The 57,671-nt window shown below is 45.3% G+C and carries 44 protein-coding genes, 3 pseudogenes and 1 riboswitch (1 of these 48 running past the window's edge); of the genes and pseudogenes, 24 read left to right on the top strand and 23 right to left on the bottom strand.

The window, feature by feature from the left end:
- A protein-coding gene (gene mltF, locus AB4263_RS11510; RefSeq protein ID WP_136978965.1) for a membrane-bound lytic murein transglycosylase MltF crosses the window boundary here: on the bottom strand, window positions 1–777 show its start. 792 nt of this gene lie to the left of the window's left edge; 777 of the gene's 1,569 nt are visible here — the first part of the coding sequence; its start codon is at window positions 775–777; the stop codon falls past the left edge of the window.
- Between the two features lie 329 nt (window positions 778–1,106).
- On the opposite strand from mltF, the gene purL reads away from it, so the two are divergent.
- The gene (gene purL, locus AB4263_RS11505) at window positions 1,107–5,015 is read left to right on the top strand and encodes a phosphoribosylformylglycinamidine synthase (RefSeq protein WP_017068539.1); all 3,909 of its coding nucleotides are present in this window, start codon (window positions 1,107–1,109) and stop codon (window positions 5,013–5,015) included.
- 372 nt (window positions 5,016–5,387) lie between these two features.
- Here the strand turns inward: purL and AB4263_RS11500 are convergent, their stop codons facing one another.
- The 9 genes and pseudogenes from AB4263_RS11500 to AB4263_RS11460 all read right to left on the bottom strand — a co-directional run bounded on the left by AB4263_RS11500 (window position 5,388) and on the right by AB4263_RS11460 (window position 15,859).
- On the bottom strand, window positions 5,388–8,492 hold the full coding sequence (locus AB4263_RS11500) for an efflux RND transporter permease subunit (protein ID WP_372098237.1): 3,105 nt from the start codon (window positions 8,490–8,492) through the stop codon (window positions 5,388–5,390).
- Window positions 8,489–9,811 (bottom strand): efflux RND transporter periplasmic adaptor subunit, encoded by a 1,323-nt coding sequence (locus AB4263_RS11495; protein ID WP_032545691.1) that lies wholly within the window; start codon window positions 9,809–9,811, stop codon window positions 8,489–8,491. The genes AB4263_RS11500 and AB4263_RS11495 overlap by 4 nt, the downstream gene beginning before the upstream one ends.
- Before the next feature lie 124 nt (window positions 9,812–9,935).
- Window positions 9,936–10,286 (bottom strand): EF-hand domain-containing protein, encoded by a 351-nt coding sequence (locus AB4263_RS11490; RefSeq protein ID WP_017059884.1) that lies wholly within the window; start codon window positions 10,284–10,286, stop codon window positions 9,936–9,938.
- A gap of 523 nt (window positions 10,287–10,809) precedes the next feature.
- Window positions 10,810–11,841 (bottom strand): 2,3,4,5-tetrahydropyridine-2,6-dicarboxylate N-succinyltransferase, encoded by a 1,032-nt coding sequence (gene dapD / locus AB4263_RS11485; protein WP_372098236.1) that lies wholly within the window; start codon window positions 11,839–11,841, stop codon window positions 10,810–10,812.
- Between the two features lie 258 nt (window positions 11,842–12,099).
- Window positions 12,100–12,243: pseudogene (locus AB4263_RS11480) on the bottom strand (MarC family protein); the annotation flags it as partial.
- 197 nt (window positions 12,244–12,440) lie between these two features.
- On the bottom strand, window positions 12,441–13,430 hold the full coding sequence (locus AB4263_RS11475; RefSeq protein ID WP_122081914.1) for a GGGtGRT protein: 990 nt from the start codon (window positions 13,428–13,430) through the stop codon (window positions 12,441–12,443).
- 23 nt (window positions 13,431–13,453) lie between these two features.
- Window positions 13,454–14,119 carry an iron-sulfur cluster assembly scaffold protein gene (locus tag AB4263_RS11470; protein ID WP_372098235.1) on the bottom strand — a complete coding sequence of 222 codons (666 nt, stop codon included), beginning with the start codon at window positions 14,117–14,119 and terminating at the stop codon, window positions 13,454–13,456.
- A 221-nt stretch (window positions 14,120–14,340) separates the two neighbouring features.
- A riboswitch (Fluoride riboswitch) is annotated at window positions 14,341–14,425 on the bottom strand.
- Window positions 14,426–14,580: 155 nt separating this feature from the next.
- Window positions 14,581–14,874, bottom strand: coding sequence for a YebG family protein (locus AB4263_RS11465; protein WP_008223840.1), 294 nt, complete (start codon window positions 14,872–14,874; stop codon window positions 14,581–14,583).
- Window positions 14,875–14,962: 88 nt separating this feature from the next.
- Window positions 14,963–15,859 carry a LysR family transcriptional regulator gene (locus AB4263_RS11460; RefSeq protein ID WP_017059889.1) on the bottom strand — a complete coding sequence of 299 codons (897 nt, stop codon included), beginning with the start codon at window positions 15,857–15,859 and terminating at the stop codon, window positions 14,963–14,965.
- Window positions 15,860–16,067: 208 nt separating this feature from the next.
- On the opposite strand from AB4263_RS11460, the gene AB4263_RS11455 reads away from it, so the two are divergent.
- From AB4263_RS11455 to recD, 5 genes and pseudogenes are all read left to right on the top strand, one after another.
- Window positions 16,068–17,018 carry a TDT family transporter gene (locus AB4263_RS11455; RefSeq protein ID WP_372098234.1) on the top strand — a complete coding sequence of 317 codons (951 nt, stop codon included), beginning with the start codon at window positions 16,068–16,070 and terminating at the stop codon, window positions 17,016–17,018.
- Window positions 17,019–17,145: 127 nt separating this feature from the next.
- Complete coding sequence (gene recC, locus AB4263_RS11450) at window positions 17,146–20,622, top strand: exodeoxyribonuclease V subunit gamma (RefSeq protein ID WP_372098233.1); 3,477 nt, start codon at window positions 17,146–17,148, stop codon at window positions 20,620–20,622.
- Window positions 20,623–20,804: pseudogene (locus AB4263_RS11445) on the top strand (hypothetical protein). It begins immediately after the preceding gene.
- Window positions 20,805–21,045: 241 nt separating this feature from the next.
- Window positions 21,046–24,720 (top strand): exodeoxyribonuclease V subunit beta, encoded by a 3,675-nt coding sequence (gene recB / locus AB4263_RS11440; protein WP_372098231.1) that lies wholly within the window; start codon window positions 21,046–21,048, stop codon window positions 24,718–24,720.
- Complete coding sequence (gene recD, locus AB4263_RS11435) at window positions 24,720–26,930, top strand: exodeoxyribonuclease V subunit alpha (protein WP_372098230.1); 2,211 nt, start codon at window positions 24,720–24,722, stop codon at window positions 26,928–26,930. The genes recB and recD overlap by 1 nt, the downstream gene beginning before the upstream one ends.
- Window positions 26,931–27,011: 81 nt before the next feature.
- Here recD and AB4263_RS11430 read toward each other — a convergent pair whose 3' ends face one another.
- A complete protein-coding gene (locus AB4263_RS11430; RefSeq protein WP_046224581.1) occupies window positions 27,012–27,203 on the bottom strand; it encodes a hypothetical protein in 192 nt (63 codons plus the stop codon).
- A 283-nt stretch (window positions 27,204–27,486) separates the two neighbouring features.
- Window positions 27,487–28,824 carry an amino-acid N-acetyltransferase gene (argA, locus tag AB4263_RS11425; RefSeq protein WP_136978982.1) on the bottom strand — a complete coding sequence of 446 codons (1,338 nt, stop codon included), beginning with the start codon at window positions 28,822–28,824 and terminating at the stop codon, window positions 27,487–27,489.
- A 161-nt stretch (window positions 28,825–28,985) separates the two neighbouring features.
- Between argA and AB4263_RS11420 the strand changes: the two genes are divergently transcribed.
- The 4 genes from AB4263_RS11420 (at window position 28,986) to csdE (ending at window position 32,042) form a co-directional block, all read left to right on the top strand.
- Window positions 28,986–29,459 carry a DUF2850 domain-containing protein gene (locus AB4263_RS11420; protein WP_017064193.1) on the top strand — a complete coding sequence of 158 codons (474 nt, stop codon included), beginning with the start codon at window positions 28,986–28,988 and terminating at the stop codon, window positions 29,457–29,459.
- 81 nt (window positions 29,460–29,540) lie between these two features.
- A complete protein-coding gene (gene mltA, locus AB4263_RS11415) occupies window positions 29,541–30,653 on the top strand; it encodes a murein transglycosylase A (RefSeq protein WP_017064192.1) in 1,113 nt (370 codons plus the stop codon).
- 113 nt (window positions 30,654–30,766) lie between these two features.
- Window positions 30,767–31,576: a tRNA cyclic N6-threonylcarbamoyladenosine(37) synthase TcdA gene (tcdA, locus tag AB4263_RS11410; RefSeq protein WP_102557806.1), complete on the top strand. Its 810-nt coding sequence runs from the start codon at window positions 30,767–30,769 to the stop codon at window positions 31,574–31,576.
- A gap of 37 nt (window positions 31,577–31,613) precedes the next feature.
- Complete coding sequence (gene csdE, locus AB4263_RS11405; protein WP_372098229.1) at window positions 31,614–32,042, top strand: cysteine desulfurase sulfur acceptor subunit CsdE; 429 nt, start codon at window positions 31,614–31,616, stop codon at window positions 32,040–32,042.
- 69 nt (window positions 32,043–32,111) lie between these two features.
- Here the strand turns inward: csdE and csdA are convergent, their stop codons facing one another.
- The 3 genes from csdA to AB4263_RS11390 form a co-directional block, all read right to left on the bottom strand.
- On the bottom strand, window positions 32,112–33,323 hold the full coding sequence (csdA, locus tag AB4263_RS11400) for a cysteine desulfurase CsdA (protein WP_372098228.1): 1,212 nt from the start codon (window positions 33,321–33,323) through the stop codon (window positions 32,112–32,114).
- An 87-nt stretch (window positions 33,324–33,410) separates the two neighbouring features.
- Window positions 33,411–34,304 carry a 2-dehydropantoate 2-reductase gene (gene panE, locus AB4263_RS11395; protein WP_372098227.1) on the bottom strand — a complete coding sequence of 298 codons (894 nt, stop codon included), beginning with the start codon at window positions 34,302–34,304 and terminating at the stop codon, window positions 33,411–33,413.
- Between the two features lie 110 nt (window positions 34,305–34,414).
- The gene (locus AB4263_RS11390) at window positions 34,415–35,164 is read right to left on the bottom strand and encodes an outer membrane protein OmpK (protein ID WP_102428259.1); all 750 of its coding nucleotides are present in this window, start codon (window positions 35,162–35,164) and stop codon (window positions 34,415–34,417) included.
- A gap of 372 nt (window positions 35,165–35,536) precedes the next feature.
- Here AB4263_RS11390 and AB4263_RS11385 point away from each other — a divergent pair.
- A pseudogene (locus AB4263_RS11385) lies at window positions 35,537–35,798 on the top strand (2-dehydropantoate 2-reductase); the annotation flags it as partial.
- A 66-nt stretch (window positions 35,799–35,864) separates the two neighbouring features.
- On the opposite strand, the gene AB4263_RS11380 reads toward AB4263_RS11385, so the two are convergent.
- The 4 genes from AB4263_RS11380 to AB4263_RS11365 form a co-directional block, all read right to left on the bottom strand.
- Window positions 35,865–37,223, bottom strand: a complete 1,359-nt coding sequence (locus AB4263_RS11380) for an AmpG family muropeptide MFS transporter (RefSeq protein WP_372098226.1) — start codon at window positions 37,221–37,223, stop codon at window positions 35,865–35,867.
- A gap of 53 nt (window positions 37,224–37,276) precedes the next feature.
- On the bottom strand, window positions 37,277–37,825 hold the full coding sequence (locus AB4263_RS11375; RefSeq protein WP_372098225.1) for a peptidylprolyl isomerase: 549 nt from the start codon (window positions 37,823–37,825) through the stop codon (window positions 37,277–37,279).
- Entirely contained in the window at window positions 37,825–38,394 is a 570-nt protein-coding gene (locus tag AB4263_RS11370) for a YajG family lipoprotein (RefSeq protein ID WP_017059907.1), read from the bottom strand. The genes AB4263_RS11375 and AB4263_RS11370 overlap by 1 nt, the downstream gene beginning before the upstream one ends.
- Window positions 38,395–38,460: 66 nt before the next feature.
- Window positions 38,461–39,612 (bottom strand): methyltransferase, encoded by a 1,152-nt coding sequence (locus AB4263_RS11365; RefSeq protein WP_372077230.1) that lies wholly within the window; start codon window positions 39,610–39,612, stop codon window positions 38,461–38,463.
- 174 nt (window positions 39,613–39,786) lie between these two features.
- Between AB4263_RS11365 and bolA the strand changes: the two genes are divergently transcribed.
- The 9 genes from bolA (at window position 39,787) to nqrM (ending at window position 47,904) form a co-directional block, all read left to right on the top strand.
- On the top strand, window positions 39,787–40,095 hold the full coding sequence (gene bolA, locus AB4263_RS11360) for a transcriptional regulator BolA (protein ID WP_017059909.1): 309 nt from the start codon (window positions 39,787–39,789) through the stop codon (window positions 40,093–40,095).
- A 519-nt stretch (window positions 40,096–40,614) separates the two neighbouring features.
- Window positions 40,615–41,955: a Na(+)-translocating NADH-quinone reductase subunit A gene (locus AB4263_RS11355; RefSeq protein WP_372098224.1), complete on the top strand. Its 1,341-nt coding sequence runs from the start codon at window positions 40,615–40,617 to the stop codon at window positions 41,953–41,955.
- 5 nt (window positions 41,956–41,960) lie between these two features.
- On the top strand, window positions 41,961–43,205 hold the full coding sequence (locus AB4263_RS11350) for an NADH:ubiquinone reductase (Na(+)-transporting) subunit B (protein ID WP_017067139.1): 1,245 nt from the start codon (window positions 41,961–41,963) through the stop codon (window positions 43,203–43,205).
- Window positions 43,195–43,962, top strand: coding sequence for a Na(+)-translocating NADH-quinone reductase subunit C (locus tag AB4263_RS11345; protein ID WP_372098223.1), 768 nt, complete (start codon window positions 43,195–43,197; stop codon window positions 43,960–43,962). The genes AB4263_RS11350 and AB4263_RS11345 overlap by 11 nt, the downstream gene beginning before the upstream one ends.
- Complete coding sequence (locus AB4263_RS11340) at window positions 43,962–44,594, top strand: NADH:ubiquinone reductase (Na(+)-transporting) subunit D (RefSeq protein ID WP_008223083.1); 633 nt, start codon at window positions 43,962–43,964, stop codon at window positions 44,592–44,594. The genes AB4263_RS11345 and AB4263_RS11340 overlap by 1 nt, the downstream gene beginning before the upstream one ends.
- A gap of 7 nt (window positions 44,595–44,601) precedes the next feature.
- Window positions 44,602–45,198 (top strand): NADH:ubiquinone reductase (Na(+)-transporting) subunit E, encoded by a 597-nt coding sequence (nqrE, locus tag AB4263_RS11335; protein ID WP_009848375.1) that lies wholly within the window; start codon window positions 44,602–44,604, stop codon window positions 45,196–45,198.
- Between the two features lie 29 nt (window positions 45,199–45,227).
- Complete coding sequence (gene nqrF, locus AB4263_RS11330; protein WP_017059912.1) at window positions 45,228–46,454, top strand: NADH:ubiquinone reductase (Na(+)-transporting) subunit F; 1,227 nt, start codon at window positions 45,228–45,230, stop codon at window positions 46,452–46,454.
- Between the two features lie 174 nt (window positions 46,455–46,628).
- Window positions 46,629–47,633 (top strand): FAD:protein FMN transferase, encoded by a 1,005-nt coding sequence (locus AB4263_RS11325; RefSeq protein WP_017059913.1) that lies wholly within the window; start codon window positions 46,629–46,631, stop codon window positions 47,631–47,633.
- A 16-nt stretch (window positions 47,634–47,649) separates the two neighbouring features.
- Entirely contained in the window at window positions 47,650–47,904 is a 255-nt protein-coding gene (gene nqrM / locus AB4263_RS11320) for a (Na+)-NQR maturation NqrM (RefSeq protein ID WP_009848378.1), read from the top strand.
- 135 nt (window positions 47,905–48,039) lie between these two features.
- Here nqrM and AB4263_RS11315 read toward each other — a convergent pair whose 3' ends face one another.
- A complete protein-coding gene (locus AB4263_RS11315; protein ID WP_372098222.1) occupies window positions 48,040–49,278 on the bottom strand; it encodes a response regulator in 1,239 nt (412 codons plus the stop codon).
- A 162-nt stretch (window positions 49,279–49,440) separates the two neighbouring features.
- Between AB4263_RS11315 and dinB the strand changes: the two genes are divergently transcribed.
- On the top strand, window positions 49,441–50,517 hold the full coding sequence (gene dinB / locus AB4263_RS11310; RefSeq protein WP_029235195.1) for a DNA polymerase IV: 1,077 nt from the start codon (window positions 49,441–49,443) through the stop codon (window positions 50,515–50,517).
- A gap of 64 nt (window positions 50,518–50,581) precedes the next feature.
- Here dinB and AB4263_RS11305 read toward each other — a convergent pair whose 3' ends face one another.
- Window positions 50,582–52,516, bottom strand: coding sequence for an ATP-dependent DNA helicase RecQ (locus AB4263_RS11305; RefSeq protein ID WP_372098221.1), 1,935 nt, complete (start codon window positions 52,514–52,516; stop codon window positions 50,582–50,584).
- Window positions 52,517–52,661: 145 nt separating this feature from the next.
- Between AB4263_RS11305 and AB4263_RS11300 the strand changes: the two genes are divergently transcribed.
- From AB4263_RS11300 to AB4263_RS11290, 3 genes are all read left to right on the top strand, one after another.
- The gene (locus AB4263_RS11300; RefSeq protein ID WP_017059917.1) at window positions 52,662–53,135 is read left to right on the top strand and encodes a GreA/GreB family elongation factor; all 474 of its coding nucleotides are present in this window, start codon (window positions 52,662–52,664) and stop codon (window positions 53,133–53,135) included.
- 92 nt (window positions 53,136–53,227) lie between these two features.
- Window positions 53,228–53,986: a YggN family protein gene (locus AB4263_RS11295; protein WP_017059918.1), complete on the top strand. Its 759-nt coding sequence runs from the start codon at window positions 53,228–53,230 to the stop codon at window positions 53,984–53,986.
- 289 nt (window positions 53,987–54,275) lie between these two features.
- A complete protein-coding gene (locus AB4263_RS11290) occupies window positions 54,276–55,637 on the top strand; it encodes a sodium-dependent transporter (RefSeq protein ID WP_017059919.1) in 1,362 nt (453 codons plus the stop codon).
- 204 nt (window positions 55,638–55,841) lie between these two features.
- Here AB4263_RS11290 and lipA read toward each other — a convergent pair whose 3' ends face one another.
- Both lipA and lipB read right to left on the bottom strand, forming a co-directional pair.
- Window positions 55,842–56,807 (bottom strand): lipoyl synthase, encoded by a 966-nt coding sequence (gene lipA / locus AB4263_RS11285; protein WP_372098220.1) that lies wholly within the window; start codon window positions 56,805–56,807, stop codon window positions 55,842–55,844.
- A gap of 4 nt (window positions 56,808–56,811) precedes the next feature.
- Window positions 56,812–57,471: a lipoyl(octanoyl) transferase LipB gene (lipB, locus tag AB4263_RS11280; protein WP_017068510.1), complete on the bottom strand. Its 660-nt coding sequence runs from the start codon at window positions 57,469–57,471 to the stop codon at window positions 56,812–56,814.
- Window positions 57,472–57,671: the final 200 nt, after the last annotated feature.

Here is a 57,671-nt window from a genome sequence, read left to right as displayed (position 1 = left end):
TCTATTTAGGTACCAAGAGATAGGTTGGTCTTCTGTCAGCTCAAATGCCAAGGCAACATCTGGGTACAAACGTTGCGCCAGTGATAGCTCGATAGAGTCGGCCACTGTGAATAAACGTTCGCCTGTTGATACTTCTTTTAGTAGGTCATTGATGTCTGCATTGCCAACCGCGTCATAGATGAAGTCATCGTGCGTTTTCTGCAGCAGTTTGAGTGTTGGTTCAAAGTGCGAGTCTTTCACCACAACCAAAGAGGGCGTCAGCGTCTCGCTTGATACCGCAGCTTCTGATTCAGCTTGTGCTTTTACAAACTCAGCCTGACGCTCATTCTCGAAATTGATCAGTTGTTCAAGGTTTCTCGGTCGCCACTGGCCTTTTTTGTATACGACCTGTTGGCTTACGTAGTAATAAGCAGGTGCGGCGCGATAAGCTCGTGTCAGTTTGTTGTTTTGCGTTAAGCCGGTCGCGATAAGATCGATTTCGCCTTTCTGCAGTGCAGGGAACAAGCCAGACAAACGGTAAGCGGGTTTAACCTCAAGCTTTACACCAAGCTCCTGCGCAAATTCACGAGCTAATTCGTAATCCAAGCCAGCAGGACCATCAGGACCGATGTAATAAGAGAGTTGGTTATTTAGGGTGCCGACACGAAGAACGCCACGATCTCGTATCTGCTCAAGGACACTTTTAGGTTCAGATTCAATCTGGCATCCAGCCAACCCAAATAGGGCGATGGCGAGCAGAAGGAACTTAGACGAAAAGATGAGCGTAAATTTAGGCATCAAAATGAAATCTCGAAAAGTGGAAGCCCCTTTATACCAAACCCCGCAAGGCTGGCAAAGCAGGTTTAATTAAACAGTTGTAAAAGTGGTGATAAATGCAGCAAAAGTACCATTTACGCAGAAAGATAAAAAAAATCACGCAAACGGTTGCTTTTGGTGTTACGTCACAAAAAGAAATGCTTTATAATGCGCTCGCATTGAAGAGGTGGGATCGGCATAGGTTTTTAAACCTTCGGGAATAGCTTCGAAGAAAACAGTTAGGTTTTTCCTTTAACCCACTGAATTTATTCCAATACTACCTTAATCAACTGCATAAGAGACGTAAGCACATGAGAATTTTGCGTGGCTCCCCAGCTCTATCTGAGTTTCGTGTTAACAAGCTTTTAGAGCTTTGTCGTGAATTAAGCTTACCTGTAACAGGTATTTACGCTGAGTTTGCCCACTTTGCTGATCTAACGGCAGACCTAGATGAGTCTGAAGTTGAGAAGCTAGAAAAGCTACTGACTTACGGTCCAACGATTGAAGAGCATGAACCTGAAGGTTTACTGCTGCTTGCAACGCCACGCCCAGGCACTATCTCGCCTTGGTCTTCAAAATCAACAGATATCGCACACAACTGCGGACTGGCTAAAGTGTCACGTCTAGAGCGCGGTACTGCTTTCTACATTGAAACCTCTGCTGAACTTTCTGAACTTCAACTTGTTGAGCTGAAAGCAATCCTGCACGACCGTATGATGGAAGTGGTTTTCACTGACTTCGAATCAGCGGCGGCACTATTTACCGTTGCTGAGCCTGCTCCTTATGCGGAAGTTGACCTACTAACTGGTGGACGTAAAGCGCTTGAAAAAGCAAACGTTACCCTAGGTCTTGCACTTGCAGAAGATGAGATTGATTACCTTCTTGAAAGCTTCACTGAGAAGCTAGGTCGTAACCCGACGGACATCGAGCTAATGATGTTTGCACAAGCGAACTCAGAGCACTGTCGTCATAAGATCTTTAACGCTGATTGGACTATCGATGGCGTTAAGCAAGAAAAATCATTGTTCAAGATGATTAAGAACACCTTTGAAACGACACCAGAACATGTTCTGTCTGCTTATAAAGATAACGCAGCGGTAATGACAGGTTCTGAAGTTGGTCGTTTCTTCCCAGATCCAGAAACTCGCCAGTACAGCTACCACCAAGAAAAAACACACATCTTGATGAAAGTTGAAACGCACAACCACCCAACGGCAATCTCACCGTGGCCAGGCGCATCGACAGGTTCAGGCGGTGAAATCCGTGATGAAGGCGCAACCGGTATTGGTGGTAAGCCAAAAGCGGGTCTTGTTGCTTTCTCTGTATCTAACCTTAAGATCCCGAACTTCGTTCAACCTTGGGAAACTGACTTTGGTAAGCCAAGCCGTATCGTTACTGCTCTGGATATCATGCTTGAAGGTCCTCTTGGTGGCGCGGCATTCAACAACGAATTTGGTCGTCCAAACCTACTTGGCTACTTCCGTACTTACGAAGAGAAAGTAAACTCTCACGCAGGTGAAGAAGTGCGTGGTTACCACAAACCAATCATGCTAGCTGGTGGTCTTGGCAACATCCGTGATGAGCACGTTCAGAAGAAAGAGATCCCGGTAGGTGCAAGCCTAATCGTTCTAGGTGGTCCTGCGATGAACATCGGCCTTGGCGGCGGTGCGGCATCTTCAATGGATTCTGGTTCTTCTTCTGAAGATCTTGATTTCGCTTCTGTACAACGTGAAAACCCAGAGATGGAGCGTCGTTGTCAGGAAGTTATCGACCGTTGTTGGCAGCTTGGTGATGCGAACCCAATCGCATTTATCCACGATGTGGGCGCGGGCGGTATCTCGAATGCTCTTCCTGAGCTAGTCGACGATGGCGAGCGTGGCGGTATTTTTAATCTACGTGACGTGCCAAACGATGAGCCGGGCATGAGCCCACTTGAGATCTGGTGTAACGAATCTCAAGAGCGTTATGTAATGGCGGTTGCTGATAAAGACATGGCAACGTTCGACGCGATTTGTAAGCGTGAACGTGCACCGTACGCAGTGGTTGGTAAAGCAACTGAAGAACGTGATCTGAAATTAGAAGATTCACACTTCGACAACACGCCAATCGACATGCCAATGGACATCCTATTAGGTAAAACACCTAAGATGCACCGTGACGCGAAAACGCTAAAAGCTAACAACCCTGCGATTGACCGTTCTGGCATCGAGATGAACGAAGCGGTTGACCGTGTTCTTCGCTTGCCAACAGTCGCTGAGAAAACATTCCTTATCACCATCGGTGACCGCTCGGTAACAGGCCTTGTAGCTCGTGACCAAATGGTTGGTCCATGGCAGGTTCCTGTTGCTAACTGCGCAGTAACAGCGGCAAGCTACGACTCTTACCACGGTGAGGCTATGTCTCTTGGTGAGCGTACGCCAGTGGCACTTCTAGACTTCGGCGCATCGGCTCGTCTAGCGGTTGGTGAAGCAATTACTAACATCGCAGCGACCAACATCGGCGATATCAAACACATTAAACTGTCGGCTAACTGGATGTCTCCAGCAGGTCACCCAGGTGAAGATGCAGGTCTTTACGAAGCGGTTAAAGCGGTTGGTGAAGAACTATGTCCAGCTCTGGGTCTAACTATCCCAGTGGGTAAAGACTCAATGTCGATGAAGACTAAGTGGGAAGAGAATGGCGAGCAGAAAGAAGTAACGTCTCCGCTATCTCTTGTTATCACTGCGTTTGCACGTGTTGAAGATGTTCGTAAGACGATTACTCCTCAGCTTCGCACTGACAAAGGTAATACAAGCCTAGTTCTTATCGACCTAGGTAACGGCAAAAACCGTATGGGTGCAACAGCACTTGCACAGGTTTACAAGCAGCTTGGTGACAAGCCAGCAGACGTAGACAACGCAGCGCAACTAAAAGGTTTCTACGAAGGCGTTCAAGCACTTGTAGCGAACGACCAAGTTGTCGCTTACCACGATAAAGGCGATGGTGGTCTATTCGTAACGCTAGCAGAAATGGCATTCGCAGGTCACTGTGGTGTTAATGCAAACATTGAAGCGTTAGGTGAAGACACGCTAGCAGCACTGTTCAACGAAGAGCTAGGTGCAGTAATCCAAGTCCGTAACGACGACCTAGACGCAGTACTTTCTACTCTTGCAGCTAACGGTCTAGAAGCATGTTCTCATGTGATTGGCAGCGTTGTTGGTGAAGGGGAAGCATCAGATGAACTAGTGATTAAGTCTGGCGAGTCTGTAGTGATTGAACGTAACCGTACTGAACTACGTACTATCTGGGCTGAGACAACGCACAAGATGCAAGGTCTGCGTGATAACCCAGTATGTGCTGACCAAGAACATGAAGCGAAGAAAGACAACTCGGACCCAGGTCTGAACGTGAAACTGAGCTTTGACGTAAACGAAGACATCGCAGCACCGTTCATCAACACAGGTGCTAAGCCTAAGATGGCGATTCTACGTGAGCAGGGTGTTAACTCTCACGTTGAAATGGCAGCAGCATTCGACCGTGCAGGCTTCGAAGCAACTGATATTCACATGAGCGACATCCTAACAGGTCAAGCGGTACTAGAAGAATACAACGGCCTTGTGGCATGTGGTGGCTTCTCTTACGGTGATGTACTAGGTGCTGGTGAAGGTTGGGCGAAGTCGGTTTTGTTTAATGACTCTACTCGTGACCAGTTTGAAAACTTCTTCAAGCGTGAAGATACCTTCTCTCTAGGTGTGTGTAACGGTTGTCAGATGCTGTCGAATCTACGTGAACTTATCCCAGGTGCGGAGTACTGGCCACGTTTCGTTCGCAACGAATCTGAGCGCTTTGAAGCACGTTTCAGCCTAGTAGAAGTTCAGAAGTCAGATTCTGTATTCTTCAACGGCATGGAAGGTTCTCGTATGCCAATCGCTGTTTCTCACGGTGAAGGCCGCGTAGAAGTACGTGATAACGACCACCTAAACGCGATTGAAAACTCAGGTACGGTTGCTCTACGTTACGTTGATAACAACGGTAACCAAACGCAGCAATACCCGAATAACCCGAATGGTTCGCCAAACGCTATCACAGGTTTAACAACGACTGACGGCCGCGTGACAATTATGATGCCTCACCCAGAGCGTGTATTCCGTACGGTTGCAAACTCTTGGTCTCCGGAAGGTTGGGGCGAGAATGGCGCTTGGATGCGTATGTTCCAAAACGCACGTAAGAACGTGGGTTAATTGAAAACGATTTAAACAGTGTTATCGGGACAATAACCACAAGCGCAGATCGAAAGGTCTGCGCTTTTTTTGGTGGTGAGTGTGGTGTAGGGATCACCGTATAGTGGATGTGTGTATAACAAACTTTTGGACAGAAATGAGTTTTGGAAAATCAAACATTAGCAAATGACTAATAACTTCAGGTATGACAAATAACTAAACCTGATAGAAAAACTGCCACCAAAGAGCAAAAGACAAGACCTGACCCTATTGTTTTTTGTACGCAAAAAAACAGCAGTCAGTGATAGGGTTTAATCGCCAAATAAATTCTACGCAAACTACCATTTTCATGCCGGGCTAAATGACATGGTTCAGCATGCACTCCCAAGGGCCTCAAAGGGAAGATTGAGCACCTTCTGCCCATTTGGTCAGCTTTAAATCGTCCAAAATAAGCAGCACGCAAGGCACAACAATTGACGCTAGTAACGTAGCCGAGACTAAGCCAAACGCAATACTGGCAATTAACGGGATCAGAAATTGCGCTTGCGTACTGGTTTCGGTTAACAGTGGAAGCAATCCTGCAAATGTGGTTAACGAGGTGATAAATATCGCTCTAAATCGGTCACGTACCGCCTCTCGACAAGCGTCTATCAAGCGCTCGCCTTGGGAGATATTCTTCTTAATAAAATTGACCAACAGAATGTTATCGTTAACGACGATACCCGCTAAGGTAGCAAAGCCAACCAAGCTTGGAATAGTCAAATCGAACCCCATGCCCAAGTGCCCCCATACCACACCAATCCAGCCCATAGGGATTGCCAGCAGCACAGCAATCGGTTGAGTGTAGCTTTGTAACAGGAACACTAAAATAAGATAAATCCCCACCACGCCAAGAGCAAAGAAGGTCGCCAGCGAGGAGCCCGTATCTGAGCTTTCTTTATCCTGACCTTGCGAGGTGAAGGTGATGTCTGGGAATTTGTGTTGAGTTTGCGAGACAAATTCGCTATTGAACTGCAGCATGATTTCACGCGCATTGGCAACCCGCGTATCGATATTGCCTTGCACAACCACAGTGTTCATCCCACTAATGCGGTGAATTCGCGAGAAGGCTTGTTTTCTGTCAAACGTCGCAACACTTGATAATGGAACTAGGGTTCCATTGCCTGCCGTCACCATCAAGTTATTCAACTCATACAGGCTAGCTTGGTGCGTAAACTCATCCAGTCTCACACTAATATCCACCAGCTCGCCTTGTTGGAAAACCGTCAGATCAGTACTGCCTTTTACCGCGCTGCGCAGCGTTTGAGCAATGTTGGAAGCATTAACTCCCATCACGCCAGCTTCATCTTTAAGGTTAACGTGAAATTCGGTTCTGCCCTCACGCAGATCGGTGGAGAGGTTATAGACACCGTCAAATCCCTTCAACCATTTCACCAGCGAGCGGCTGACTTGATTGAGCTCTTGTAACGACTCACCCTGAACCCGAATATCAATGCCATTGCCAGCAATGCCCCGTTCTTTATCGGTAAACTTGAGTGAAACCACATCCGCCGTAGGGCCTACTTTTTGTTTCCAATCTTGGATCAGATCTTTAATGCTCTGCTGCCTAAATTGCGCTGGCAATAGATCGGCACTGACGGTTGCCATATGCGGCCCCGACTCATTAGCATCAGCATTTGAGTTGAACATGATCGTGGTGCTCGCGACCAAAGGTTTTGAGCTTGGGTATTTCTCTGCGTATTCTTGGTTGAGTTCATCAAGCGCGTTTGAAACCTTCTCCACCACCGCCTCTGTCTGGCTCAGTAAACTGCCTTGAGGGAGCAAGATACGCGCCTGCAGCACATCACTTTCCAAGGCAGGCATGGCTTTGAATTTCAGCCAACCTGACGAAATGGAAGCGGTTGAAATCATCACCACCATCACCAATATCCCTACTGAAAGATAAGGTGCATTCATCGCCTTGACACTCACTGGCACAAAGAATCTGTCTCTGATGTTTTCAAAACCGGCAATGAACTTGTCCCGTATAGGATTAGAGCGAGATTCAGTATGGCTATGTGCCAAATGAGACGGCAAGATCAAGAAAGCTTCTATCAGACTAACAAGCAAGGTAATCAATAACACGATGGGAATATAGCGTAGTACTTCGCCCATCTTGCCTGTGAGAAACATCAGCGGCCCTATCACCATGATGGTGGTAGCAAACGATGCAATCACACCTGGGAAGACTTGTTTGGTACCTTCAACTGCAGCGTCAAACGCGGGTAGCCCTTGTTGCCTCTTGGCAGCGATGTTTTCTGCAATGATCAACGAGTCGTCCATTAGCAGACCAATCGCGACAATCAGCCCGACCAGCGTCATCATATTCAGGGTATAACCGAGAAGTTGTATCGCAAAAATGGCGCCAAGGAATGAAACCGGCAGCCCCATGGTGACCCAAAAGCTAAAGCGAATATTAAAAAACGCCCACAACATCAAAAATGCCAGTGCTAATCCCTGTGCGCCATTGCTGGTGAGGATTCTCAGACGCTCAATAATATTGGTGCTGGAATCTTGGGTGATGGTTAAAGCGACGCCTTCAGGGGCTCTCGCCTGTTCTTTTTCAACGATGCTGACGATCGCATCTTTGACCGTTAAGGTATCTTGAAATTGCGTTTTGGACACCTGAAGCAAAGCGGCACGCTGACCATTGAACAGGATTTGATTTTCATCGCTAGTGAACTTCTGCTGAATAACGGCAACATCACCGAGGCGAACCTGAGTCCCCGTCTCACTGGATTTAATCACGATATTTTCGAAGTCTCTGACGTTGCTGCCTAAGTGGTCGAAGCGGACGCTGATCTCTTCCAAGTCATTACTAAATACGCCAGCAGGAGTGCTGATACTTTGCTGTTGTACTAGATTGGACAAGTCGGACACACTCAGGCCGTACTGCTGCAACTTCCACAGCGATACGCGAATTTCTATTTCTTGATCCGCAAAACCGCTCACGGTCACCTGAGCGATCAATGGGCTCTCTTTTAACTTGTGCTTAATTTGCTGGGCATAGAGATATAAGTCCCTATCTGACATATTGCCGGTAATCGCGACACTGGCCACCGTTGCCACTCGGTCCAGTTTCGACACCGTGATCTGCTCAACTCGATCCGGAAAATCACTGATGGCGTTAACCTGCTGTTGAATATCGCTGGTTAAAGTGTCAATGTCTTCATCATCGCCGATTTCCACATTGGCGATGACCAAACTCTCTCGGGCATCACAGCTTAACTCTTTAATTCCACTCAGCTTATCGAGAGAATCTTCCAACGGGTAACACACTTCTTCCATCATCTCAAAAGGTGACGCGCCCGGATAAACGATCCGAACCTCAATATTTTTGGTCGGCGTCAACGGAAAAGTGTCTTTCTGCAGTTTGGGCAAGGCAAAAGCCCCTAACAGCAGTACCGCCATCATCAGGACATTGGCGCCAGTGGTGTGCCGAGCAAAAAAAGCGATCATAATTTGCCCTCTTTCTGAATCGCGTTTAGGGCTTTAAATCCGCTCTGCGTATCCAACCAAAGGCCGATTTTCTCATCCGGTTGCGGTTGTAAAGCCATCCCCTCAACGGCGGGTGAAAGTTTACTTAGCACAACCACATCACCGAATTCCACGCCAGATTTGATCACCGCAACCTGCCCTTGGACGAAATCTATCCTGACAGGTTTGCTTTTCAGTTTACCTTCAGAGACAGTGTAAACTTTACCATCATGGATGGCGTTTATCGGTAGCAAGACTTGTTGCTCCATCATTGGTGCTTTAATCGTGACTTTAACGAAAGTCCCACGAATAAGTGGTGGCTTCTCCCCGGGAATGGCTTGCTGATAGGGCTGATTTACTTGTGCAACCAGGCTTTGGCTTTGAGTCTGAGCATCGATTTCACCGCCGGAGCGGCTGATCTCGGCAGGCCAAGTAATTACTTTATCGCCTGCTTGGAGCTCGACTGTCGCGCTCAAGTTGCTATGAACATCTTCGTCAAGCGAGTCAAAGCGATTGGAATTTCTTAGCGGACGCATTTTACCAAGCGGAAACTGCGCGCGAACCTCAACGGCATCGATGTCATCCGCTTTGAGCAGCAATTCCCCCTTGTTGACATACTCGGCGAGTCCAACCAAGGTTTCGACAATGCGAATATCAAATGGGGCTTTAATTACGGTTTGTTCGAGATCTCGGTTTGCAAGTGCTAGTTCCGTTTGCAAAACCTTTTGCTGCGCTTGATTAATTGCCAGTTGGTTTTTCTGTGTCTGGAGCTGTTGCTGGCTGCTGAGCAAGTCTTTGGTCGCGCGGTCTTTCTCTGTTTTGGAGATATGCCCGGTTTCACTCAATTTGATTGAGCGGGCATATTCTGACTGTTGTACCTCAAACTCTTTCTCTGCAATCTTGAGCGAATCGATAATGGTCTGATTCGTTAGCATTAGCACTTCAAGCTCAGCTTGCAAACGGGCAATAGTAAGTTGATAAGCGGTGGGGTCAATTCTAAGGAGTTCGCTGTCTTTGCGGATAATAGCGCCCGTTTTGTATTGCTCAGAAACCCACACAACCGCGCCGTCAAGTTCAGACTGTGCCTGCCAGTCTTGAACAGACTCGGTATGTCCATATCCGATGGCAGAAGGTTGGATATTTCGCGGCTCGACTTTCAACACCCGAACCACCTTTTTAGCAGCCGTATTACTCGCATTAGGCGGTTCAGCCTTCATCCCTGGTGCGATCACCAATAACGCGATGCCCAACAAAACAGGAGGAACAAACAGAGCCCTTTGTAACCAGCTATACCTAGTCATAGCGATTCCCTTACTATATATTAGCTTTTCCTTAAGCAAAAGGTAGCACACCAACATAAGCGGATTTGCTTCCTTGATCTCAAAATAAGTCAGGCCTCACAAATGGAGGCCTGATTGAATTGAGCTACTGATTGTTTTTGCCTTTGCCCATGGTATTTTTGGGGTTCACCATGCCTTGATGAGCATTAAACTCTTGTTGAGAGATAGCGCGATCCGCGTTGCTATCTAACGAAGCAAAACTGTGGCTTTGATTGATATTTTTCAACGTACGTCCCTCTTCTGCTCGCTGGGCAATACGTTCTGAGCGTGCTTGATTGAACTCGGCTTCGGTTATCTTGCCATCACCATCGAGATCAAACTGTGAAAATACTGGGCGTGACATATTGTTATTCATGCCTTTATTCATTCCACCAGCCATTGCTCCGAAGGCAATAACGATACCGAGTAACGCGATTATCGTGCTTTTGATTTTCATGACGTTTTCCTTCTCTTTGTTTCACTACTTAAGAATATACTAATGTAAGTAAGATAACGTCATGTGATGTAAAGGTATGTAAAGATGGCTAAGTAGATATCGATTTATGTTCTTATCGGTTTGTAAGCGCAGCGCAACAGAAATTATGAAACTTCTGCCGCTAGTACTCTGGTAAGAGTACAGGCATAGCTATGTCCAAATGGTTTTCAAATTATCCCAAACTTTCAGCCACCGAAACCGAAACCGAAAAGCCAATGATATAAAATCCCTAGCTTCGAAAAATATGGCGATTTTTAGACATTCAGAGTGTTTTCGAACTTTTGCCCAGCAGTTTGCCTTGCAAATATCCAACAGACAAGGGATTACTTTTAGTAGGGCAAATACATGTTAACATTCTGTTAACTCTGACTGGTAATGGGGCAATAATGATTCCCAGAACATACAAAAAAGCCGCTGGATTGAACCCCAGCGGCTTATTATTTTCTAGCATCTAGCATCTAGCATCTAGCATCTAGTGCTTAGATTAGTTGTTGCTGTGCAGCTCGCTGTTTAGCTCAACAGCAGACTTGTTCGCTAGGCACTCGATTTGGCCTGTGATTGAGTTGCGACGGAACAGAAGATCAGAAACGCCAGCTAGATCGCGAGCTTTAATGATCTCTACTTCGTTGCCTTCTTTATCTAACATGCGAACCTTAGTACCCGCAGTCACGTAAAGACCAGACTCAACCGTACAACGGTCGCCCATAGGGAAGCCAAGACCAGCGTTTGCGCCTAGTAGGCAGTTTTCGCCGATAGAGATAACCATCGTACCGCCACCAGACAGAGTACCCATGATAGAAGCGCCGCCGCCGATGTCTGAACCGTTACCTACAACAACACCCGCAGAGATACGACCTTCAACCATGCTCACGCCAGTTGTACCAGCATTGAAGTTGATGAAACCTTCGTGCATTACTGTTGTGCCTTCGCCTACGTGTGCGCCAAGACGAACACGAGAAGTGTCAGCAATACGAATACCTGTTGGTACTACGTAGTCCACCATTTTAGGGAACTTGTCTACGCAATCTACAGACAGAGCACGACCTGCAAGGCGAGCTTCGATTTGACGCTCAGCCAGCTCAGGTAGGTCGATAGGGCCTTCGTTTGTCCATGCGATGTTGTGCAGTAGACCGAAGATGCCGTCCAGTACCGTACCGTGTGGTTGTACTAGGCGGTTAGAGATAAGTTGTAGCTTTAGGAAGCCTTCAGCAACTGATGCTGGCTTCTCGTCAGTAGCAAGAATAACAAGAACAAGTGGCTGTTCAGACGCTGCCGCTTTTTCTGCGAAAGATGCGTTAGCTGCATCATCGTTTGCTGCGAATGCTTTCGCCAGTTCTGCGCTTTGTGCAGCAGAGATTTCGATAGCTTGGTTGCCTTCAGCGTAACCTGACACTTCAGCTACAGCTGCTACAAGAGCGTCGCTTGGGTTTAGAAGCGGGTTAGGGAAGAACGCTTCAATGATTTTATTGTCGCGATTTTTGGTTGCCGTACCGAAGGCTAGTGAAAAATAAGCCATGTTGAATCTCCATGTGTTGAGTCTTGATTTTGCTATTCCAAAACAACGGCTCGAATAACAAGCGCTGCCGTTAGCAAAGTTAATTTAATTGCGTTCATCATAAAGAGAGCGCCCTCGTTATGAAAGGGCGTATCGGGATAAAGTCTGTAAAATGATATTGCTTGTCTTTTGAGAGATAGTTTTCTGCAATGAGAAAACACTGCAGATCAACACAAATTGATTGGTGCGTTAATCAACATTCTCCTGTGAATCCCCTCTTTAGATAAACAGTGCCTTATAAGCTTGCTCAATCCCTTCAATCAACATCTGCATACCGATTACCGCGAGTATCAACCCCATCATTCGAGTAATCACGTTCAGTGCGCTTGGTCCAACGGCTTTAACGAAGCGCTCGCCAAATACGACAGCAGAATGTATTTAATCTTAGATACAAATAATTATTAGAAATAGATAGTAGAGCAAGTGTGAATAAAAAACAGCCAGCATAAGGCTGGCTGTTTGGTTTTAGTGATAGGTGTAGAGTTTTAGTCGTCCGTTATTGCTTGATTCTCAACTAACAGACTCTACATAACAGGCAGATTGTGGGACTCACTTTGTCGTTATGCGTGTTGAGATTCACTCACTGCCACAGCCAATGCAACCGTCGCTCCGACCATTGGGTTGTTGCCCATGCCGATGAAGCCCATCATCGCCACGTGAGCAGGAACTGAAGAGCTACCTGCGAACTGAGCATCAGCGTGCATTCTGCCCATGGTATCGGTCATGCCGTAAGACGCTGGGCCTGCTGCTACGTTATCTGGGTGCAATGTTCGACCTGTACCGCCACCTGAAGCAACTGAGAAGTATGGCAAACCTTGGCGAGTGCGTTCTGCTTTGTAGATACCAGCAACAGGGTGTTGGAAGCGTGTTGGGTTGGTTGAGTTACCCGTGATACTCACATCCACTTCTTCTCTGTGCATGATCGCTACACCTTCACGTACATCATCAGCGCCGTAACACAAGATCTCGCCACGAGGGCCTTGTGAGAAACGGCGACGTTCTGTTTCAACAAGTTCACCTGTTTGGTAATCGTATTGAGTGCGCACGTAAGTGAAGCCGTTGATGCGTGAGATAAGATAAGCGGCATCTTTACCTAGGCCATTTAAGATCACTTTCAATGGGTTTTGACGTGATTTGTTGACGTTTAGTGCGATTTTGATCGCACCTTCTGCTGCAGCAAAAGATTCGTGACCCGCAAGGAAGGCGAAGCAGTGACTTTCTTCATTGAGAAGACGAGCGGCTAGCGCGCCATGTCCAATACCAACTTGGCGTTGTTCAGCAACACTGCCAGGTTTGGTGAATGCTTGAAGACCTTCACCAATAATATTAGCGGCTTGTTCTGCGCTGGTGGCTTTACGAAATAGCGCCAGTGCTGAGCCTAGGATATAAGCATCGGCAGCGCTTTCAAAAGCGATAGGTTGGGTGTCCATCACTAATGCTTTTGGGTCGACATTATGTGATAAACAGTATTGGTTTGCTTGCTCCAACGAGTCGAAGTTCATTTCTGCCAATACGCGAGTTACTGATTCATTAAATTGAGTGTTCATCATATCTTTCCTCTAAATAGGCAAAATTACTGTTGGCGTGGGTTAATAGTGGTCACGGCTTCATCGAAGCGGCCATAGGTCCCTGTCGCAAGGTCGGCCGCTTCATTCGCTGGCACGCCTTGGTTAATCGCCTTCATCATTTTGCCGAGGTTGAGATATTCGTAGCCAATCACTTCGCTGTGATCATCAAGTGCAAGCTTGGTTACGTAACCTTCTGCAAGCTCTAGGTAACGAACGCCTTTTGCTGCGGTTGAGTAGCTGGTGCCAACTTGGCTGCGCTGTGTTTGACCTAAGTCTTCTAGTGCTGCGCCGATCTCTAGGCCACCTTCAGAGAAAGCCGACTGAGTTCGACCGTAAACAAACTGCAGGAAGATTTCGCGCATCGCGACGTTAATCGCGTCACATACCAAGTCAGTATTCAGCGCTTCTAGAATGGTTTTTCCGGTGAGGATTTCCGCAGCCATCGCGGCAGATTGAGTCATACCTGAACAACCAATCGTTTCGATTAATGCTTCTTCGATGATGCCGTTTTTTACGTTAAGAGTCAGTTTTGCAGCACCTTGTTGTGGTGCACAAGTGCCAACACCGTGGCTTAAGCCAGAAATAGCGATGACATCCTTTGGGCTAACCATTGCGCCTTCAACTGGAATTGGAGCTGAATTGTGAAGATCACCCCTTTGAATAGGGCACATTGATTGAATTTATGAAGAGTAGTGCATAATGTTTTCTCACTTATAGAGCCATTTAAGGCCTAGGGCGTTGAGAAAACAGGACGTGTTGGAAGAGGTGCGGCTAATTCACTACAGATCTTGAGTATCGATAATCCAAAGGTGTCATGGAACTTGGTCTTAATAGACTAAGTCCATTTCAAAATGGAGGAATAGCGATACGTCCAACAGTATTACCTGTTTTCGATTCTGTAGGAGTCATTAGCACTGTTCGGAAAGAACGGGCGGTTGAAGCAAAAGCTTAGGTGGAACCCCATCACCTGATGGCTATAGATTAGATCTTCCTCACACTTTCATGCAAGCGAATGTTTAGAGCGATTTCGACTATAAACAAGCTTCATTATATTTCGATAAGTATAAAAAAACGCCAATAACGAACTCTGATTAGAGGCGTCATTGACGTTTTTTAGAAAGGTATCAGCTAGTTAAGCTGCATCTTCTTCTGCGTCTTCAACAGCTTCAAGCTTCTTAGCTTTTTTCGGAGCTGGCTTACGCTTAGCACCTAATGCGTAAAGAACTTCTTCTTTGTTCTTCGCTAGGTACATTGCAAGTTCTTCTTGCTTGCCTTCATCTTCAACTAAATCGCTTTTGCCTAACAGTTCAAAAAGCTCATCAGCCATATCCAGCATTTTGTCGTATGCGTCAGCTTCGGCTTTAGAGGTAAAAGTCATTTTCTCTTCTCCGTTGCGTTCCACCACGTACTTGACGATAACAGCCATGGTTAATCCTCTAAGTTTGATAAATTTTACTGGCTTTTTATACAGTTTCTGATGTTAAAAGTCCAGTTGGAGCCCGTACTATGCGGCCTCAATCTTGATGTGCCGCCCAGTCTTCACAATAACTCATGAAAGATTTCAGCAGTGGGCTTTGATATTTGTCTTTATGGACCAGCATCCAGAATCGGCGTTTCATATCAAGTGGCACATTAAGCGCTTTTACTCGGCCTGAATCGATCGCTCGCTGAGCAGCTAAACGAGACAAACAGGCAAAGCCAAGACCGGCAGAAACAGAGTTGATGATTGCTTCTGTGGTGTTGAGTTCAAAAGATTCATACCAATGTTCGATGCGCGGTGCGACGGCACGAAGGAAAAACTCGCGAGTCCCTGAGCCTGATTCACGTAAAATCCAATGGCTGTCTTCTAAATCGCTTAAAATCACTTTTTCTTTGGCAACGAGAGGATGTTGATTACTAACAATAATGCACATTTCATCGCTGCTAAACTGACTCGAAATGAGTTCAGGGTGTAATGTTTTTCCTTCAATTAGCGCGATATCCAGTTCATAATCCACCAACTTTTGGCAGATCAGTGCACTGTTTGAAATGAACAAGCTTTGATCCTGATGTTGAGTTCGTTCGCGAAAGCCTGACAAAATAAACGGTGCGACCTGATTACCAATCGTGTCACTCGCGCCGACCTTTAGATTGCCACTTAAAGGCTGATCATCACGGAACAAAACATCAATACCAGCAGCACGATGTAATATTTCATCCGCCAATGGAAGTAACTTATGCCCCTCTTGGTTGAGAATTAATCGGTTGTTGACCCGGTCAAATAGAGAGTGGCCGAGTTGTTTCTCCATTTCGCCTAGTGCCATGCTGACCGCAGCTTTAGACAGAAACAGAGCCTCAGAGGCAGCAGTCAATGTCGAGTGCTGAGTAATAGTGACGAACACTTTGAGCTGTTTTATTGAAATATTAGCCATCAGATTCCTAGTTTTACTCTGCTGGTGAAAATGGATTCTGTTCAGTATTGATGAACACTTGTTATATATAATTGGATATTGTTTAACGAAGCGCAAGCGTATTATGGCTTCAACAAGCTGATGAGTTCACAAGTTTAGTGAATTAGGTTTAAGAGAGGCTGACATGATTCAACGTATTAAATATAGATTAACAGGAGCTCCAACACCCATGGCAGGGTTAGCACTCGCAATTGCAAGCTTAGGCTGGTGTTGGGATGGTGTTCTGGTCGCACAAGGTATCTTACACACACCGGGTTTGGTGCAGTGGTTCAGTGCTGGCATTGCGGCGGTATTACTTCTTGTTTTAGCTGTGAAATTTTTGATTCATGGTCACCTATTGCGTGAAGATCTTGCTCACCCTGTTGTCGGCAGTGTGGTACCAACATTTGCAATGGGGTGCATGGTGGTGTCAGCGTCTTTGGCGCCAATCTCTCAATTCTTACAAGAAGCTATGTGGTTGGCTTCTGTGGCTTTGCATGTTGTGTTTCTAACGAGCTTTTTGTACCACAGAGCTAAAAACTTTGAGATTCACCACATGGTGCCAAGCTGGTTTGTGCCACCGATCGGTATTATCGTCGCTGACGTCTCTTTCTCAGGTAATCCAGTTTTAGAGCCAGTAGCTAACGCGACTTTGGTATTCGGCTTATTGGTTTACGCAGTAATGCTACCAATCATGGTTTACCGTTTGATCTTCTCTCACGAAGTGCCAGATGCTGCAAAACCAACGATTGCGATTATGGCAGCACCGGCAAGCCTATCTTTGGCGGGTTACTTAACCGTTACTGCTAACCCTTCACCTGTGATCATTGGTTTACTATTTGGTATTGCAGTGTTGATGACGTTCATTATCTATATGGCGTTTTTCAAACTACTTCGTCTTCCATTTAGCCCTGGTTATGCAGCGTTTACCTTCCCAATCGTGATTGGTGCAACAGCCTTGTTCAAACTGGCTGCGTGGATGCAAGCACAAGGTATTGAAGCGCATTACATCAATCAAGTGTTTGGCCTAGCGTATCTAGAATTGATTGTGGCAACGTTTGTAGTGGGTTATGTGGCGGTTCGTTATTACATGAATTACAAACCTCACCGTGTTCTAAGCGCGGTAGGCAGTAGATTGTAAGAAGCAATAGTTCAAAAGATAAACGGAGCTTAAGTTTTCAGTATTTCATAAGCTTATATTCCTAATCCAAACTCAGCACTTATGCTAATCTGGCTTTATATTGTGGCAAGATTAGCGTGAGTGCACTTTGTTTACTGTTTACCATTCCAATAAAGTTGATACTTTAAAAATCCTCCTCGTTCACTTAATTAAAAGTGACCCTTTAGCCAATCCTTTCGAAAAAGAGCAGATCTTGGTTCAGAGCCCAGGCATGTCTCAATGGCTTAAGATGGAACTCGCCAAAGAGTTTGGTGTAGCAGCAAATATCGATTTTCCTCTTCCAGCAACTTTCATTTGGGATATGTTCACCCAAGTGCTTCCTGACGTACCGAAACGCAGTGCTTTTAATAAAGAAGCGATGACGTGGAAGTTGATGAGTTTGCTACCCGCTAAGCTTGACCACCCTGATTTCTTACCGCTGCAACGCTATCTTGAAAACGACGAAGATGATTCGAAGCTGTATCAATTGGCAGAGAAAATTGCCGATATCTTCGATGGATACTTAGTGTATCGACCGGAGTGGATGGCGATGTGGGAAGCGGGAGAGCCCGTTGCTGAATTGGTCGATGATGAAGGGCAGCAAGAGCACCCTTGGCAGCCGATTTTGTGGAAGGCACTCTACGAGCAAACGCTCTCTCAAGGCCAATCGAAATATCACCGTGGTAACTTGTATCACGACTTCATTGAAGCGTTAGCTAATCAACAAGGCCAGTTACAACACCTGCCGAAACGTCTGTTTGTGTTTGGTATTTCGTCACTGCCTCCTCGTTATATGGACGCATTGAAAGCGCTTGGCGAGCAGATTGATGTCCACCTGATGTTTACCAACCCTTGCCAACATTACTGGGGCGATATTCGTGACCGTAAATACTTGGCGAGAGTGGAAGCGCAGCGTCGTAAGCAGTTTGCTTTGGTTGATGGTTTACCTCAGCTAGAAGGCGAAGTCTCACCATTAAAAGATGGCATTGAAGCCAATATTGAAGACGAACTGCATACCAGCCAAGCGGTCGGTAATAGCTTGTTGGCGTCTATGGGTAAATTGGGCAGAGATAACCTGTTTTTGCTATCTCAATCAGACAGTGAAGAGCACGAGTTCTTTATTGATGTAGAGAGAGACAGCCTGCTCCATCAATTGCAAGCCGATATTCTTGAGTTAGAAGAGCACCAAGACGATCACATCTTAGACTCCAGCAACCACAAACAAGTGGTTGAGCTGGGCGATCGTTCGTTGACGGTACACGCTTGTCACAGCCCAATGCGCGAGGTGGAGGTTCTCCATGACCAGTTGTTAGCGATGTTTGATGCTGATCCAAGCTTAAAACCACGCGATATCATTGTGATGGTGGCAGACATCAATGCTTACAGCCCTGCTATTCAGGCGGTATTTGGTAATGCTCCGGGTGAGCGTTATATCCCTTACTCGATCTCGGATAGAACGGCAGACCAAGAGAGCCCAATTCTGACCGCGTTCATGCAGTTGGTCGCGTTACCTAACACGCGTTGTCTAGCTTCTGAACTTCTAGAGCTATTAGAAATCCCAGCGATGATGGCACGCTTCGGTATTGATGAATTTCAATTTGAACAAGCTAAGCAGTGGGTTGAAGAAGCGGGTATCCGCTGGGGCGTCGATTCTTCTACGGCAACAGAGTTTGATTTGCCTGCCACCGAGCAAAATACTTGGCTATTTGGTATCCAGCGTATGTTACTGGGTTATGCGATGTCGGATTCTGCGGGTCTGTTTGAAACCGAACACTCTCCAATTGCAGCTTATAACGAAGTTCAGGGCATTAACGCTGAACTTGCAGGTAAGTTAGCGCACTTTATTGACCGTATTGCCCATTACCGTCAACGCCTTACTGAGACGCAATCCATCGATATGTGGCGTGAAACCTTGCTGCAAATGATTGACGATTTCTTTGCCGTTGAGCTAGAAGGCGAGGTGGTGCTTAAGTCGATTCGTGATGCACTTTCTCAACTGAATGAACAGCTTGATGATGCCTTGTACGAACAAGAGCTATCGCCAAGCATCATTTATCAGTACTTAAACAATAAACTGTCGGGCGCGCGTATCAGTCAGCGTTTCTTAGCGGGGCAAGTGAACTTTTGTACCCTGATGCCGATGCGTTCTATCCCGTTCAAAACTGTTTGTCTATTAGGCATGAATGACGGTGTTTACCCACGCTCAATGCCGCCGGAAGGTTTTGATTTGATGAACGGACGCACTCGTCCGGGAGATCGTTCTCGTCGTGATGATGACCGTTACCTATTCTTAGAAGCGATGTTGTCGGCGCAAGAGTGTTTATACATCAGTTATGTTGGGCGTTCGATTCAAGATAATACCGAGCGAGTGCCGTCGGTGTTGGTATCTGAATTGATTGAGTATTGTCAGCAAAACTACTGCCTAAGTGAAGACCAAGCACTACCAAGTGATGATTCAGGCATCAAGTTGACTCAAGCGATCAGCTTTGAGCACACCATGACACCATTTAGCCCTGCAGCCTTTACCCAAGGTGATGCAAGCCATGTGCTGAGTTACGCCAAAGAATGGCTTCCTGCGGCTAACCGTTCTGGTGAATGCAGTGGCGAATTCAATCGTGCGTTGGATGACTATTTGCTTGGTGCGACTTATCCGTTAGAACTCGATCTGGTTGAACTGCAGCGTTTCTGGCGCTTGCCGGTACAATACTTCTTTAATCGTCGCCTAAAAGTAGTGTTTGAGCCACCGCTTCCGGTAATGGAAGACGATGAGCCGTTCGTGCTTAATGGCTTAGAAAGCTTCCAGCTTAAGGATGCTCTGCTGCAAGTGTTGCTAGACCATCCAGAAGGGGCTGATGAAGCGGTTCGATTGTTTGTCTCTGAGCAAAAAGCACAGGGCCGATTACCGGTCGGCGCTTTTGGTGATATCGAATTTGAAACCAACCGTGTTCAAGCGGAAGACTTAGCCAAAGAGATTCGATTTGTGAGCGGCTCGCCGCAGCAAGATCTCGAGATGAATATCGAATTTGATGTGTTGGGCGAAGGTAAGCCTGTTCGTTTGATAGGGTGGTTAACTCAAAACTATCAATCAGGTCTAGTGCGTTTCCGTAGCGGTAAAATACGCTCTCAAGATTATTTGGCTGCGTGGATTGATCATCTATGTTGCGCAGTCATGGGACACGGAAAAACGACTCATATTATTGGCTATGACAGAAAAGAGGGCGTTGTTCACCAAACGCTACAACCTATCGGCGATGCACAGCAGGCGAAGAGCTTGTTGGCTGAGTTAGTACGATTGTTTTATCAAGGTATGACAGCACCGCTACCCTACTTCCCGAAAACCGCATTGGCTGGCGTTGAGGCTGGCTTTAGCCGTGGTAAGTGGATCGATGACGAAGAAAAGTCGCTCAAGAAAATGGCCGATACCTTTAATGATAGCTTCGCCTTTACGGGCGAGGGTAGAGATACCTACATCTCACGTATTTGGTCTAAATGGGACGATGAGTTGGCTGCTGAGTCACGGATGTATTCAACGCTTGTGTTACAGGCGGCAAGGTTGGCAGCTGCCGATCTGGAAGATCAGGAGTAATTGGTTGTGATCGACAAGATCGATAACGAGTGTGCTGAATTAATGAAAAACGAAAGAGAGTTGCTGGTCAGCATTTGGGATGCTTACTTTCCAGGTGAAGGGAATCAAGGTGAAGGGAATCAAGGCAAAGGGAAGCAGGTACAGGAAATAAAGTGGCCGCCAGTAAATCATTATTAGTGTAGGGCGTTCGCTGTACGGCCACAGGTCAGAGGGACCATTATTCTGTGGTTCAAAGTAACGCCGTAAAGTACAAAACTCATAGGCGCTCCTGAACTCGTGGGCGCATAGTAGCGAGGCGATCTGAATTGATCCGTGAGAGAGATCGCACTAACTATTAACAAATCAGCGTAGGACGTAAATTGAATGACGTTTTCCACGCTAGGTCACATTTGTAACAACACATTTATCAGAAGGCAGTAAGGTATGACGACCACAAGCAGTGTTCAGGTAATCGCTCCAAAAACACTCGATACCATGACGTTTCCACTTCATGGCGCGCGTTTAATTGAAGCATCGGCGGGTACGGGTAAAACATTTACTATTGCTGGCTTGTATTTGCGCTTACTGCTGGGGCACGGCACTGCTGCGCCGCAAGGTGATCTGACGGAAGCTACACGACACCATGAGCCACTAACTGTAGACCAAATTCTAGTGGTGACCTTTACCGAAGCGGCTACCGCTGAGCTGCGAGATCGTATCCGTGCTCGAATCCATGATGCGCGGATTGCGTTTGCACGTGGGCAAAGTGACGACCCAGTGATTGCTCCTTTGTTACAAGCCATCGATGATCATGCTGGCGCAGCTAAAACTCTGCTTAACGCTGAAAGACAAATGGATGAAGCAGCGGTCTACACCATTCACGGTTTCTGTCAGCGAATGTTGACTCAAAATGCTTTTGAGTCTGGAAGCCGCTTTGATAACGAATTTGTGACCGATGAAAGCCACCTAAAAGCACAAGTAGTTGCTGACTATTGGCGTAAACAGTTTTACCCGCTGCCCATTCAACTGGCTGGTGAGGTTCGTAATATCTGGGGTTCACCGGCTGCATTATTAGCAGACGTAAATCGTTATCTGACAGGATCTCCGCTGAAATTGACGGTAGATGCGATGTCGGGCGACTTGCAAACTCTGCACAACCAAAACCTAGATAAAGTGAAGCAACTTAAAGCGCTGTGGTGTGAATCCGAAGCGGACTTTTTGGCTTTGATCTCTGCTTCGGATGTGAACAAGCGTAGCTACACTAAGAAATCTCTGCCGACATGGTTAGAAGCTGTGACAGCATGGGCGCAGAGCGACACTCATGATTATCAATATCCAGATAAGTTAGAGAAGTTCTCGCAAGCTACTCTCATTGAAAAAACACCGAAAGGCACTGCACCTCAGCATGCAGTTTTCGGAGCGATTGAGGATTTCTTAAATCACCCAGCTGATTTGAAAGCTCCGTTATTGGCGCATGCGATTACTCATTGTCGAACTATGCTCGCCAAGGCGAAACAGCAAAAGCAGTGGTTGTCGTTTGATGACCTACTGACCCAGTTATCTGCGTCGATCGATGTCGATGAGCAGTCACTGCTGGTGGAAAGGATTCGCACGCTCTACCCGGTGGCGATGATCGATGAATTTCAGGATACCGACCCACTGCAATACAGTATTTTTAGCCGAATCTATCTTGATAATCCGCAGTGCGGCTTGTTTATGATCGGTGACCCAAAGCAGGCGATTTATGGCTTCCGTGGCGCAGATATCTTTACCTATATCAAGGCGAGAAACCAAGTTAGTGCTCACTACACCTTAGGCACTAACTGGCGCTCAAGTGCCGATATGGTCAGTGCAGTAAACCAAGTGTTTATGAATTCGGACAGCCCGTTTATCTACGATCAAGACATTCCATTTTTGCCCGTTGCTGCCAGTCCATCAGCCGACAAACGCCAATGGGTGATGAACGGAGAAACTCAGCACGCACTTACCTTTTGGCTGCAAGAGGCTGAAGATAAGCCATTGCCGAAAGGTGAATATCACAAGGCAATGGCAGAAGCGACAGCGAGTCAAATTCAAACTATTCTGACCGCTTCTCAAAATCAACAAGCCTATTTTGATAACGGCAAAAAACAACATGCCGTGAATGCGGGTGATATTGCTGTTTTGGTTCGAACCGGTAGTGAAGGCCGTCTGATTAAGAACGCGTTGTCGGAACAAGGCATTGCGAGCGTGTATTTATCCAACCGAGACAGTGTGTTCACCAGCTTGGTCGCACAAGATATTCAACGTTTGTTGCAGGCGGTGCTGACACCTGAAAATGACCGAGCATTACGCGCCAGTTTAGCGTCGGAGTTGTTTGCTCTGGATGCCGCATCATTGGATGAACTCAACAACGATGAAGTGGTGTGGGAAAACGTCGTTAACGAGTTTAGAGAATATCGTAAGTTGTGGCTTCAGCGCGGCGTGTTGCCAATGCTTCGCAGCGTGATCAGTAAACGACATCTCGCGGAACGCTTACTGGAAGAAGAAAATGGTGAGCGCTCACTCACTGATTTAATGCACATTGGCGAATTGTTGCAACAAGCAAGACAAGAACTCGATAGTGATTACGGTTTGTTGCGTTGGTTAGCAGAAGCGATTTCCGATGCTCAAAATGGTTTAGGCGGCAGTGAGGATGACATTCAGCGTCTTGAATCAGAGAGAAACTTGGTTCAAATCGTTACCATTCATAAGTCGAAAGGTTTGGAATATGACTTAGTATTCCTGCCATTTGTTACGAGTTACCGAGAAGCGAGCGAAGGCAAATTCTACGATCATGATTCAGATACCACAGTACTGGATATTACAGGTAGTGATAGTGCCTTAGCCCAAGCCGATAAAGAGCGACTCGCGGAAGACTTGCGTTTGATTTATGTAGCGCTGACTCGTGCGGTTTATGGCTGTTTCATTGGCATGGCACCGCTACGTAAAGGGCGTTCAACCAAAGAGCCTACCGGCGTGCATTTGAGTGCGATGGGCTATTTGGTTCAAAACGGTCAAGAGCAGGGTATTGCCGAATTGCATCAGGCTCTTGCAGCCATTGAGGGCAAGAATTCCAGTGTGCTGCTAGCCGAAATTCCAACCGCTCACGAGCAAGTGTTTGTACAAACCGAGCAAGTGAGCGAAGACTTACATGCGAGCGAACTCAAGGCTTCAATCGACCGAGCTTGGCGTATCACCAGTTACTCGGGGCTTGTAAAGCAAGGCAGTCACGGCGCGAGCCATGACGCGACCATTGAGGTGTCTGGTTTTGATATTGACTCGGCTGATGAGCAGGATGAGTCTGAGTTGATTGAGCCTGAACGCTCTATCTTTACGTTCCCTCGTGGTGCTCGCCCAGGTACTTTCTTACACACCTTGTTTGAGGAGGTTGAATTTACCGAGCCAGCAACCAGTGAACATAACACGCAAGTAATCACTCACTTATTAGAATCAGAGCAATATGAATTAGAGTGGCTACCTGTGCTTCAGCAACTGGTCGATACAGTGCTGAACACCGCATTAGACGGCAAGAACTTAAAGCTAAGCGAGAAAGACTCGACGCAACGTTTAGTTGAGATGGAATTCTTACTGCCGATCGAAGTATTGGCTGCATCTGAACTGAATCAAACCATTCAATATCACGATCCATTGTCAGCCAAAGCGGGCGATCTAGGTTTCCAAACCGTGCAAGGTATGTTGAAAGGCTTCATCGATTTGGTGTTTGAGCACCAAGGTAAATACTATGTACTCGACTGGAAATCGAATCACTTAGGAGATGATGTTGCTGTCTACCATGGCGAGGCATTGAAATCGGCGATGGCCGACCATCGCTATGATTTGCAATATCAAATCTATGCATTGGCGTTGCACCGTTTCTTACGCAGCCGCGTTGCCAATTACAGCTACGAACAACATTTTGGTGGCGTGTACTACTTGTTCTTACGAGGAATGGACGGCCAATCTCAGCAAGGTATTTTCTCGGCCAAACCAACACTGGCTTTACTTGATGAAATGGATCAATTGATTGACGGTAAAGTGATAGACAGACGTTCGGCACAATTGAATGACGATGAAACTGGACAGATGGGGCTTTTATAATGACAACAACGACCACTAATACCGGCATAGATACTGCGAACACAGCAAAGCCAGTTTCACTTATTCCTGAGCAACTGATGGATGTACTCCAGTTTCTTGCGGATAAGGGTTCTATTCGTCAGTTGGATTATCAATTTGCCCGTTTTCTTGCTCAGCAAGCCACGAGCTACCCTCAAGAGATCGGCTTTCTCGCGGGGGTAGTGAGCCATGAATTAGGCAAAGGACACATTTGTACTCAGCTTATACAGCAGCATACGACAGGCCCTGAACTAGCGGCAGATCTTGCTCAGTTACTTGGGTTATACGGTGAAACTGCACTGCAATTGAACCAAAAACTGTTGGGTATTGATTGGGTGGCTGTGCTTCAATCATCAAACTTAGTGGGAACGACCAACGATTGTGTTAAGCCTCTAATGTTCGATGGGCAGCGTGTCTATTTACAGCGTTATTGGAACTACGAAGTTGTGTTGGCTGAGACCTTAAACCGTTTAAGTAAGCCGGTAGAGTTCAATACTGAGCAGAAAAAAGCGCTGACTGAAACGCTCAATCTGCTTTTTGCACGTAGCTATCATTTTCTGTTTAACGCCTTATCCAAGGCTGAAGCAAGCCAACAAACGTCTCAGGTATTACGCCAACAATTGGTGTGTGACCATCTTGATATTGTGAATGAGCAGGCTTTAGATTGGGGATCAATCGACCAAGCGATTGTACAAGCTAAGCAGGTAACGGACTTAGATGTGTTGGACGACTTGGTGCCGTTATCGGCATGTTTGAACTGGCAAAAAGTGGCAGCCTCGGTGGCGCTGAGTCGTCGCTTTGCGGTGATTTCCGGTGGGCCGGGTACCGGTAAAACGACCACAGTAACCAAATTACTGTCGGCGATGATCGAGCAATCGCTCAGCCAAGGTAAAACGCCAACGATTAAGCTGGTGGCACCGACAGGTAAAGCGGCGGCGCGTTTAACCGAGTCGATTGGTAAAGCGATTGAGCAGCTGCCATTAGCGCCTGAAGTGAAGGCCAACATACCAACTGAATCGAGCACGTTACATCGATTACTCGGCGCGATTCCTAACCGTGCTGAGTTTAGACATAACCGACGCAATCCACTCCACCTTGATATCTTGGTAGTAGATGAAGCTTCAATGGTTGATCTGTCGATGATGTATAAGCTGGTGGATGCACTTCCTGAGCACGCAAGGCTCATCTTATTGGGTGATAAAGACCAACTCGCTTCAGTAGAGGCAGGTGCTGTGCTCGGTGATATCTGTTCATTCAACTCTGCAGGGTACAGCACAGCGCAAGGCAATTTGATTGCAGAGATGACAGGTTTTGATGCGATAGCTAAACCAAGACAAGACAAAGCTGGAGCGGTGAATCCGCCTGCGATTGCGGATAGCTTGTGTATGCTGCAGAAGAGTTATCGTTTCGATGCGCGCTCCGGTATCGGTCAGCTGGCAAAAGCAATCAATAATGGTTCTGCGAATCAAGTAGACCAAGTGTTTGCCAAAGGTTTTGGCGATATCGAAAACCACCCTCTGTCGAGTGACAGCTATAACCTGATGCTGCGTACTTTGGTTAACGAGTATGGTGCGTACCTCAATAGAATGAATGTGCCGTTGGAAGAGTTAGAAACTCAAGAAGCGAGAGCGAAATCGGTACTCGATTTGTTCAGCCAATGCCGACTGTTGTGTTCCATTCGTGAAGGGGATTTTGGTGTTAAAGGCCTCAACCACAGAATTGAAAGAGCACTGGCCGCAAGGCGTTTGGTGAGCCCTCATAATGATGAGCTGTGGTATCACGGACGTCCTGTTATGGTGACGCGAAATGATCATGGCTTGGGTTTGTACAATGGTGATATTGGTATCTGTATGCTTGAGGCGGGTTCTAGTCAACCTGACTTAACCCCTCGTTTGAAGGTCTATTTTGAGTTGCCCGATGGCAGCGTAAAAGCTGTGCTACCAAGCCGAGTGCCCGATCATGAAACGGCTTATGCAATGACAATACACAAATCTCAGGGTAGTGAATTTGATCTGACCTTAATGATCTTGCCGCCAGATTTCAGCCCTATTTTAACGCGGGAGCTTATCTATACAGGTATTACACGTGCGAAGAAACGACTGATGATGTTCAGCGATACAAATGTGTTGAAGCGTGGGATTAAGGTGAAAACAGAGCGAGTGAGTGGTTTAGGCAGTCGCTTAACGAATTAGTCGTTATGGACGGCTAGAGAAGGTTTTGAACTTAGGGCTAGACAAACACAAAGCAACCATCCTTGGTTGCTTTGAGCGTTATTAGGAATCAGAGCCTAAAAACGCTCGAGTAAACGATATGTGGTTTATCTTGTACTTTGCTTGGCAATTCAAAATAAACTCTTTTAGATTCTCGCTAACAGGGAACACGCAGTGTACGTCTAGCCCTTCTAAGAATTGGTTATCAGCCATATCCCAAAAACTTTGCAGCGAGTTACAAACAATGGTTCTCATATCAATATTGCTCTTTTTGCTGTTTATATTAACGAGCAGAGCTAATGTTAGCGTGCTGGCCGTCAACGGGTATAGCAATCCGTGCAGTGACCACCTCAATGAGTTCGACATGACTATCGAGATGGCAATTCCAATAAAAACATTTGTTAAGATTATTAAAGCGTCTAAATTCTATACAATTATACGTGTGAGTGAAAGTGCATAGTTAATAAATCTCATATAGAAAACGATTACATTTGCAATTATTTTTCCTTTGAAGTGAGATTTTAGTCCAAAACTTTATTTACACATTTAACGCTAAGATTTTTGAGTTACGTTGATAGTTGTACAGCCCCTGTTTTTCCATCGGTAGCTCATCAACTCCGATCTCGTAAAACCCTTGTTCACGGAACCAATGCAGGCTATGTGTGGTTAAAACGAAAATTTGGTCGATATCACGAGACTTCGACTGATGACGCATGTAATCCAGCAACAATTGCCCACGGTTTCCATCGCGATAGTCAGGGTGAATCGCCACACACGCCATCTCTGCCATGTGATCTTCCGGATACGCATATAGTGCAGCGCAACCAATAATCAGTCCGTCTTTTTCGATAATCGTAAAGCGGTGAATCTCTTGTTCCAATTGTTCTCTTGAGCGACGAACGAGAATGCCTTGTTCTTCCAAAGGACGAATAAGGTCAAATATGCCACCAATATCGTCAATCTGAGCTTGTCTTACTTGCTCGGCACTAGCCATGACCACTTGGGTTCCAATACCGTCAAAAGAGAACAACTCTTGGATTAATGCGCCATCTACCTTGTAGCTGATTAGATGACAACGAGGCACACCAGCTCGACAAGCGGAGATCGCTCCTTTCAAGAAGCGCAGTGTTCCTGTGCTCATGTCTTCGGCAGGATTTTGAGATTCCGTTAATCGTTCTAGAATTTGCTTGGCATCTTTAGGGAAGAGTTCGGCGAGCACGTTACCGCGTTCATCTGTTACCCCTTGTTCGGAGCAGAAGCCAATCAGCTTGTCGGCCTTTAGACGAATAGCAACTTGGGTAGCGACCTCTTCAGAAAGTAGGTTAAAGCTTTCGCCTGTCACGGAGCTGGCAATAGGGCCAAGCAGTACAATTGAACCTTGGTCAAGCGTGCGATTGATCCCTTCGATATCGATTCGACGAATACGCCCGCTATGGCAATAATCCGTACCGTCATCCACGCCAAGCGGTTGAGCCGTAATGAAGTTACCACTCATAACATTGAGTTGAGTGCCTGCCATCGGCGTGTTGTTTAAGCTCATTGAGAGGCGTGCGGTGATGGCAAGTTGAAGCTGTCCAGCAGCCTGCATAGCGACGCCCAAAGAATATTCATCAGTGACCCTAATATTCTTGTGATAAGGCGTATGGCAATCTTGCTTGGCGAGCAATTGGTTGATCTGCGGTCTTGCCCCGTGAACGAGAACAATCTTTACTCCAAGGCTGTGGAGCAAGGCTATATCACTAATAATGTTACCAAAGTTCCTGTCGGCAACGGCTTCGCCTCCCAGCATAATGACCATGGTTTTGCCACGGTGAGCATTTACGTAAGGGGTTGATTGTCTGAAACCTTTTACTAGCGCTGTACTTCTTAATTTCACAGAATAAGTCCATTTTGTTTATTTATTCGATAATTTAGCATTTAAATTCAAATGTAAACAACGCCTTTTTGGAATAAAGCGCAAACTATTCTTATCTAGGCTTCAATATATAAACTGTCTCAGTGTAGAATGCGCATAGCATCCTTATGAGTAGTCACCGAATGCAACAAGCTCCAGCAACAAAGAACAAAATCGATGAGATAACCAAAGGTCTCTACAGCGAAGCTGATCAGCGCAATCAATCTAAGTTGAAGCGTAAGATCATTGAACGCTGTTTAATGGTTCTAGCCTTAGTGGGTTCGTTTGCGGTGGTTTCTTTGTTCGGCGATGTGCTTTCCCGAGTGCAAAATGCGGCGACGCCCGACAATCTGATATACGGCACTTGGATAGAGCAAGATGTTGCACATTATGCGACCGATGAGTTTGTTCTGAATGCTAATGGTGTGTCAGTTCGTGGGTCTGTTGTTTCGACGAGCTTTGACTTTGATGGAAACTACTTTGAATACAAGGCGGGTGATAAAACCTATCGCTTCCGCATGACCAATTCTGACAATACAGAAATGGTGCTCGATTCTGACAGTCACTACAATCCCATCTTCCGCCTTAAGGGCCATATCGATAACTCCGTCCGATAGGTTATCTTCTTGTAAACTCTTACAATCTAAGATTGTGTTATCTGACTGTTTTTGTCATCCTCGATGCATAGAATTTTTAGGATGACTCTTGTGATTAAAAAATGGCTTCCCCTTGTCGCTGCCTCTTTGTTATTTGGCTGTGCTCAACCCACTGATCTTGCTCAGCAACACCTTGATGACGAATTTCCTCGCACCTTGAATAAGGTCGATCAGGTTGAATCCAATAAACCAAGAGACTACACCGCATTTGCAGAACAAGCTGAGATGGTGGTTTCTAAATCCCCTTCGATGGCTAAAATCTATGAGCCGCTTTATCAACAACTCAATGAGTGGGCGATGCTGAGTGGAGATCCAAGCGAGCTAGCGAATTTTGGCGTTCAAACCGCTCAACTAGGTGGTGGTGATAAACAAGGCAATGTTTTGTTCACGGGCTACTTTTCTCCTGTGATGGAGCTGCGCCACGAAGCGAATGAAGAATATCGTTACCCTGTTTACGGGCTTCCTGAGTGTGGTAAAGAGTGTCCAACACGCCAAGAGATTTACAACGGCGCATTAGAAGGTCAAGGCCTTGAGTTAGGTTATTCAGCAAACCGTATCGACCCATTTATGATGGAAGTACAGGGCAGTGGATTTGTACACTTCGGTGATGATGACACGCTGCAGTATTTCGCCTACGCGGGTAAGAACAATAAAGCTTATGTGAGCATTGGCCGTGTTCTGATTGAACGAGGCTTAGTTCCACGCGAAAAAATGTCGCTAAAAGCAATCAAAGAGTGGGTATTGGCAAACGATCCTGAAGTGGTCAAAGAGCTGCTTGAGCAAAACCCATCTTTCGTGTTTTTTGAAGCGAGAGACGACCTATCTGTGATGGGTAGCGCGGGCATTCCTCTATTACCGATGGCGGCGGTTGCGGGCGATCGCTCTATCTTGCCTATGGGGACGCCGATTCTTGCTGAGGTTCCATTATTGAATGCTGATGGTACTTGGAGCGGCGCTCATCAACTAAGACTGCTATTGGTTTTGGATACGGGCGGCGCGGTTAAGCAAAACCATTTGGACCTTTACCACGGCATGGGCCCTCGAGCGGGTACAGAAGCGGGCCATTACAAGCATTTTGGTCGTGTGTGGAAGCTCGGTTTAGATGGCAGCGCAACTGAAGCGCCTTGGGCTTTGCCTCCTGAAAAGGTTGAGTAAGCTACAATAAAATAGGGCATTGAAAGCGAATCGCTAATCCCCTAGACTTTTTATTCAAGAGTGCGTATAAAACGCACTCTTTTCTTTTTCTCAGAAATAAATTGGCGGCAACAATGCGTGAATTGACCACTCCAGCTTCAGAAAACTATGACCAACGATTTGGTGGCACCCGTCGCCTATATGGCAATAGTGAAGTCGACATACTTAGAGCAGCACACGTGTGTGTGATCGGTATTGGTGGTGTCGGTTCATGGGCGGTTGAAGCGCTTGCTCGTACTGGTTTAGGTGAGCTGACTTTGATCGATATGGATGATGTGTGTGTGACCAACATCAACCGTCAGATCCACGCAATGTCGGGTACCGTTGGTAAAAGCAAAATTGAAGTGATGGCAGAGCGCGTTAAGCTGATTAACCCTGAGTGTAAAGTTAACCTGATTGACGACTTCATCGGCCCAGACAATCAGGCTGAATACCTGTCGAAAGAGTTCGACTTTGTATTAGATGCGATTGACAGCATGAAAGCTAAGGCTTCACTGTTGGCTTATTGTCGTAGCAACAAAATCAAGGTGATCACTACCGGTGGTGCGGGTGGTCAAATCGATCCCACTCAAATCAAAGTGGCTGATCTGACGAAGACGATTCAAGATCCGCTCGCGAAGAAGCTAAAAGATACCCTTCGTCGTCATCATAATTTCCCTAAGAATCCAGCACGTAAGTTTGGTATCGATTGTGTGTTCTCAACTGAACAGCTGAAATACCCTCAAGCTGACGGCAGTGTATGTGCTGCGAAAGCGACAGCAGAAGGTCCAAAACGTATGGATTGTGCGACGGGTTTTGGTGCAGCAACGGTTGTAACCGCGACGTTTGGCTTTGTGGCTGTTTCACGTATCGTTGAAAAGCTGATTCAAAAGCACTCTAAGTAACGTCTTCTACTCAATTAACAATCGACTGGATATTAAAATGACCACATTCCCAAGCTCTCCATTCGGCACTGAAATTACCAGTGATGATATCGTCGCGAAGATGCAGACATTCAGCGGCTGGGAAGACCGTTATCGCCAAGTGATTCAATGGGGTAAGAAACTGCCAACGATGCCTGATGAACTGAAGAGTGAGCAGGTTGTTGTCTCTGGCTGTGAAAGTCAAGTGTGGTTGGTTTCTCAAAATATCGACGGTGTTTGGCACTTTTGTGCTGATTCTGATGCTCGTATTGTGCGCGGTCTGATTGCATTAGTGATGGCTGCGTATGATGGAAAAACATCAGAGCAGGTTCAAGCGTTCGATATTGATGGTTACTTTGAACAAATCGGTCTAATTACCCACCTTAGCCCATCTCGCGGTAATGGATTAAAAGCGATTGTTGCTCAAATCCAAGAGCTAAGTGCTTAATATCTCCTTGATACACAGAAGCAAAAAGGGTTGACGTTAAACGCCAACCCTAAGTAATTTCGCTACTCCCTAAAGCATATCAACGGCTTTTTCTATCGCCGCTACGAGCTTTTCAACATCATCCATGTTGTTGTAAATACCAAATGAAATTCGAACCGTTCCTTTCACATTAAGTGCATCCATTAATGGGTGAGCACAATGATGTCCTGCACGTACTGCGATACCTTGCTGATCCAGTAGAGTCGCTATATCTTGATGGTGAACACCATCCATCACAAAAGTAATCACACTTGCGTTAGGTTGATACCCTAAAATCTGAATGTCATCCAGTTTACTGAGAGCAAGATAAGTCTCGTGTTGTAGTTGGTGGATATGATTTTCGACATCTTGTTGTACAAAACCACTTAACCATTCTATTGCGGTGCTTAGTGCTATGGCTCCTGCCACATTTGGCGTGCCCGCTTCGAATTTGCCAGGCAGTTCTGAAAAAGTAGTGCCAGAGAAAGAGACGCGCTCGACCATTTTGCCACCACCATGCCAAGGTGGCATCGCTTCTAACAATTCAAGCTTGCCGTAAAGCACACCGATGCCCGCAGGGGCATAGAGCTTGTGTCCAGAGAATACGTAGAAATCAGCGCCTAAAGCAGCAACATCAACCGATTCATGAACGATACCTTGTGCGCCATCGACTACCACAATTGCATTCATCTTATGTGCTTTCTCGATGACGGCTTCAATCGGCTGACGAGAACCCGTTACGTTGGTTATCTGAGCTAATGCAACAATCTTGGTTTGTTCATTTAAAAGTGCATCAAACGCAGTGAGGTCAAATTCACAATCCGGTGTCATCGGTACTTTAACGACTTTAGCACCGGTTTGCTCTGCGACAATTTGCCAAGGCACGATGTTGGCGTGATGCTCCATTTCGCTGACTAAGATCTCATCGCCGGGCTTAAGGGTGCTTCTGGCGTAGGTTTGAGCGATAAGATTAAGCGCTTCGGTTGCACCGCGAGTCCAGATGATCTCTTTTGAAGAGCTTGCACCGATAAACTGAGCGACCTTATCTCTGGCAGCTTCAAACTGACTGGTCGCGTTCGCTGTTAAGCTATGGCTACCACGGTGAACATTGGCATTTTGTTTGGAGTAATATTGGCTAATGGCATCAATAACTACCTGAGGTTTTTGTGTCGTTGCCGCGCTGTCTAAGTAAATCAATGGTTGTTGATTGATGGTTTGTGATAGCGCAGGAAACTGCTCTCGGATGTGATTGATATCAAGCATCTATTCTTACCTAAAATCTTGGAAATTGGTGCCAGCGTTATGCTTAGCGGTATTGTTATTTTATCGCGACTTGTTGACCGTTGCTGACTAATCTTGATGATTCCAGCTATTTTCTTGCTCTTTGACCTGATTGAACAGCTTTTGGTTAACAGGAACTTCTATCTGATGTTTAAGCGCTGTTTTTATTAGGTGTCCAGTGATGAAGTCGATCTCTGTCTTGCGTTGGTAAAACATATCCTGCTTCATGGATGAGTTGTTCTGCGCCGTGGCTTGGATGACCTGCTTGACACTTGCTTCTAATCCGTCGAATGAACAAGCGATCTCTTCGGCTTGCATAACTTGTGTTAGCTCTTCAACGATAGAACTTAAAATACCCTCAAACCTTTGGTCTGCAAGTTCACCATTCTTGATTTGTTCCAACCCTGTCAGTGGATTGATAGCACAATTGATGGCGAGTTTAGCCCAAAGCGCGGTTTCTATTTGTGGGTTCCAACTCACAGCGGGGAGAGCATCATCCAATACATCAACCAAAAACGTGCACTGTTGACCCGTTTGGTTAAAAGCACCCAACTGGGTTTGTCCTATTCCTGTATGAGATACACTATTACGATCAGGTTTGAATGCTGCTTGGGTCGTGGTAGCCAATACTATCGGGTGAGCATTAATTTGAGTGGCAATGTTGTCGACCGCGCCCATTCCGTTATGCATGAACATGAGAATGGTGTCAGAGTCGAGATATTGAAGTAACGGAGTGGTGGCTTCTTCTACTTGCCAAGCCTTGACTGTGAAGATAACCAAATCACTCGCGGCTAATCGTTCGATATTGTTGTTACTGATAGGGAGAGAGGGTTGTCCATCAAGTGATAGCTCAATGGAGTGGGCGGAAGAACGACTCCACAAAGAGGCATTATGACCCGCTTTAAGCAGTTTTATCGTCCATAAAGAGCCGATAGCTCCAGGTCCAACAATAGTGATGTTCACAGCAATACCGAGATAAGAAAGTGATGCTGCAAGGATAGCGAGGCATTAAATGAAAGCAATAAAAAATGGCACCCGAGGGTGCCATTTTATCTAATGAAGTTTTAACTTGATTAGAAGTTGTACTGTAGACGGTAGATGATTAGATCTTGGTAGTCTTTACGTGCAAGCTTGTTCACTGTGTAACGGTAAAGAACACCAGTTGACCAGTTTTGGTGGAAGTTCCATAGTGCATTGATACTACCATTTAGACCGTAGTCGCCACCTTGAACTTCTGAGTACTCATCGTTACGAGCAAATTCATATTCGCCCCAAGTTGAGAACGTAAAGTTTTGACCTGCAATGTCAGTATTGTAGTAACCAACCCAACCAGCCATACCACCGTTAGAACCGCTGATATCACCAGAGTTAATTTGGTGTGCACCGATGAATGGTGTGAATGCCCAACCGTCACCGCTTAGACCAGTATAGCCAAGACCAAGAACACGGTTTTGCTCATGGAAACCAGCATCAGTATCTGTGTTGTAAACTTGTGCGTAAAGGCTAACTTTAGTATCCATTAGGTTGTAGTGGATAGTACCTTTAGTTGAAGCTCCGCGATCATCACCTGAACGATCAACACCTTCGTAGTCGTAGAAGCCGTAGATTTGACCCCAGTCAAATGCAGCACCGCCTTCGATACCAATAACAGCTTGGTTACGATCTGAGATGTCACCACCGAAGTTATCGTCATCGTTACCAAAGCCTTGGTCCCAAACTTGGTAATCAGCATACATGCTACCAAAGCCATATAAGTATTCTGCCTGAGCAGGGATTGCTGTTGCAGCTGCAACTACGCCAAGAGCTAAAAGTGATTTACGCATAATGGAACTCTCTATGTTAAAAATGAATAACCCGCTAATCCGTGCGTGTTTATGATGTCCGAATGCCGAGCATAATAGCGATTTTGTTCTCAAATAAAAGTGAGACAGAGTGAAAACTACAATTATTAATTTGAAGTTGATCACACTAATGATCTAAATGATGGAACTTTAAGGTGGTAATGCATCTTGATGCACCTTGGATTCTATTGATTTTGTGAAATCTGATTATTTTGTAGATAAATTGGTGAATTGATGCTCTAAGCAAACGATTATACTAAATAGAGTGATATGCATGTCAAAATCAACAGTATTCGTTTCTAAGCGTTTTCTCTTAAAAAATGACAATTCAACCCGTCTTACAATCCAGTCTTTGATCTATCTTTGACCGAAAACGGTGGGTATTGCTGGCAGCACTCCAGCGCTAAGTGATGTGAAGTTCAAAGATTATGCGAATGGCATTTATGTTGCGGCGGGGTCTTATTTTGTGACGATTACTGTAGCGGGTCAGCCGTCGGTTGTGGCTATCGACTCTGCGCCCGCAACCTTAGCTGATGGTGTAGTGTATCAAGTCGTGGCGATTGATGATTCGATGGGTACGGGTTTTAACCTAATTGTCAGTGAAACAACAGACTAGATCTGAAGACAGAACGTAGAAGAGGGTAGATCAATGCTACCCCCTTCTTATTTGTTTTCTTTGACTCTATTCTTGGTTAGTTTTGGCTTTCTCTAATAAATCCGTGAAAAAGTGGCGTAACGAGTAGAGCATGATCAAACTTGGAATCACCATAAGTGCGGTCAGTATAAAGAAGGTTGACCAATCATTGAGGTAATCGACCAATTCACCACTAAATGAAGCCAGTGTTGTTCGACCGAAGTTACCCAAGGATGCGAGTAATGCATATTGGGTTGCAGAGAAGGCCTGCCCAGTTAATAACGTTAAGAAAGAGACAAAAGCTACTGTTGAAAAGGCGGTCGTGAAGTTATCGACAATAATCGTTGCCAAGAACAGTGTTTCACTTGGGCCTGCTTGAGCGATCCATGCAAACATTAGATTACTGGCTGCCATGGCAACACCGCCAATCATCAGTCCGCGTACAATGCCGAATTTTACATTGAAGACGCTGCCTACCAAAGTGAAGAATATGGTTGCGCCCCAACCAATTAACTTCGAATAGTGGCCGATCTGTTCGTTACTGAAACCTATCTCTTTATAGAAGGTGATCGACATGCGACCTAGGAAGGCTTCACCTATCTTAAATAGGAATACGAACAGCAGTAGGGTGATGGCAACTTGAACTCCGTTTCGTTTGAAGAAGTCATAAAACGGTTCTAACACGGTAACACTGAACCAAGCCACGACTTTCGAACCGACAACCTTATTGTGGCGTTGCTGAGCCTGTTCTTGCAGGGCTTCGCGTTGTGTATTTGGCTCTCCGACAAAAAGAGTAAACAGCATTAGTACGACAACGACGCCTGCCATTCCGTAATACACGCCATTCCAACCGATTGAGTCTGCGTTAATAAAGGCAAGGTAGCCTGGTAGAGAATACCCCGTCCACCAACCAATTACGGCCATTGCAGAAGCTTGCGGCAGTTTTGATGCTTCGGATTTTGGGAAGGTATCAATACGAAATGCATCAATCGCGATGTCTTGCGTGGCTGAGGCAATGGCAATAGCGAGCGCCAACATTGAAGTAAACGCCAAGTTCTCTGCGGGATTGACGCCTGCGATGAATAAGGTACCGATTAAAACAATGGATTGGCAGAAAAAGATCCAACTGCGTCGCTGGCCGAGTATTGCGTGAAGCACCGGCAGTTTTACTCGGTCTACCAATGGTGCCCATAGAAAGTTAATCGCATACACGGCAAACACACTGCCAAAGTAGCCGATGGCAGCACGCGTTAAACCTGCATCTTTTAGCCAACCAGACATATTGGATCCAATAAGAACCCATGGGAAGCCACTCGAACAGCCGAGCATAAACACCCAAAGTAGGCGTTTATCTAGGTAGCTGCGGAAAGTCTGCATCCAAGAAAGAGAGGGATTGCCTGATGACATAGGGCGTCCTTGTGTAGAAAAACGCCCTTAAGAAATAAGGGCGTTAGATTGGATTACTTAAGAAGGGTCACTTTAGTGATGACGATTGGGTCGACTGGGATGTCTGACATGCGGCCCATTCGTTTAGTTGGAATCGTTGCCATCTTTTGAACAACATCAAAACCTTCAGTTACTTTGCCGAATACAGCGTAGCCTGGGTTGCCACCTTTGGCGTTCAAGAAATCATTATCAGAGAAGTTAATGAAGAACTGACGAGTTGCAGAATCTGGCGCATTAGTACGAGCCATCGCGATTGTTGCTGTATCGTTCTTCAAGCCATTGCTGCCTTCATTCTTGATAGGAGCGTAAGTTGCTTGTTGATTCATCTCTTGATCGAAGCCGCCACCTTGCGCCATAAAGCCAGGAATAACACGGTGGAAGATAGTGCCTTCGTAGCTGCCGTCTGCCACGTATTTTAGGAAGTTCTCCGCGCTAACCGGTGCTTGCTCTTGGTTAAGCTGAATAGTGAAGTCGCCTAATGTTGTTTCCACGTTTACTTTAGGATCAGCCCAAACGCTCACACTCACTAGCATTAATGCGATAGAAGATAAAATACGACCCATTAGAAACGTTCCTTCATGTAAGTTTGTAGCTCTTGGTCGTTAGCGATCTCAGTAAGAACCAAGTTGATCACGTCATTAAGAACCATAGAGATGTCGTCGTTAGATGCACTCAATGCACCAGTGCGTGTTGCAGTGCCGTTGAATGTTTTAACTAGTTTGCCTTCAGGTGTTTCAGCGGTAACTTCAAGCGTTACTTTACCGTCCATTTTGTTTTCCATAATGGTGTGCTCTACGGTAACGAGTGCTTCTTGAATCTCTAAAACAATCGAGTTTTCACTGTTTACGCTCGCACGAAAACCTTGAGACTCTAACTGCTGTGCAACAGCATTTTCTAGAGAAATACGCATGTTTTGCTTAGCGTGAATTGGCTGAATGTTTGAACGGCCACTATCAACCAATGCAACATATTGAGCGGCACGAACATCTTTACTGGTTAGTGTGTATGTTTTGCCTTGTACAAGGTTGCTTGAGCTTAGTGAAGCTTCTGGCATTACATTGATCTGTTCTTGCTGAGGGGCTGAACATGCTGTCAAAGCCATAATAGAAGCAGCCAAAATCAGTTTTTTCATTCCTTTATCCTTTCTAAATTCACACCAGAAGCTCGGTATCTTAAATTCTTGTGAAGTCGTTTCTGCTTATTTATTAAAATTCGCAGGTTCTCTTGTTGCTTGTAATATCTCAAATTTTTGGTTTAGTTCAAGCGTTTCAACGTTAGCTTCACCAAATAGTCTTGCTAGTTTGACATCGTATCCGAGGTGTCGGTTGCCAATAACAATTAATTTGCCTCCATTGCTTAGAACATGCTTTGCATCACAGAACATTTGCCACGCAATGTGATCCGTAATCGCTTGTTGCTGATGGAATGGAGGATTACACATCACTAAGTAGGTGCTGTTTTTCTTGAAGCCATCTAAACAGTTGTTGGCGATGAACTGGAAGTTGCCTTCTTCACCAAGGTTATCTTTGACGTTTTGGCGCGCCGATTCCACCGCCATAAAGCTTTCATCCACACAGGTGATACGGGCTTGTGGGTTCAATTGCCCTGCTTTTACACTCAATACACCGTTGCCACAACCAAGATCGATGATATGACGTAGCTCAGGATCTTGAGGGATGTGCTCTAGCATATAGCGAGCGCCTTGATCGAGTGCTTCCCCTGAGTAAACATTTGGTAAATTTTTCAGGCGGATATCTTCACCGTCTACATCCCATTCAACAAAAGGCTCTACCGTTTGAATTGGCTGGCAGTTTGGAGATGAGAAGACTAAGCGGTGTTTTTTCTTCGCTAGTGATGTTTTGGTTTCGCCTAGGTATTTTTCGAACAGGTTAAGCGTAGAGGTGTGAATCTCTTTTACCTTGTTGACGCCGATCACTTGGCAGCCTTCAGGCAATGCTTGGCGTAGCTGACTCAGTTGCCAGATTAGGTGACGATTTGTTTTTGGCAGCTGCATGATCACAAGGTCGATACCGTGTGGGATATCATCCATCGTGTTCAAGAAGTTCACTCGGTTACTTTGATTGCGCTGCAAGTTTTTCAGGGCGCCACGGTGAGAGATAAATGAGTCGCTCATCATAGTGACATCATGATCTTTCGAGAACCAAGTCGATAGGGCACCGAAGCTGTCGTTCATGATCAGGATGTGTTTACCAGGTTCAAGGTTCATCTCTTCAACATGGCTAATAATGTATTCGTCGCCCGCATCCCAAGCTTGAAGGGTTTCATTTGAACGTTTCGGGAAACGATGTAAGGTCAAAGTTCTGTCGTGAAGGGTAAGTTCGGTTTTCATTGCTTGAGATACTTATGTAAGAAATAACAAAGATATTGTCTCAAATGCAGGCTGAACAAGATAGAAAAAACTCAACCAAACCTATGCCATTTGCTATGAAATACTCAGACACTCGACCTGTTAGGGTTTATACTCAGCCCACGGATAATGCCAATACGTTATTAAGGAATCACAATGATCCAAGAAGTTATCGAAACAAAATTGCACAATGAGTTTTCACCAAGTCATTTAAACGTGGTCAATGAGAGCTATATGCACAATGTTCCGGCTGGTTCTGAGAGTCATTTCAAAGTGATTGTTGTCAGCGATGTGTTTGAAGGTTTGCGTCTTATTGCTCGTCATCGAGCGGTAAATAAGGCACTTTCAGAAGAGTTAGCCAATAATATCCACGCACTGTCTATTCACACTTATACAAAAGATGAATGGATGAAGCAGCTAGATAGCGTGCCAGACAGTCCAATGTGTATGGGTGGCGGAAAGTAAGAAGGCCTATATACAGAGAAAAGCGCCATGGCGCTTTTTTTGTCGTCAAACGTATGTATTTTTCGTTCTTATATCACCCAAACTGATGTCAAATTGAACGAGCTCAAATACCTACAATGAGTAATGTTTTTATTAACAGTGTTTCAACATAACTAGTAAAATATTAGTTTGTGACAGAGTATTAATCTCTTGTTTAAAACACGATTCAAAAGCCATTTTATCTGTGCGGCTCGTCAAATTTATACATATTTGAGAGGCCATATGCTTCAAATCTCACCAAATAAAGGCTGTATTCAAGTTATTGGTCATGGCATCGAGTTGTCAAAAAATGCTAGAATATCGCACCTGATAAATCTCACATGATTCGTGTGGTGATTTTATTATGAAAATGTTGCGATTTTGGTATCTCAAATTTACCAAAACCGGACACTGTAATGTCGTGTCTAAGGGCGAGTTTAAAACGTCCTGAATTTACGCAATTAAAAGAATCTTTTTCCCGATAAAGTAGTGCAAGTGCGTATGATTACAATAAATAAGGGTTTGGATCTTCCTATCGCAGGAACTCCATCCCAGGTGATTAATGATGGTAAGTCCATCACTAAAGTCGCCTTGCTTGGCGAAGAGTACGTTGGTATGCGTCCTACGATGCATGCTCGCGTTGGTGATGAAGTGAAGAAAGGCCAAGTTCTTTTTGCTGATAAAAAGAACCCAGGTGTTGTATTTACTTCTCCAGCAAGCGGTAAAGTTATTGAAGTGAACCGTGGTGCTAAGCGTGTTCTTCAATCTGTAGTGATTGAAGTAGCAGGCAATGAGCAAATCACGTTCAATAGCTATGAAGCTAACCAACTAGCAGGTCTTGACCGTGAAACGGTTAAAGCTCAGTTAGTTGAGTCTGGCGCATGGACCGCTTTGCGAACTCGTCCGTTCAGCAAGGTTCCAGCAATCGATTCTGAAACTCAGGCTATTTTCGTAACTGCTATGGATACTAATCCGCTAGCAGCTGAGCCAGAATTAATCATTAACGAGCAGTCTGATGCTTTCGTTGCTGGTTTAGATCTTCTTTCAACTCTGACTAACGGTAAAGTGTACGTTTGTAAAAAAGGTACTAGCTTACCTCGTTCAGCTCAGTCTAACGTTGAAGAACATGTTTTTGATGGCCCACACCCTGCAGGTCTTGCAGGCACGCATATGCATTACCTATACCCGGTAAATGCAGAAAACGTAGCGTGGAGCATTAACTACCAAGATGTTATCGCATTCGGTAAGCTTTTCCTTACTGGTGAGCTTTATACCGATCGTGTTGTTTCTCTGGCTGGTCCAGTGGTAAACAACCCGCGTCTAGTTCGTACTCAAATTGGTGCTAGCCTTGAAGAGTTGACAGACAGCGAGTTAATGCCAGGCGAAGTTCGTGTGATTTCTGGTTCTGTACTAACTGGTACACAAGCAACCGGTCCACATGCTTACCTTGGTCGTTACCATCAGCAAGTTTCTGTTCTACGTGAAGGTCGTGATAAAGAGCTATTCGGCTGGGCTATGCCTGGTAAGAACAAGTTCTCTGTTACTCGTTCATTCCTTGGTCACCTGTTTAAAGGTCAGTTGTTCAACATGACAACGACGACAAACGGTAGTGATCGCTCAATGGTTCCAATCGGTAACTACGAGCGCGTAATGCCTCTAGATATGGAACCTACATTGCTGCTTCGTGATCTATGTGCGGGCGACGTTGATAGTGCACAAGCACTAGGTGCGCTAGAGCTAGATGAAGAAGATTTGGCATTGTGTACCTTTGTATGTCCAGGTAAGTACGAGTACGGTCAACTACTTCGTGAATGCCTAGATACGATTGAGAAGGAAGGGTAATTTTCATGGGCCTTAAAAAGTTTCTTGAAGACATCGAGCATCATTTTGAGCCAGGTGGTAAACACGAGAAGTGGTTCGCGCTTTACGAAGCAGCGGCTACTGTGTTCTACACGCCAGGTCTTATCACAAAGAAAAGCTCGCACGTTCGTGATAGCGTTGACTTAAAACGTATCATGATCATGGTTTGGTTCGCGGTATTCCCAGCAATGTTCTGGGGTATGTACAACGCGGGTGGCCAAGCTATCGCAGCACTTAACCATATGTATGCAGGTGCTGAACTAGCATCTGTTATCAGTGGTAACTGGCACTACTGGCTAACCGAAATGCTTGGAGCCTCCTTAGGAGCCGATGCAGGTGTTGGCAGCAAGATGCTACTTGGTGCGACTTACTTCCTACCTATCTACGCAACGGTATTCATCGTTGGTGGTTTCTGGGAAGTTCTGTTCTGTATGGTGCGTAAGCACGAAGTAAACGAAGGTTTCTTTGTTACTTCTATCTTATTCGCGCTTATCGTTCCGCCAACACTTCCTCTATGGCAAGCAGCACTAGGTATTACCTTCGGTGTTGTAGTCGCTAAAGAGATCTTCGGTGGTACGGGTCGTAACTTCCTGAACCCTGCACTTGCTGGCCGTGCGTTCCTATTCTTTGCATACCCTGCACAGATTTCAGGTGACGTAGTTTGGACTGCTGCAGATGGTTTCTCTGGTGCAACTGCTCTTAGCCAATGGGCTCAAGGCGGCGGTAGCGCACTAATGAACGTAACATCTGGTGAAGCAATCACTTGGATGGACGCATTCATTGGTAACATCCCAGGTTCTATCGGTGAAGTATCGACTCTAGCACTTATGATCGGTGCTGCGATGATCGTTTACATGCGTATCGCTTCATGGCGAATCATTGCTGGTGTAATGATCGGTATGATTGCTGTGTCTACGCTGTTTAACGTGATCGGTTCTGATACTAACGCAATGTTCAGCATGCCTTGGCACTGGCACCTAGTTCTAGGTGGCTTCGCATTCGGTATGTTCTTCATGGCGACTGACCCAGTATCAGCTTCATTTACCAACAAAGGTAAGTGGTGGTACGGCATCCTAATCGGCGCAATGTGTGTAATGATTCGTGTAGTTAACCCTGCATACCCAGAAGGCATGATGCTTGCGATTCTATTCGCAAACCTATTTGCTCCTCTGTTTGACCACGTTGTAATCGAGAAGAACATTAAGCGGAGACTAGCGCGCTATGGCAAGTAATAACGATAGCATTAAAAAGACGCTGTTTGTTGTTATCGCATTGAGCCTAGTGTGCTCAATCATCGTTTCAACAGCTGCAGTTGTTCTTAAACCTAAGCAACAAGCTAACGCGGTTCTAGATCAGCAAACTAAGATCCTTGAAGTTGCGGGCATTGAACTTGCGGGTAATATCCCTGAACTGTACGCAGAGAACATTGAACCTCGTCTAGTTGATTTCGCTACTGGCGATTTCGTTGACGGCGATGCTGCTGCATACGACCAACGTAAAGCGGCAAAAGATCCAGCTCAGTCAATCAAGCTTTCAGCTGAAGATGACATCGCTAAGATCCTTCGTCGTGCTAACACGGGTACTGTATACCTTGTGAAAGATGGCGCTGAAACTTCTAAAGTTATCATCCCTGTTCACGGTAACGGTCTATGGTCAATGATGTACGCATTCGTTGCGGTAGAAACTGATGGCAACACAGTTTCTGGTATCACTTACTACGAGCAAGGTGAAACTCCTGGACTTGGTGGTGAAGTTGAGAACCCAACTTGGCGTGCTCAATTCGTTGGTAAGAAATTATTCGACGAAAACCACAAGCCAGCTATCAAGGTAGTTAAAGGTGGTGCTCCTGAAGGTACTGAGCACGGTGTTGATGGCCTTTCTGGTGCAACACTGACCAGTGTTGGCGTTCAACATACATTTGACTTCTGGTTAGGTGATATGGGCTTTGGTCCGTTCCTAGCAAAAGTTCGTGACGGAGGTCTGAACTAATGTCTAGTGCAAAAGAAATTAAAAAGAGCATTTTAGCGCCAGTATTGGATAACAACCCAATCGCGCTACAGGTTCTTGGTGTGTGTTCTGCTCTTGCGGTAACCACTAAGCTAGAAACAGCATTTGTTATGACTATCGCGGTAATGTTCGTTACTGCTCTGTCTAACTTCTTCGTTTCTTTGATCCGTAACCACATTCCTAACAGTGTGCGTATCATCGTTCAGATGGCAATTATCGCATCACTAGTAATCGTGGTAGACCAAGTGCTTAAAGCATACCTATACGATATCTCTAAGCAGCTATCTGTATTCGTAGGCCTAATCATTACTAACTGTATTGTAATGGGTCGTGCTGAAGCATTCGCAATGAAGTCTGCGCCAATCCCATCTCTAATCGATGGTCTTGGTAACGGTCTTGGTTACGGTTTCGTTCTTATCACTGTTGGTTTCTTCCGTGAGCTTCTAGGCTCTGGCAAACTATTTGGTATGGAAGTACTACCTCTAGTGAGCAACGGTGGTTGGTATCAGCCAAACGGCTTGATGCTTCTAGCACCTTCTGCATTCTTCCTAATTGGTTTCTTGATTTGGGCAATTCGTGTGTTCAAACCAGAACAAGTAGAAGCGAAGGGGTAAGGTAGTCATGGAACATTATATTAGTCTGCTAGTTAAATCGATTTTCATCGAAAACATGGCGCTTTCTTTCTTCCTAGGTATGTGTACATTCCTAGCGGTATCTAAGAAAGTTAAAACTTCTTTTGGTCTTGGTGTTGCGGTAGTTGTAGTACTTACAATCGCTGTTCCTGTAAACAACCTTGTTTACACACACATCCTGAAAGAAAACGCGCTTGTTGAAGGTGTCGATTTAAGTTTCCTTAACTTCATCGCATTCATCGGTGTTATCGCGGCACTTGTACAAATCCTAGAGATGGTTCTAGACCGTTTCTTCCCACCTTTGTACAACGCACTAGGTATCTTCCTTCCACTGATCACAGTTAACTGTGCAATCTTTGGTGGTGTATCTTTCATGGTAACTCGTGACTACAACTTTGCTGAATCTGTTGTTTACGGCTTCGGTTCTGGTGTGGGTTGGATGTTAGCTATCGTTGCTCTTGCGGGTATCCGTGAGAAGATGAAGTACTCTGACGTACCTCCAGGTCTTCGTGGCCTTGGTATCACGTTCATTACTGTTGGTCTGATGGCGTTAGGCTTTATGTCTTTCTCTGGTGTTCAACTGTAGGGTAAGCACCCAGTAATAAGGAATAACAAATGTTTAGTATTATTCTTGGCGTAGCGATGTTTACCATTATTGTACTGGCTCTAGTACTAGTGATTCTTTTCGCTAAGTCTAAGTTAGTACCATCAGGTGACATCACTATTTCAGTAAACGGCGACCCTGAAAAGGCGATCGTTACTCAACCTGGTAGCAAGCTACTTGGTGCCCTGGCTGGCGCTGGTATCTTCGTATCTTCTGCTTGTGGTGGCGGTGGCTCTTGTGGTCAGTGTCGTGTAAAAGTTAAGTCTGGTGGTGGCGACATCCTTCCAACTGAACTTGATCACATCACAAAAGGTGAAGCTCGCGAAGGCGAACGTCTTGCATGTCAAGTTGCTATGAAAACTGACATGGAGATTGAACTAGACGAAGATATCTTTGGTGTTAAAAAGTGGGAATGTACTGTTATCTCGAATAACAACGAAGCTACTTTCATCAAAGAACTTGCTCTAGCGATCCCTGAAGGTGAAGAAGTTCCGTTCCGCGCGGGTGGTTACATTCAGATTGAAGCTGAACCACATCACGTGAAATACGCAGATTACGATATTCCTGAGGAATACCGTGGTGACTGGGATAAGTTCAACTTGTTCCGTTATGAGTCTATCGTTAAAGAGCATTCGATCCGTGCTTACTCTATGGCTTCATACCCAGAAGAGAAAGGCATCATCAAGCTTAACGTGCGTATCGCAACTCCGCCGCCAAACAACCCTGACGTAGCTCCTGGTGTTATGTCTTCATACATCTGGTCTCTTAAAGAAGGCGACAAATGTACTATTTCTGGTCCATTTGGTGAGTTCTTTGCTAAAGACACAGACAATGAAATGGTATTCATCGGTGGTGGTGCAGGTATGGCGCCTATGCGTTCTCATATCTTCGACCAACTTAAGCGTCTTAAGTCTACTCGTAAGATGTCTTACTGGTATGGCGCGCGTTCTAAGCGTGAGATGTTCTACATTGAAGATTTCGATGGCCTAGCGGCTGCAAACGAAAACTTCGTGTGGCACTGTGCACTGTCTGATCCTCAACCAGAGGACAACTGGGACGGTTACACTGGTTTCATCCACAACGTACTGTACGAAAACTACCTGAAGGATCACGAAGCTCCTGAAGATTGTGAGTACTACATGTGTGGTCCACCGATGATGAACGCTGCTGTTATCGGCATGCTGAAAGATCTTGGTGTAGAAGATGAAAACATCCTACTAGATGACTTCGGTGGTTAATCCACTTAAGTGATTGATATTATGGCTGACTCCTACGAGTCAGCCATTTGTTTTTCTAAGACAGCTTTTGACAACATACTGGCTTATATAAGAAAGAGTAAGGCATTCAAAATACCTATTTTTTACTCTTATTTTTCCTTATATAAATCCTCAACATTAGACAGGAGTAAGCAAGTGAGAATTTGGCTTGTTGCATTAACTTCTTTGATTTTTCTTGCGGGCTGTGAGCAGTCAAGAGAGCAAGTGCATTTGAGTGGCCCAACGATGGGCACGAGTTACAATATTAAATACATCAATGGTGATGAATTTCCTGAGTCTAATGAAGTTCATACAGAGATCGATCGTCTACTTGAAGAAGTAAACGACCAGATGTCGACTTACCGTGAAGATTCCGAATTAAGCCGTTTCAACCAGCATAAAGGTGCGGATGCGTTCGAAGTATCTGAGCAAACAGCGACGGTTGTGAAAGAAGCGATTCGTTTGAACGGTCTTACTGAAGGAGCTCTGGATGTAACGGTTGGTCCGTTAGTTAACTTATGGGGTTTTGGTCCTGAAGCTCGTCCTGAAGTTGTGCCATCAGATGAAGAGCTGGCGGCTCGCAAGGCTAAGATTGGTATCCATCATCTTAGTGTTGAAGGCAACATGTTGAAGAAAGACCTACCTAACCTGTATGTCGATCTATCCACGATTGCAAAAGGTTGGGGTGTTGACGTCGTCGCTGACTACCTTGATTCTATCGGTATTCACAACTACATGGTTGAAGTCGGTGGCGAAATTCGTCTGAAAGGTTTAAACCGTGAGAACGTGGGCTGGCGTATCGCGATTGAGAAACCAAGCGTTGATGAGCGTAATATCCAAGAGATCATCGAGCCGGGTGATATGGCTATCGCAACCTCTGGTGATTACCGTAACTATTTTGAACGTGATGGTGTTCGTTACTCACACATCATCAACCCTGAAACAGGAAAGCCTCTTCACCATAAAGTGGTTTCTGTGACTGTTTTAAACCCGTCTTCAATGACTGCAGACGGCTTATCTACGGGCCTTATGGTCTTAGGTGAGGAAAAAGGAATGGAAGTCGCAAACCAACATAACATCCCAGTGTTCATGGTGGTAAAAACAGCAGATGGCTTTAAAGAAATTGCTTCTGAAGCATTTAAGCCATACTTAGGTAAATAAGGTAAGCGAGATAATTATGAATACATTTCTGATTACATTTGGTGTTTTTCTTGCAGTAATCGCAGCGATGTCAATTGGCTACATTATCCAAAAGAAAGTTGTGAAAGGTAGCTGTGGCGGTTTGGGTGCTGTTGGTATTGATAAAGTATGTAACTGCCCTGAACCTTGTGACGCGCGTAAGAAGCGTGAAGCACGTGAAGCTTACCGTGAAGAGAAGCTGGCTGAGCGTCAACAAAAAGAAGCGGCTTGGAGTAAAGACCGTATCGCTTAATTGGTGACAGTCATAGGGGATAGAGTTATCTATGCCCTCAAATTGAAAAGCTCAAGATTATCGTCTTGAGCTTTTTTAGTTTTGAGGTCTAGCAATTAATCTTGGTATACCAAAAATGGAAACAGAGGCGAATGACTATTGTTCGATTTGCATGCTGTTACGCGCAAACACTAGTTGGTTTCTACCTTGCTCTTTTGCCGTATAAAGAAGCTCATCAGCGGCTTTGATCTGCTCATCTAGCTTCGCGTCTAAATCGGTTACGCCGATACTGATACTGACCTTGATTCTTTGAGAGTCATGCTCAACAACATGGCTTTCAATGGCTTCTCTCATGGACTCTAAGTTGTCAACAAAGCTCTCAAACGAACCACACGACTGAATACAAAATTCTTCGCCACCGAAGCGTACAGCAACATCATCTTTAAAATGGTCTTTGATGATCTTGCCGACTTCCACGAGGACTGCATCACCACCATCGTGACCGTAGGTGTCGTTCACTTTCTTGAAGAAGTCGATATCCATCATGGCTATACTGCGCTGCTCACAACCTTTACATGTTTGATTGAACAGGTAACGACGGTTCCATAAGCCAGTAAGAGCATCCTCGTTGGCATGTCGAAATAGCTCGTTGGCCGCTTCTTTCATATCAAGCAGTTGATGGATACGGCAAAAAAATTCTTCTTGGTTAAAAGGCTTGTAAAGGAAGTCGTTAGCCCCCGCTTTAAGGAATCGAGCTGTCATGGTGCGATCATCGCTGCCTGATAACCCTAGAATAGCCAACTGGTTTCTGTCGTGATCGCGTCGTATCTCACGGATCATCGCTATACCGTCTTTCTTCGGCATATCATGGTCTGTAACAACGAACGTAATATCGGGATCGTTATGAAGGAGCTTTAATGCTTGTTCGCCATCTTCGGCTTGGATAGTTTGGATATATTGGTGTTCTAGAAGTTGAGCTATGTAACGGCGAACGACCGCTGAATCATCGACAACCAATGCTTTGTGATGGCGATTATTCGAAATTCTTTGAACCAGGGGAAGTAGGTAGCTTACTGATGACATACTGTCTTTAAGTATGTAATCGATAACGCCTTTGGCTAGGACTTGCTCTCGCAGTTGATTGTCGAACATCCCGGTCAGGACAATGATTTTCTGTTGATAGCCTAAGACGAGATCAATGATCTCGCCGTCTTGGCCGTCAGGTAAACAGTAGTCGAGGACTGCACACAAGAAATCCGTTTCTTGCTCTAAGATCGCTTTGGCTTCTTCTACAGATTCCACCAACGCAACTTCATAGCCATCGTTCTTAAATTGTTGGTAAAGATAGTTTCTGAATGCGCGACTATCCTCTACCACTAGTATTTTTTCACTCAAAAGCTATCCCTACTTATAGACTAAATACTCCTAACAATACTATCAGAATAGTGGGCGGCGAATGAAGTGAAACCTGTTGAGCTGGACTCCAGATCATTTTAAATCTGAGAATAATTGATTATACTGTTCATAGATACAGTTGTAAGGTTGAGTTATTTCCAAATGTGCAGTTCGGACCAAGAGAAAGTCAGAAAAATAATCCATGTCGATATGGATTGTTTTTACGCGGCTGTAGAAATGCGTGATAACCCTGCTTACCGAAATCGCCCGTTAGCTGTTGGTGGGCATGAAAAGCAACGCGGCGTTTTGAGCACCTGTAATTATGAAGCCCGCAAGTTTGGTGTTCGCTCTGCAATGCCTACCGGAAAGGCCCTACAGCTTTGTCCTAATCTATTGGTTGTGCCGGGAAGAATGTCGGTCTATGTCGAGATATCTAAAAAGATCCGTGAAATCTTCTCTCGATACACATCAATCATTGAACCACTTTCCTTGGATGAAGCTTTCCTTGATGTCACCGATTCTAAGCGGTGTCACGGTTCAGCAACACTTATTGCCGAGTCTATTCGCCGTGATATTTGGAACGAACTGAACCTGACAGCTTCTGCAGGAATTGCACCGATTAAATTCTTGGCGAAAGTGGCCTCAGATCTGAATAAGCCCAATGGTCAGTTTGTTATCCCTCCACAAGACGTGCAATCAGTGATCGATGAGCTACCACTTGAAAAGATTCCCGGTGTCGGCAAAGTGAGCATAGAAAAGCTGCACCAAGCGGGTTTCTTTACTTGTAAGGATATCAAAGAGTCTGACTATCGAGACCTGCTACTCAAGTTTGGCCGTCAAGGTGCATCACTCTGGAAGCGCAGTCATGGCATTGATGATCGAGAAGTTATCATCGAGCGTGAGCGAAAATCGGTAGGTGTAGAGCGCACCTTTACCCAAAACATTTCAAGCTACGCAGAATGTTGGCAGGTAATCGAAGATAAGCTATTTCCTGAACTCGAGACTCGCTTAGAAAAGGCTAGCCCAAGCAAAGCGATCATCAAGCAGGGCATTAAGCTCAAGTTCGCCGACTTTCAACAAACCACGATTGAACACATCCATGCCTCTCTCGATCGTGAACACTTCAAAGAACTGCTTAGTGAAATACTGAAAAGACAACAGGGGCGAGAAATACGCCTGCTTGGTTTAAGCGTAATGCTGCAACCTAAAGACCAAATGCGTCAGTTGAGCTTCTTTTAAAGATAATGAGTGAGATGAATACCGACTACGCTTCATAGCCTAGTCGGTTTTTTATAAGTAAGAATTACCTAGGAAGTTGTTTTACTCGCGCTAAGGTATCACTGAACGGTTGCTGCTCTAGCTTGCCGTAACCGACCATTTTACTGGCTTTGAGTTTGGTTGAAAGCGGGGTGGCGATTCCACATAAGAAGCGAGTAATTGCCTCGTCGGTAATCAGTTGTTGGCTAGCCGAAATAAACTCATGTATCCATGTCATCACCGTCTCATCATCGATAGGTTCAACATCAACGGTTGGTAAGATTGCCACTTCTCCTCGACATACAGAGCAGTGACCGCAGTTTGTTGGTGCTTTATCATCGGCAAAATAACTCGCAAGGCGTGAGCTTAGGCAAGTATCCGCCTCAAAGAAATTCAGCATTTGGTTAAGGCGGTTTATCTCGCTGTTTTCTTTTGCTTTAAACAACTCAGTTAGACGCTCTGACAGTTGCATCATATCTTCAGAAGTATTGTGGATCGCGTAGACATCGGTGATCTGCTTGCTTTCTAGTTCAATCCAACCTTGTTCATTGAAGTAGTCGATAGCCGCAATCACACGCTGACGATCGGCTTGGAAGTGTGTCCAAAGCGCATCGAAGTCGACTTGGCACCACACTCTTGCTTGAGGAGAGCATTGGAAAATCGCTTCGACAAATTGACGACGTTCACTTTGAAATTGCTCTGTGATCTGCTGTTTCGGACGAATGAACTTAAATTTGTAGTCTGCGAAGTAGCTGTACTTGGGCTCAATCACACCTTCAATTTCGAGATACACCAGTAGTGTTTTTAGCGGTAACTGACGAATGTTGGATTCACGTGATAGTAGATTAAGCATGATCTCCCATTGATTCGAGCCAGAAGCGCCAATGTTTTGATTTTCGTAGATCTCTTTTAATACCGCTTGGATCGATATGTTGTCTGGCGTATCACCAAAAACGAAGTTCTCGAGTGTGCTTAAACCGTGTTTGTTAGCCAGTAAAATACATTCAGACGCTTGCCCATCTCGACCAGCTCTGCCGATCTCTTGTGAGTAGTTTTCGATCGATTTTGGTAAGTCAAAGTGAATCACTCGGCGAATGTTGGACTTATCCACGCCCATACCAAACGCGATAGTTGCGACGATACAGCTCACGTCATCATTCATGAATTGGTGTTGAATAGCATCTCTATTTTCAGGCTTAAGACCCGCATGGTAAGCCACTGCATTAACGCCAGCATTGCGAAGCTGCTGAGCCACCATCTCTGCCGTTTGTTGAAGGGTGACATAAACAATAGTCGGAGCGAGAGAAGCTTGGTTAACCACATTGCACAAGGTTTCTAGCTTACTGGTTTGTTCACAAGGTTGAATCGACAGATCGAGATTTTGACGATAGAAACCCGTAACCACAACGCGCTCCTCATCAATTTCAAACTTTGACTTCATATCTTGGATAACCGCTGTAGTCGCAGTGGCTGTCAGTAGTAGAACCTGAGGAATATTGAGCTGTTTTTGGTATTGAGGAAGCTTCAGGTAGTCGGGTCTGAAGTTGTGTCCCCATTCTGAAATACAGTGCGCTTCATCGACCACAAGCAGTGAGATCGACACTTGGGAGATAAACTGACGAAAGCGTTCGTTCTTCAAGCGCTCGACGGAGATCATGAGGATCTTGGTGTCACCGTTACGCACTGACTGCATAACCTGTTGTGTGGTTTGTCGGTCTTGGCTTGATTCGATTGCCGCTGCGCTAATGCCTTTACTGTGCAGGAAAGCGAGTTGGTCTTTCATCAAGGCTAACAGTGGCGATATCACCAAGGTTAAGTGCGGTAACTCTAATGCTGGTAATTGATAGCACAGCGATTTACCTGAACCTGTCGGGAATATCGCGGCAGTCGAGTGACCAGATAGAACGTTATCAATGACTTGCTTTTGCCCATTGCGCAGTGAGTCGAATCCGAATACTTGTTTTAGCTTCTGCTCAATCATTTATGTTCTACCTGAGTTATTAAGTGTCGTATTGATGCTAAAGCGGGCGCCTATTCATGATAGCGTCGCTTGATGAATCAAATGTCTTGCACCTGATTGTACCTAATTCTATTCTGTAGCTCCTATAGAAAAGCACCCCAATAGTATGAATAAGTCTGAGCTTCGCCAAATAATCATAGAGCAACTCGAATCCCGATTACGTATCGCACAATCTGCGACTCAGCGTGCGATTGATGCTGCGACCGATGAAGAGACTGTGCCTGAACATAAGTACGATACATTGGCATTAGAAGCTTCGTATCTCGCCCATGGTCAAGCGGTGAGGGTACAAGAGTGTGAAGACGATATTCAGTGTTATCGTAACTTAGTGTTGCGTGATAGTGAGAAGGTTACGGTGAGCAGTTACGTTGTGGTCATTGACGAGCATGATCAATATAAACACTTTTTTATGGGGCCGAGAGTCGGCGGACTTTCTGTCACGTGGAATGAGAATGAGATTGCCATCGTGACGGCAAATGCACCTTTTGGCCAGGCTCTAATGGGTAAAGAAGTTGGTGATGAGATTGAGTTTAAGGTCGCAGATAAACAGTTTTGCTACGAAGTTATCTCTATCGACTAACTAACTAACTGACTAATAGATATAAAACGTTTCTCTGACAAAGGAGCATATACCAAGGGTATAGTAATCTGTCAGATTGATGAGAGGATGTTATGAAAAACAATGTATTAATTGCATCACTAACAGCGGTTATCGCTGTTGTGAGCTTGCCAACGTTTGCTGCTCAGTGTCGAGTTGATTTGAAGAATGAACTACGAATTGATGACCAAAAAGTCGAAATCCATCAAGTGAATGGTGATACGGCCGTTTTTGATGATAACAACGACCTCTATATTCATGGTGAGAAGGTTGAGCTTGATGCCGACCAACAAGCGGCGATTGAGAAATATCGCGAAAACATGAGTGAGTACTTACCTCGAGCGAAACAAATGGCCAACGATAGCTTAGCGTTAGCCAATGACGTGATTGATGATATCGCGGCTAGCCTGGATTCACCTGAGTCATTTGATAATGTAAAAGAATCAATGAAAACCTACTTTGCAGAACTGGAAGCGCGTTATTACAAAGATGGCGAATTAGTGTTGCCTGCAGAAAGCTTTGATTCGATGGCCAATGGCTGGTCTGAAGATTTCGAGAAGGCGAAAGAAATCTTTAACCAAGAATTTATCTCTAGCGCTTTTAATGCGATGTCAGAAAAAATGAAACAAGACGGTGGCCTAAACCTGACTGAACTGGCTGACAGTATGGCTGAATTAAAGCTGAAAGTTGAAGAGCGAATGAAAGAACACTCTCAACAAGTACAGGAGGAAGCGAATGAGTTCTGTGATTCACTTGATGAGATGGCAGAACAAGAGCAAGAACTGCATGAAATCATTCCGAACTTAAAAGATTACCAAGTCTTCACAATTTAATTCGAGTCTAGTGATGAATAGTAAGAGCACCGGTCGGTGCTCTTTTTGTTTGTATAAATGGAACCACACGGCGAGTATTTATCTCAATTCAATCCATTTCCTTTTTAAGCCTACTGCTTCGCTTTGTTGCTTATAATTGAACGATAAGACTGGTTTTTTGTTAATTTTGTTGTTCTAAATAGCGCATTGATTGTAAAAATCAGAGAATTGTTCATTTATTGGTTGTGCCTATCATTGCTTTTTATTACTGTACTTCTCAACTAGTTCACTGATTTTTAATGCGGGCGATATGGACCAACAATCTTCCTCTTCAAGAGAGCACTTTAGCTCTCGTTTAGGTTTTATTTTAGCAGCGGCTGGTGCAGCGGTTGGCTTGGGTAATATTTGGGGTTTCCCGACTCAAGTTGCTAGCAACGGTGGTGGCGCTTTCCTTTTAGTCTATTTGATCATGATCTTCGTGGTTGCTTTCCCTATGTTGGTGGTTGAGATGGCTATAGGCCGTCACGGTCAAGCAAACCCAGTTGATAGCATGCGATCTTTGACGACAAACCCTTTGGGTAAGAAAGTCGGTGAGTTTGTCGGTTGGGTTGGACTGAGTGTACCAAGCGCAGTGTTGGCGTTTTACAGTATTGTTGGTGGCTGGTTGATCTGTTTCCTAATTGGTGCGGTCGCGGATCTTATCGGCCTAGAAGCGATTGCTGATTGGTTTAAGGGCTTCAGTGTTGAGCGCAACGTATTTGGTACCGTCGCGTTCTATGTACTGACTATCTTGATTGTGCAGGGCGGTGTTAAGCAAGGCATCGAGAAATGGTCGACTCGTTTGATGCCTGCGCTGTTTGTTTTATTTGGCTTATTGTTTGTTTACATCATGACGCAATCTGGCGCGATGGAAGGCCTAAAACATTACCTTATTCCAGACTTTGAGAAAGTGTGGGATAGAAAATTGATTCTGGCGGCAATGGGACAGGGGTTCTTCTCACTCACTATTGGCGGTTGCTCGATGTTGGTTTATGGCTCTTACTTAAGCAAGAAAGAGAACCTACCAAAAATGGCGATGAACGTAACTCTGGTGGATACTGCTGTCGCTTTTATTGCTGGATTAGTGGTGATGCCAGCAATGTTTGTTGCGATGCAAAAAGGCGTTCAAATCTACGCTGAAGACGGCTCACTATTAAGCTCTGACACTCTAGTATTCACGGTTTTGCCGTTGATGTTTGATAGTTTAGGTGTGCTTGGACAGATCTTTGCGATTGTGTTCTTTTTACTACTAACGATTGCTGCACTGACTTCTTCGATTTCGATGCTTGAAGGCCCGGTTGCGCTAGTGAGTGAGCGTTTCAATACTAGACGAACGCCAACAAGCTGGGTGATTGGTGGTGCTATCGCGCTGTTTAGTGTGGTGATTGTTTACAACTTTGCTGCGATGTTTGGCATGGTAGCGATGATTGCAACTCAGTATCTTCAACCAGTCGCTGCACTGATGTTCTGTGTGTTTGGTGGTTGGGTATGGAGCCGAGCTTCAAAAGTGAAAGAGCTTGAACAAGGCAGTCCTGATTTTCAACTTGGTTGGTTTGGTAAGGTTTGGCCAATGTATGTGAAGTTTGTGTGCCCAATTTTGGTAGCAACGGTTATCTGGGCATCTTTCGGTTAATGCAGAACCCTATCTGGGCTTTTTGAAATTACCTCCTCTGAACTTGAAATATTAAGCACAAAGCCACTCATAAAGAGTGGCTTTGTTGTTTTTATATAAAGCTTAGTGGCACGAAATATAAAGCTATAGCGGCACGAACAAGATAGAAAAAAGGCGCTGAACATAATATTCAGCGCCTTTGCATTGTTCGTTAAGCAATCGTGATTACTTAATTTCCATACCTTGAGCTTGCAAGTCCGCATGGTAAGAAGAACGTACAAACGGGCCACACGCTGCGTGAGTAAAGCCTAGCTCTAGAGCAATCTCTTTCAGCTCATCGAACTCAGAAGGCGGCACGTAGCGTTCTACTGGTAAGTGGTGACGGCTTGGTGCTAGGTATTGACCTAGTGTCAGCATAGTCACACCATGTTCGCGAAGGTCTTTCAGTACTTGAACGATCTCTTCTTTTGTCTCGCCAAGACCCATCATCACACCTGATTTTGTTGGGATATCAGGGTGCTGCTCTTTGAATTTCTTCAGTAGATCAAGAGACCACTTGTAGTTCGCACCTGGACGCGCTTTACGGTATAGACGTGGCGCTGTCTCTAGGTTGTGGTTGAAAACATCTGGCGGGTTGTCTTTCATTAGGTCAAGCGCAACGTCCATACGACCGCGGAAGTCTGGAACCAGTGTTTCGATACGAATCTTTGGGTTGAGTTCGCGAATCTCACGGTTACAGTCAGCAAAGTGCTGAGCACCGCCGTCACGCAAGTCATCACGGTCAACTGAAGTGATTACAACGTACTTCAGTTTCATGTCTTGAATTGTTTTAGCCAGTTTTTTCGGCTCTTCAGCTTCAGGAGCAACAGGACGACCATGGGCAACATCACAGAACGGGCAGCGACGAGTACAGATAGCGCCAAGAATCATAAACGTTGCCGTACCGTGGTTGAAACACTCGGCTAGGTTAGGGCAAGACGCTTCTTCACAAACTGAGTGCAGGTTGTTTTTACGCATTGCTGATTTGATTTCTTGAATACGATGGCTGTCTGAAGGAAGTTTAATCTTCATCCATTCAGGCTTACGTAGAACTTCTTTCTGTTCAGCAGGCATATTCTTTACGGGAATTAATGCCATTTTGTCAGCGTCACGATATTTAACGCCTTTTTCCATTTGGATTGGTTTGCTCATGATTTTATGCTTCTGCTGTAATGTTACTGGTGGCTTGAATGTCTACTTGGTCATAGCCGAGTAGCTCTACGAGCTCTTGTATTAACTGTTGCTCAACGTTTTCTAGTTCACTTGGTCCGCCGAGTTGGCTTACCTGCGCCATTTCCATACCTTGGTAACCACATGGGTTAATACGTAGGAATGGAGACAGGTCCATATCGACGTTGAGTGCTAACCCGTGGAACGAGCAGCCACGTCGAATACGTAATCCAAGTGAACAGATTTTCTTGCCATCGACATAAACACCAGGAGCGTCAGGTCGGGCAGCTGAATCTATATTGTAAGCTTTCAGAGTATTGATTACGAGGTTCTCGATATGAGTAACCAAATCACGTACTCCGAATTTCTTGCGGCGGATGTTAATCAGAAAGTAAGCCACTAATTGGCCTGGGCCGTGGTAAGTCACTTGGCCACCGCGATCGCTTTGTATTACAGGGATATCACCGGCATTTAATACATGCTCAGCTTTGCCTGCTTGTCCTTGAGTGAAGACAGGGTTGTGTTCAACCAACCAAACTTGGTCTAGGTCTTCTTCCGTGCGTTCGTCTGTGAACTTATGCATGGCTTTCCATACAGGTTCGTAATCCTGACGGCCTAATTTTTTTACGATTAGCTTATTTTGCAAAGCTGCACTCCCTCAAGGATTAATAAAGTGAACGCATTATAAACGCGAAACATGATTCTAACTACAGACGGACTGCAAGGTTTTTCAACTTTCTTTGTATTTATTGAAAATTAAGTTGAATGAATTTGAGCTAGATAGGGCGCTTTAAACAAAAACAGCGGCAATAAGCCGCTGTTTTTCATGGTGCGCCGAGCATGGCG

Origin of the sequence: Vibrio sp. 10N.261.55.C5, assembly GCF_041470505.1 — a bacterium.
Classification (GTDB): Bacteria; Pseudomonadota; Gammaproteobacteria; order Enterobacterales; family Vibrionaceae; genus Vibrio; species Vibrio crassostreae_C.
The sequence above is the reverse complement of the archived record's forward strand: the minus strand, read 5'-3'. Positions and strand labels throughout refer to the sequence as shown.

Coding starts and splice junctions, on each gene's coding strand:
- purL (WP_017068539.1), top strand. CDS start 1,107: ATGAGAATTTTGCGTGGCTCCCCAGCTCTATCTGAGTTTCGTGTTAAC.
- AB4263_RS11500 (WP_372098237.1), bottom strand. CDS start 8,492: ATGATCGCTTTTTTTGCTCGGCACACCACTGGCGCCAATGTCCTGATG.
- AB4263_RS11495 (WP_032545691.1), bottom strand. CDS start 9,811: ATGACTAGGTATAGCTGGTTACAAAGGGCTCTGTTTGTTCCTCCTGTT.
- AB4263_RS11490 (WP_017059884.1), bottom strand. CDS start 10,286: ATGAAAATCAAAAGCACGATAATCGCGTTACTCGGTATCGTTATTGCC.
- dapD (WP_372098236.1), bottom strand. CDS start 11,841: ATGGCTTATTTTTCACTAGCCTTCGGTACGGCAACCAAAAATCGCGAC.
- AB4263_RS11475 (WP_122081914.1), bottom strand. CDS start 13,430: ATGATGAACACTCAATTTAATGAATCAGTAACTCGCGTATTGGCAGAA.
- AB4263_RS11470 (WP_372098235.1), bottom strand. CDS start 14,119: ATGTGCCCTATTCAAAGGGGTGATCTTCACAATTCAGCTCCAATTCCA.
- AB4263_RS11465 (WP_008223840.1), bottom strand. CDS start 14,874: ATGGCTGTTATCGTCAAGTACGTGGTGGAACGCAACGGAGAAGAGAAA.
- AB4263_RS11460 (WP_017059889.1), bottom strand. CDS start 15,859: ATGGCTAATATTTCAATAAAACAGCTCAAAGTGTTCGTCACTATTACT.
- AB4263_RS11455 (WP_372098234.1), top strand. CDS start 16,068: ATGGCAGGGTTAGCACTCGCAATTGCAAGCTTAGGCTGGTGTTGGGAT.
- recB (WP_372098231.1), top strand. CDS start 21,046: ATGACGACCACAAGCAGTGTTCAGGTAATCGCTCCAAAAACACTCGAT.
- recD (WP_372098230.1), top strand. CDS start 24,720: ATGACAACAACGACCACTAATACCGGCATAGATACTGCGAACACAGCA.
- AB4263_RS11430 (WP_046224581.1), bottom strand. CDS start 27,203: ATGAGAACCATTGTTTGTAACTCGCTGCAAAGTTTTTGGGATATGGCT.
- AB4263_RS11420 (WP_017064193.1), top strand. CDS start 28,986: ATGCAACAAGCTCCAGCAACAAAGAACAAAATCGATGAGATAACCAAA.
- mltA (WP_017064192.1), top strand. CDS start 29,541: ATGACTCTTGTGATTAAAAAATGGCTTCCCCTTGTCGCTGCCTCTTTG.
- tcdA (WP_102557806.1), top strand. CDS start 30,767: ATGCGTGAATTGACCACTCCAGCTTCAGAAAACTATGACCAACGATTT.
- csdE (WP_372098229.1), top strand. CDS start 31,614: ATGACCACATTCCCAAGCTCTCCATTCGGCACTGAAATTACCAGTGAT.
- csdA (WP_372098228.1), bottom strand. CDS start 33,323: ATGCTTGATATCAATCACATCCGAGAGCAGTTTCCTGCGCTATCACAA.
- AB4263_RS11390 (WP_102428259.1), bottom strand. CDS start 35,164: ATGCGTAAATCACTTTTAGCTCTTGGCGTAGTTGCAGCTGCAACAGCA.
- AB4263_RS11380 (WP_372098226.1), bottom strand. CDS start 37,223: ATGTCATCAGGCAATCCCTCTCTTTCTTGGATGCAGACTTTCCGCAGC.
- AB4263_RS11375 (WP_372098225.1), bottom strand. CDS start 37,825: ATGGGTCGTATTTTATCTTCTATCGCATTAATGCTAGTGAGTGTGAGC.
- AB4263_RS11370 (WP_017059907.1), bottom strand. CDS start 38,394: ATGAAAAAACTGATTTTGGCTGCTTCTATTATGGCTTTGACAGCATGT.
- AB4263_RS11365 (WP_372077230.1), bottom strand. CDS start 39,612: ATGAAAACCGAACTTACCCTTCACGACAGAACTTTGACCTTACATCGT.
- bolA (WP_017059909.1), top strand. CDS start 39,787: ATGATCCAAGAAGTTATCGAAACAAAATTGCACAATGAGTTTTCACCA.
- AB4263_RS11355 (WP_372098224.1), top strand. CDS start 40,615: ATGATTACAATAAATAAGGGTTTGGATCTTCCTATCGCAGGAACTCCA.
- AB4263_RS11350 (WP_017067139.1), top strand. CDS start 41,961: ATGGGCCTTAAAAAGTTTCTTGAAGACATCGAGCATCATTTTGAGCCA.
- AB4263_RS11345 (WP_372098223.1), top strand. CDS start 43,195: ATGGCAAGTAATAACGATAGCATTAAAAAGACGCTGTTTGTTGTTATC.
- AB4263_RS11340 (WP_008223083.1), top strand. CDS start 43,962: ATGTCTAGTGCAAAAGAAATTAAAAAGAGCATTTTAGCGCCAGTATTG.
- nqrE (WP_009848375.1), top strand. CDS start 44,602: ATGGAACATTATATTAGTCTGCTAGTTAAATCGATTTTCATCGAAAAC.
- nqrF (WP_017059912.1), top strand. CDS start 45,228: ATGTTTAGTATTATTCTTGGCGTAGCGATGTTTACCATTATTGTACTG.
- nqrM (WP_009848378.1), top strand. CDS start 47,650: ATGAATACATTTCTGATTACATTTGGTGTTTTTCTTGCAGTAATCGCA.
- dinB (WP_029235195.1), top strand. CDS start 49,441: ATGTGCAGTTCGGACCAAGAGAAAGTCAGAAAAATAATCCATGTCGAT.
- AB4263_RS11305 (WP_372098221.1), bottom strand. CDS start 52,516: ATGATTGAGCAGAAGCTAAAACAAGTATTCGGATTCGACTCACTGCGC.
- AB4263_RS11300 (WP_017059917.1), top strand. CDS start 52,662: ATGAATAAGTCTGAGCTTCGCCAAATAATCATAGAGCAACTCGAATCC.
- AB4263_RS11295 (WP_017059918.1), top strand. CDS start 53,228: ATGAAAAACAATGTATTAATTGCATCACTAACAGCGGTTATCGCTGTT.
- AB4263_RS11290 (WP_017059919.1), top strand. CDS start 54,276: ATGGACCAACAATCTTCCTCTTCAAGAGAGCACTTTAGCTCTCGTTTA.
- lipA (WP_372098220.1), bottom strand. CDS start 56,807: ATGAGCAAACCAATCCAAATGGAAAAAGGCGTTAAATATCGTGACGCT.